Here is a 48,975-nt window from a genome sequence, read left to right on the forward strand (position 1 = left end):
GCTGTCAGCGTCCGGGGTGGGCAGCCGCCGGGGCGGTCAGCGTCCCCGGTGGTCGGCATCACGGGGGTCGGTGTCTGCGGGCGGGGCGGTTATCCACAGGTGCGCGATCGCGGGACGCGCGCCGGCTCGCGGCCGCATCGTCGAGGCATGAAGTTCTTCACGGACCTGATCGACTTGCTCCTCCCCGAATCCTGCGCCGGGTGCGGCGGGGTTCCCATCCTGCTGTGCGACGCCTGCGCGGTGCCTCTGCGAGCGCCTGCAAGGCCCGTGAGGGCGACGCCGGACGGGCTGCCGCCCCCGTGGACCGTCGCGGCCTACGAGGACCCTCTCCGATCGATCCTGGCCGCCTACAAGGAACACGGCCGGACGGCCTTGGCCGTCCCGCTGGGCGAGGCCCTGGCCAGATCCATCCGGGCGGCCCTGGCCCCGCACCTCACTTCACCTGCCCGGAACACTTCACCTGCCTGGAACGAAGGCCGTGGCGCGACGGGTGAGCAGCCGCCGCAGCGAGCGGCTCCGCGAGACGATCGGGTGCTTCGCCTGGGCCATGATCCGCCGATCGTGGTGTGGGTGCCGTCGAGACGCCGCGCCGTCAGGCGACGCGGCCACGACGCCGTGCAGGGGCTGGTGGACGTCGCGGCGGGGCGGTTGCGGGCGGACGGCGTGCCGGTGATCGGCGTGGACGCCCTGAAGCAGCGCGGACGGGTAGCCGACCAAGCCGCCCTTACAGCCACCCAGCGCACGGCCAACCTGCAAGGAGCCCTCGAAGTCAAGCCCCAAGCCGACGTAGCGGGCCGCCTGGCAGTGCTGGTGGACGACGTCGTCACCACCGGCGCCTCGTTAGGCGAGGCGGCCCGAGCACTCCGCGCCGCGGGGGCCGACCTGCTGGGCGCCGCCACCGTCGCCGCGACCCCCCGCCGCCGCCCCTGACCGGCGGCAGGCTGCCCGGCAGGTGGCGGGTGGGTGACTTTCTTCACGTCCGGAGACCGCGGCGGCAGACAGTTACCTTGGGTAGTCGGCCTCGTGACCGGGATATCTCGTCTTGAGGGATGTATGGGGTTATGCGAGTCACGTCACCTCATGGAGGGAGTAGAGATTCATCAAACTCACCGTGGGGCCAGCTCGACCTGACCTGCGGGTGCATCGGACGCGCAACTGGCGCGCACACGGGGGTTCACGGCATGTGATGGGCTTTCGTGGGGCGGCACTGGGTCCCGCTGGGGCAGGTACCGATGACGGTCAGTGAGTTTTTCCTCAGCTCACCCCCCTGACATTCGTGGCGTAAGGGGTTAGCGTTCCTGACATGGCACCCGCCCGGGTCCGTGGTTGCGTCGGATCGCCGTGCTCGTCAGGAGCACGACAGGTGGTCCGGCTAGCCGATGCCAGGCGCAGGCGAAACGGCCCACGTAAGGCGACTTCTCGTCGACCGATCACGGTGCGCCTTAGAGGTAAGTCCTGCCCCGCCGGGGGATCCGACATCCCCCGAACAGGGAGAAGGGCAGTAGTGGCGAGAGCGCCGCGAGCCCCTCAGCAGGCGGATGTGGGGACGAAGACCAGGTCGGCCGGGCGGGTGCGACCCACCGTCCTGTGGCGCGCGCGCCGGGATCCCGGGCAGCGCCGACTCGCAACCGGGAGAAGGGGGGGCCCGCGTGAACATCACCGTGAGGGGCCGGCACACCGAGGTCAACGACAGGTTCCGCCGGCATGTCGACAACAAAATGGCCAAGATCGAGCGGCTCGACCAGAAGGTCATCCGCGTGGATGTGGAGGTGTCCGAGGAACATAACCCACGGCTCGCCGATCAGCGCGAAAGGGTCGAGCTCACGATCCGCTCCCGTGGCCCGGTGATCCGGGCCGAGGCCGCCGCCGACGACCGCTACGGAGCCCTCGACCTGGCGCTCGACAAGCTGGAGTCGCGCCTGCGCCGCGACGCGGAGAGGCGCAAGGGCCACAGCGGCAAGGGCCGCGCCAAGCTCGCGACGATGGAAACGCTCCCCGAGGCGCTCCCGGAACCGATCCCCGAACCCCCGGCCGCCGCTCCGGAGCCGGCCGTGGACGAGCCGGTGAAGGTGTCGCCGGACGAGAACCTCGTCCCGATCCCCATGGACGGCGACGGCCCCCTCGTCGTCCGCGAGAAGTTCCACAAGGCCGAGCCGATGGGCATCGAGCAGGCGCTGTTCGAGATGGAGCTCGTCGGCCACGACTTCTTCCTGTACCGCGACAAGGCCAGCGGGCATCCCTCGGTCGTATATCGGAGGAGAGGCTGGGACTACGGAGTCATCAGGCTCGTCGAGGAGTGAGCGATGCTCTCCGACGAAGGCCGCTCGACGAAGGCCGCTCGACGAAGGCCGGCCGGTGATGCGGCACTCGCGTCACGTCACCGTCCGAACCATGTAATGATCTGAAAGGCGTACCAGCCGATCCGCGGACGCGGTGGTCCGGGGGATCCGGTACGGCGCGAGCGCCGCTCGGCCGGCCGTCCCGGGCCCGCCCGGTCACCGCCGCCCGCGACGGCACGTCCCGCGGGCCCCGGATTCGCTGGCGACCCACCCGGGAACCTCCCGGGGCGCACAGCAGTTCACCGGGGAGACACCCCGGCCCGAAATCCCCCGGGTTCGCCCCCGGACCACGTAGGTTCCCGAGGACGACCCGTCGGAGAGCAACCCTCCGGTAGTTCCATATCGCTGAATAGTGAAGGGGGGAAGCGGCGTCATCTCCACGCCGCGACTCTGGTGAGCGAGAATCCCGAGGCTCGCGACGCCGCGGCGGTACCCCGTCAGAGCGGCTCCGGCGCAACCCCCGCCGACCGGGAGGCGGCACAGCCGGCCGGCACGGCCGACCCGATCCGCGTGCTCATCGTCGACGATCACGCACTGTTCCGCAGGGGTCTGGAAATGGTCCTGCAGGGCGAGGACGACATCGAGGTCATCGGCGAGGGCGGCGACGGGCACGAGGCCGTCGAGATGGCCGGAGACCTGCTGCCCGACGTCGTCCTGATGGACATCAGGATGCCCCGCCGCAGCGGCATCGAGGCGTGCACGGCCATCAAGGACGCCGCGCCCAGCGCGAAGATCGTCATGCTGACCATCAGCGACGAGGAGGAGGACCTCTTCGAGGCGATCAAGGCCGGGGCCAGCGGCTACCTGCTGAAGGAGATCTCCATCGACGAGGTCCCCCAGGCGGTCCGCGCGGTGCACGGCGGCCAGTCGCTGATCAGCCCGTCGATGGCGTCCAAGCTCATCACCGAGTTCGCCGCGCTGGCCAAGAGCAGCGAGGAGCGCACCCAGCAGGTCCCCGCGCCCCGCCTCACCGAACGCGAGATGGAGGTGCTGCGGCTCGTCGCCCGCGGCCTCGGCAACCGGGAGATCGCCCGCGAGCTGTTCATCTCCGAGAACACGGTGAAGAACCACGTCCGCAACATCCTGGAGAAGCTCCAGCTCCACTCCCGGATGGAGGCCGTCGTCTACGCCGTCAGGGAGAAGCTCCTGGAGATCACCTGAGCCCGGTGCGACCGGCAATCGGCTTTTGTCGGTGTTGTGAAGTAGCATCGCCGACGTGGTCGAGGCAGAACTCAGCGCGGACGAGGCACGGCGGCTCCAACTGCGCGCCCAGGGTTTCCTGGGTGCGCGCCCCAAGGGCGGCGTATCGGCGATGCTGGAACGGCTCGGCGCCGTCCAGCTCGACACGATCTCCGTCCTGGCCAGGTCTCATGAACTGGTCCCCTACGCACGCCTGGGGCCCGTCGGTCGCACCGCGATCGAATCCGCCTACTGGGGCACGAACGGCGCCGCGCCCCGCAAGGCCCCCGCTCCCGGGACGGCCCCCGCTCCCGGGGCGTTCGAGTACTGGGCGCATGCCGCGTCCCTGCTGCCCATGGGCGACTGGCCGCTCTTCGCGTTCCGCCGCCGCGCCTACCTGCGTCGCGGCTGGCGCTGGCACAAGGTCCCCGAGGGCGTCTGCGACCAGATCCGCGAGCGGCTGAAGGCGGACGGCCCACTGACCACCAGGGAACTCGGCGGCGCCAAGGCGAGCGCCGACTGGTGGGACTGGAGCGACCACAAGATCGGCATCGAGTGGCTGCTGGACATCGGCGAGGTCGTCTGCGTCGAACGCGTCGGCTGGCGACGCGTCTACGACCTCGCGGAACGCGCCGTCCCACCCGGGCTCCTCGCCCAGGACCCCGACGACGACGCCTGCCTGACGGCCCTCATCGCACGGGCGGGACGGGCTCTCGGCGTCGCGACCCGCGGCGACCTCGCCGACTACTACCGGGTCAAGCAGGACCAGGTCGACCGGGTGATCGGCGGAACCGGGCTGGTCCCCGTCACGGTCGCCGGCTGGCCCCAGCGGGCCTGGGCCGACCCCCGCGCGCTGGTCGCCGTGCCGCGTGGCAGGCACGCCACCACCTTGCTCTCGCCGTTCGACTCCCTGGTCTGGGACAGGGCCCGAACCTCCCGCGTGTTCGGCTTCGACCACCGCCTGGAGGCGTACGTCCCCAAGGCCAAGCGCGTCCACGGCTACTTCGCGATGCCGCTGCTGTCCGGCGGCCGCATCCTCGGACGCGTCGACCCCGCCCGCGAGGGCCGCACCCTCATCGCCCGCCAGGCGTCACTGGAACCCTGGGCCACCAGCACCCCGGCCCGCGCGGAAACCTCGGCCGCCGCCCTCGCGACAGCGCTGTGGCGCGCCGCGAGCTGGGTCGGCTGCGACAACGTCCGGGTCGAAAGATCAGACCTGCCCGGGGCCGTGCTCGATTCCGCCCTGACCGCCGCCGCCACCCCCGCCTAACGCTGCCGAGCGCTCTCAACTCGTATAGAGGTGGGAATCAGGGGTGGTCTGGAGGTTGTTGGTGCAGGGTGCGGGACTCTGCCTGTCGGTTCTGGGCTTTTGGACTAGCCGTGGGGGGTTTCCTGGGGGTCGGTGGCGACCGGGCGGTGCAGTACCTCGCCCTCCGGGCCGCCGCGGCGCTTGTCGGAGCGTGCGCCGAACAGGGAGTAGTCGACGATCTCGGGGATGACCCGCGGAGCGTCGACGACGACGTCCGAGAACAGGTGGACGAGGCCGCTGACGACCATGCCGAGGACGATGATGCCGACACCGACCCAGAGCATGATCCACATCGGGCCCAGGCAGAGGGCGACGCCGCCGACGACGAAGCCGGTGAAGATGATGCCGACCGCGACCCATGAGCCCGGGCGGCCGGAGTGCGATCCGTACGACTCTTCGGACATTCCGTCTCCCTCCGTGCTGTGACGACATCCTCTCCGGGACCCGCACGGTCAAACGGAACGCGCTGTGGATTGCGCTGTGGAGTGACCTAGACCATTCTGGGTCTCGCCTACGATGGGCATCGTACGTGTGGTGTGCGTGCCGCCTGGAGCGGTGACCCACGATCTGCAAGGAGCCTTCTAGAGTGCCGCCAGTCATCGACAAGATCCTTCGTGCGGGCGAGGGAAGAACCCTGCGCAAGCTCAAGAAGCTCGCGGATCAGGTCAACTCGATCGAGGATGACTACCTCGAGATGAGCGACGCCGAGTTGCGCGAGCAGACTGAGAAGTTCCGGGAAGAGTTCGCCGAAGAGGTGGCGAAGCTGACCGAGAAGGGCAAGAACGAGAAGGAGGCCGAACGCGAGGTCCTCAACGAGCTCTTGCCCTATGCCTTCGCGACCGCCCGTGAGGCCGCGCGCCGGGTCCTGGGCCAGCGACATTTCGACGTGCAGGTCATGGGCGGTGTTGCGCTGCACCTGAGCGAGCGCAAGATCGTCGACGAGCGCAAGCGCGGCCACGAGGACCTCGGTCAGCGCAGCACCCGTCACGTCGGTTACATCGCCGAGATGAGGACCGGCGAGGGCAAGACCCTGACCTCCGTGCTGCCCGCCTACCTCAACGCGCTGACCGGCAGGGGCGTCCACATCGTCACGGTCAACGACTACCTCGCCAAGCGTGACGCGGAGTGGATGGGCCGCATCCACCAGTTCCTCGGCCTCGAGGTCGGTGTCGTCCTCCCGCAGATGACGCCGGACGAGCGCCGCGCCGCCTACAACTGCGACATCACCTACGGCACGAACAACGAGTTCGGCTTCGACTACCTGCGCGACAACATGGCGTGGACCCTGGACGAGTGCGTCCAGCGCGGCCACTACTTCGCGATCGTGGACGAGGTCGACTCCATCCTCATCGACGAGGCCCGCACCCCCCTCATCATCTCCGGTCCGGCCGAGCAGAACTCCAAGTGGTACGGGGAGTTCTCCAAGTTCGTGACGCGCCTGCGCGGCGTCGAGATCATCGAGGAGCGCCTGAAGTCCGAGGACGACAAGCAGTGGGCGCGTGAGGCGCGGGAGAAGTACGACTACGAGTACGACCCCAAGAAGCGCACCGTCGGCGTCCTGGAGAAGGGCGTCGAGAAGATCGAGGACCAGCTCGGCATCGACAATCTCTACGACCTGTCCCAGGCGTCGCTGGTGCCGTACCTTCAGAACGCGCTCAAGGCCAAGGAGCACTACAAGCGCGACAAGGACTACGTCGTCATGAACGGCGAGGTCCTGATCGTGGACGAGTTCACCGGCCGCATCCTGCACGGCCGCCGCTACAACGAGGGCATGCACCAGGCCATCGAGGCCAAAGAGGGCGTGACGATCAAGGACGAGAACCAGACGCTCGCCACGATCACCCTGCAGAACTACTTCCGGCTCTACGAGAAGCTGAGCGGGATGACCGGTACGGCCCACACCGAGGCGGCCGAGTTCAACCGGACCTACAAGCTCGGTGTCGTCGAGATCCCGACGAACAAGCCGATGATCCGCGACGACGTCTCCGACGTGGTGTACAAGACCGAGCAGGCCAAGTTCGAGGCGGTCGTCGACGACATCGCGGAGCGGAACGAGAAGGGCCAGCCGGTCCTGGTCGGCACCACGTCGGTGGAGAAGTCCGAGAAGTTGAGCAAGATGCTCAAGCGGCGGGGCATCTCCCACCAGGTCCTGAACGCCAAGCACCACGAGCAGGAGGGTGCGATCGTCGCCGAGGCGGGCCGCAAGAAGGCCGTCACGGTGGCGACCAACATGGCCGGGCGCGGCACCGACATCATGCTCGGCGGCAACCCCGACTTCCGCGCCGACCTGGAGCTGCACCAGCGCGGGCTGTCTCCGCTCGAGACGCCCGAGGAGTACGAGACGGCCTGGCCGGAGGCGCTGGAGAAGGCGAAGGCGGCCGTGGAGGGCGAGCACGAGGAGGTCGTCGACGCCGGCGGCCTGTACGTGCTGGGCACCGAGCGGCACGAGTCGCGGCGCATCGACAACCAGCTGCGCGGCCGTTCCGGCCGGCAGGGCGACCCGGGCGCGTCCCGGTTCTACCTGTCGCTGGAGGACGACCTGATGCGGCTGTTCAACGCCGCCCGCGTCGACTCGATCATGACGCGGCTGAACATCCCGGACGACGTGCCGATCGAGTCCAAGATCGTCACGAACGCGATCCGGTCGGCGCAGAGCCAGGTCGAGCAGCAGAACTTCGAGATGCGCAAGAACGTCCTGAAGTACGACGACGTGCTCAACCGGCAGCGCAAGGTCATCTACGCCGAGCGCCGCAAGGTCCTGGAGGGCGAGGACCTGGAGGAGCAGGTCCGCCGCATGATCGACGAGGTCGTCGCGGGCTATGTCGCGGGCGCCACCTCCGAGGGCTTCGCCGAGGACTGGGACCTCGACAAGCTGTGGACGGCGTTCAAGCAGCTCTACCCGATCTCGATCACCGTCGACGAGCTCGTCGAGGCCGAGGCGGACGGCGACATCTCCTCGCTGGACGCCGAGACGCTGGCCGCGAAGATCCGCGACGACGTCCAGGCGGCCTACGACAAGCGCGAGGAGGAGCTCAGCGCGGAGGTCGTGCGCCAGCTGGAGCGCCGCGTCGTCCTGTCGGTCATGGACCGCAAGTGGCGCGAGCACCTCTACGAGATGGACTACCTCCAGGAGGGCATCGGCCTCCGTGCCATGGCGCAGCGCGACCCGCTGGTGGAGTACCAGCGCGAGGGCTACGACATGTTCAACGCGATGCTCGACGGCATCAAGGAGGAGTCGGTCGGCTACCTGTTCGCCCTCGAGGTCGAGGTGGAGGAGCAGCCGGAGACCCCGGCCGTCGGCGCCAAGCCCGTCTCGGTGGCCAAGTCCGCTACCGGCACCGACGCGGAGGACGACGTCGTCGCCTCCGACGACGTGGAGGAGGCCGAGGAGGTCCCGGCGATCAGGGCGAAGGGCCTGGAGAAGCCGTCGCGTCCGAAGAAGCTGGACTACTCGGCCCCGACCATCGACGGTGACGGCGGTGTCGAGCACCACAGCGAGGAGACCCCGGACGAGTACGCGGGCGTGAACCGCAACGACCCGTGCCCCTGCGGCTCGGGCAAGAAGTTCAAGCGCTGCCACGGCGACCCCCGCAACAAGAACAAGTAGGCCCGGAGAGACAAGTAGGCACGGCGAAAGCGGCCTTCCCGACCTGGGGAGGCCGCTTTCGCGCGTCAGGGGCGCGCGGGGTCAGGGGGCGGTGGCCGTCGTTTCCAGGGCTGTGCAGCGCCAGCGGCCGCGTGTGTGGTCGAGGCGTAGGGCCAGTGCGTGGGCGCGTCCGGCGATGACCACGACCGAGGCCGTCTCCGCCACCGCCGGCGCGGGGCGCTGCAGCCGGGTGGACAGCACCTTCGGCGGGACGATCCGTGTGCCGCGCCGGGCCGGGCCGCGATGCCGGGCCATCTCCCGGCACACCGCGGGGACGGCGACCAGCGACAGCTGGTTCGCCGGCCGCGTTCCCGCCAGGACCTCCACCACGAGCCGCACGGCCGCCTCCGCGACGGCCCGGACTTCCGCGTCCACCCCGTCCGCCGGGCGTACGAGCCGCAGGCCCGGCGGACGTGCCGGGGGCGGTTCCGAGGGGCGGAGCGCCAGCGTTCCCCGCGTCGGGGCGGGCGGCTGCGCGGTGCGGTACCGGATGAACCGGACGGCGGAGGACCTGGCTGGACGTTGGCGCATGCGAAACCTCCTGGCTCGTTTCAAGACAGGAGTCGCGAGGCCCGCGATAAATACATCCTGGCCAGGTACGGCCTTCCGCGTAACGCCCGGCCACGGCTCCAGAACACGCGTCCGAAAATGAAGCGGCGGGACGCTCGGAGCGTCCCGCCGCCTGGGAGCGAGCCCCGGACCGTGCGGGAGTCCGGGACTCGTGGGAGCCGGGCCGGTGGGCTGACCGGCCCGGACGGGGGCGCCGCGGGGATGAGGGGGCGCGGCGCCCCGAGGTGCTGTGTTCGGCTAGGTGCCGGTGTTCAGCTGTCGGACGAGGAGCCCCGTGATCCGCCGTCGGGGTCCTCCTTGCCCTTCACATCGCCTTCCGGGGAGTCCGGCGGTTCTGCGTCCGAACCCCGGAGGCTCTTGCCCCCGCCGGACCCGCTGCCGGCCCCGGCGGCGGCCATCTCCGGTTCGGCGGCGGGGTCGACGGCCGTCGACTCCTCGCCTTCCGGTTCCCGGCCGGGCGTCGCGAAGTTGAACTTCACGATCATGAACTTGAAGATGAAGTAGTAGAGGAAGAAGTACAGGACTCCCATGCCGAGGATCAGCAGGAGTCCCTCGGTATTGTCCTTGCGGGCGTTCAGCAGCAGGTCGATGCCGCCCGCGGAGAAGCCGAAGCCGAGTTGGGCCCCGGCCGCCTCCAGGACCGCCATCGAGATGCCGGTGAGCACGACGTGCACCGCGTACAGGACGGGCGCGACGAACATGAACGCGAACTCGATCGGCTCGGTGACGCCGGTGATGAACGCGGTGAGCCCGGCGGAGATCATGATGCCGCCGACCGCGGCACGGCGGTGCGGGGGAGCGGCGCGCCAGATGGCGAGGGCCGCACCGGGCAGGCCGAACATGAGGACGGGGAAGAACCCGGCGAGGAAGCCGCCCGCGTCCGGGTCGCCGGCGAGGTAGCGGTTGATCTCGCCGTTGACGGCGCCGTCGGGTCCTTCGTAGGTGCCGAACACGAACCAGATGAGCGAGTTCGGGATGTGGTGGAGGCCGAACGGCAGCAGCAGCCGGTTGATGACGCCGTAGATGCCGGCTCCGGCCGCGCCCGCCCCGGTGATCCACTCGCCGAAGTCGGTGAGCCAGCTGCCGAGCACGGGCCAGAGGAACCCGATCGCGATGCCGAGGGCGAGGCCCGCGACGGCGGTGATGATGGGGACGAACCGGCGGCCGCCGAAGAACGCCAGCCAGGTCGGCAGCTTGATCCGGTAGAAGCGCTGGTAAAGGAGCGCGGCGATGAGGCCCATGAGGATGCCGCCGAGCACGTCCGTCGGGTTCTTGGCCCCCCAGTCGATGACCGGGGACTCCGCGCCGTCCGCCACCGTGGTGATCATGACGGTGTCTTTGAGTTCATCGGTGTGCGAGAACATGATCTTGGACACGCGGTCGAAGACCAGGTAGCCGACCACGGCGGCCAGCGCGGTGGAGCCGTCGGACTTCTTGGCGAAACCGATCGCCACGCCGACCGCGAAGAGCAGGGGCAGCGCCGCGAACAGCGCGTTGCCGGCCTCGCCGACGATCTCGGCGATGCGGTCCCAGCCGAGGCCGTCCTCGCCGAGCATGTCGGCCTGGCCGAAGCGGAGCAGGAGCGCGGCGGCGGGCAGCACGGCGATCGGCAGCATGAGGCTGCGTCCGATCCGCTGCAGCACCGCGAGGGCGCTCGACCCTCGGCGTGGTGCGGAGTCCACTGTCGTCGAAGTCATCGCGAGATTCCTCCTCAGGGGTTATTCAGGAGTGTGGCGGGGGGTTTCCGAGGGCCGTGTGGATCTGGTAGCGGTCCGCCCTGTAGGTCGACACGCCCAGCTCGGCGCACACACCTCCGGTGTACGAGCGGCGTTGCAGGAGCAGCACGGCGCTGCCCTTGGAGATCTGCAGGTTCCTGGCGTCGGCGGCGTCGGCCAGGCTTGCGTCGATGGTCTGGTCGCCGGCGTCGAAGACCAGCCCGTACACGGCCTCGAGGACGCCGTACATGGAGCGGTCGGCGAGGCGGCGGTCGAGCAGGTCGGGGGCGAGCGAGGCCAGGATGTGGGAGCGCTCCACGGCCATGGGCTCGCCGTCGGCGGTGCGCAGGCGTTCGATGACGTGGATCTCGGTGCCGGGTTCGACCTCGAAGATCCGGGCGAGTCGCGCGTCGGCGGGGACCGTCCGGCGGTCCAGGTCGATCGCGCCGGGGTGCAGGCCGCGGACCAGCATGTCCTCGGTGAACGAGACGAGCCGCAGCGGCATCTCGATCTTGGGCCGGGCCACGAACGTGCCCTTGCCCGGGACGCGGTAGAGCCGGCCCTCCGAGACGAGCTGGTCGACCCCCTGCCGGACGGTCATGCGGGACAGCTCGTACCGGGCGCACAGCTCGCGCTCCGACGGGATCGGTGCGTCGACGGGCAGTTCCGCGCTCTCGATGAGGTCGAGCAGGATCGCGCGGAGCTGGAAGTACTTCGGCACGGGACTGTGCGGATCGATGGTGGTCACGAGGGTCCTCGCCGGCCGGAGGCCGGATCGATGGGATTCGCCGGATTTCGACGGGTATGAGGTGGATGGATTTTCGGGACGGTCTTCGGAGGTTCGTACTGGTCTAGGCCGGACTAGACCACAGGATCGAAAGTCATGTCAATGCACGAATTCGTAACGACCGGATCACGTCCTGACGACCGCCGGACGGAAGGAACTCCCAGGTCAGGCCCAATTCCCGGACGCTCTGTCCGTTTTGGAGGCCGGCGGCGAAGGTCCGTGTCCGGCCATCGGATCGGAGCCGTCCCCCTGCGCCCCGATCCGGAAACGGATCCGCCCGGCGTCTTGCGGCCCCCTTCGATTCGTGGAGTATGGTACGTACTGGTCTAGTCCGGACTAGACCAGTGAACCCGGGCGGATCGACCAGCGATCGTCGTGTCGCGGAGAGTGCGCAGCCATGGCATCACTACTGATCACGGCCTCCAACATGATCATCACCCCCGCGGAGGGTTCTACCCGCGTGCTCTCACCGGGATTCGTCCGCGTGGAGAACGGTGTGATCGCCGAGGCGGGGGAGGGGCGCCCCGGCACGCCCGACGTCGACCTGCCCGACGGGCTGCTCGCCCCCGGACTGGTCGACCTCCAGGTGAACGGCTACTTCGGCCACGACATGGTGGACGCCGGCGAGGCCGGCTGGCACACCGTCGTCTCGCGCCTCCCCGAGACCGGCGTGACCGCGTTCCTGCCCACCTTCATCACGGCCCCGGTCGAGACGCAGGCCGAGGCCCTCCGCCGCACCCGCGACCTCCTGCCGCGACTGCCGGACGGGACGCGCGTCCTCGGAGTCCACCTCGAAGGCCCGTTCCTGTCCGAGAAGCGCAAGGGCGCGCACAACGCCGTCCATCTGACGGACCCGGAGCCCGAGGCGATCGCGACGCTGCTGGAGACCGGGCTGGTCAAACTGCTCACCCTCGCGCCCGAGCGGAACGGCGCGCTGGAGGCGATCCGGACCCTGACCGAGGCCGGCGTCCTGGTCAGTGTCGGGCACAGCGACGCCACCGCCGCGCAGGCCGCCGCCGCGGCCGACGCGGGCGCCCGCAAGGTCACCCACATCTTCAACGCGCAGTCCGGCGTCCACCACCGCGACCCGGGCGTGGCCGTCCAGGCGCTGATCGACGACCGGCTGAGCCCCGGCCTGATCCTCGACCTGCACCATGTCGCGCCGGAGGCGGCGGCGCTGGTGTTCCGGGCCGCGCCGGGACGGGTCGTGCTCGTCACCGACGCCGCCGCGTCCGCCGGGATGCCGCCCGGCACCTACGACCTCGGCGGCGAGCCGATCACGATGCCCGAGCAGGGCCCGCCGCTGCGCGCCGACGGCACGATCGCGGGCTCCGGCCTCCGGCTGGACGAGGCGGTCGGCAACGCGATCGGCCTGGGCGTCGGCACGGCCACGGCCGTGGACGCCGCGACCCGCGTCCCGGCCGACCTGATCGGCCGCCGCGACCTGGGCCGCATCGCGCCCGGCGCCGCCGCCGACCTGGTCTGGCTGGGCCCGGACCACCGGGCGCGTACCACGTGGGTGGGCGGGCAGGAAGTCTTCGGAGGGGGATCATGACCAGTCAGATGCGCGCCGAGATCGGCGCGCAGCCGGACGCGCTGTCCCGCACGATCGGCGCGCTGCTGCCGCGGCTGCCCGACCTGGAGGCGCTGGCCCGCGAGACGCGGCAGGTGCTGTTCATCGCGCGCGGCTCGTCCGACAACGCCGCGGTGTACGGGCGCTACCTCGTGGAGTCGCACACCGGCCGGCTGGCCACGCTCGCCGCGCCGTCGATCGCGACCGCCTACCGGCGCAGCCTCGACCTGGACGGCGTGCTGGCCGTGGCGATCAGCCAGTCCGGCAAGACCGAGGAGATCGTCGAGACGCTCGACTGGGCCGGGGAGTGCGGCGCCCGGACGGTCGCGGTCACCAACGGCGAGGGGTCACCGCTCGCCGAGGCGGCCGAGGTCGCGCTGATCACGCAGGCGGGCGACGAGATCGCCGTCCCGGCGACCAAGACCTATACCACCCAGCTCGCCGCGCTGTCCGTCCTCGGACTCGGGCTCGGCGCGGACGCCGACATGGACGACCTGCGCCGCGTCCCCGACGAGGTGGCCCGGGTGATCGCGCTGACCGAGGCGTCGCCCGCGCTCCCGGAGATCGTCGAGGAACTGGCCAAGGTCCCCGGCGCGGTGGTGTCCGGGCGCGGCATCGCGTTCGGCACCGCGCTGGAACTGGCGCTGAAGATCAAGGAGGCGTGCTACCTGCACGCCATGGGCCTGTCGTATGCCGACCTGCTGCACGGCCCGATCGCCGTCGTCGACGCGCAGACCCCCGCCCTGCTGGTGGCCGCCGGCTCCGGCCCCACGCTGGCCGGTACCGTCGCGCTGGCCAGGCGGGTCGAGGGGGCCGGCGCCCGCGCCTACGGCGTCGGCGGAGGCGACGAACTGGCGGCGGCGTGCTCGGCCACGCTGCCGGGCCCCGCGCTGCCCGAATGGGTGGCGCCGCTGGGCCTCATCGTCCCGGGCCAGATGATGGTGGAGAACCTGGCCCGCCGGCTCGGTGTGGATCCCGACGTTCCCCGTGGCCTCAACAAGGTCACCCAGACAAACTGAACATATTTCATCCGGCCTATTGCCGAGACCGTCACCTGGCGCAGACCACCGAGGATGAAAAATGTTCACTTGAGTTCCGATCCCCGTCACGGCCCGCCGGGCCGTGCCCCACCCGGACCTAGGAGAAGAGCATGGACAAGGCCGAGGCCATCGTCGCCGCGCTCGGCGGCGCCGACAACATCGTCGAGATCGAACCGTGCGCCACGCGGCTGCGCACCGAGGTCTCCGACGCCGGCAAGGTGGACGACGCGGCGCTGAAGCGGGCGGGCGCGCACGGCGTCATGCGCAGCGGGACCGTCGTGCAGGTCGTCGTGGGCCCCGAGGCGGACACCCTCGCCACCGACATCGAGGACATCCTCGACTGACCCTGTCCTCGACGAACAGAGGGGCCCTCCAATGACCCGAGTAATGTCACCGGTCGCCGGCCGGGTCGTCGGCCTGGCCGGCGTCCCCGACCCGGTGTTCGCGCAGGCCATGGTCGGGCCGGGCACGGCCGTCGACCCCGAACGCGGCCCCGGCCAGGCCATCGCGCCCGTCACCGGAAAGATCGTCAAGCTGCATCCGCACGCCTACGTCGTGGTGGACGGCGAGGGCCACGGCGTGCTCGTCCACCTCGGCGTCGACACCGTCAAGCTGAAGGGCGAGGGCTTCGAGCTCCTCGCCTCGGAGGGCGACGAGGTCACCGCCGGGCAGCCGGTCGTCGGCTGGAACCCGGCCGTCATAGAGGCGGGCGGACGCTCGCCGATCTGCGCGGTCGTGGCGCTGGACGCCGGCGCCGACGCGCTGTCGGACGTGGCGGAGTCGGGTGACGTGACCAAAGGCGCCGAGCTTTTCACCTGGAGTTGAGCGAATGAATCAGACGGCTGGAACCGGGGAACCGGCCGCATGGCGGTGATCGGCCTGGGTGCCGCGGTGTTCGACCTCGACGGCACCCTCATCGATACCGAGCCGCGCAACCGCGTGATGTGGTCGCGGCTGTTCGACGCGCACGGCGTCCCGTACGACGAGGCGCTGATCGCCTCGTTCGCGGGGCGCCGTGGGCTTGAGGTGCTGGCGGACCTGGCGCACCTGTTCCCCGGCCGGACGGTCGAGGAGCTCTTCGAGCAGGTGCTGTCCTACGGGGCGATGCCGGGGATGCCGCCGGTCGCGCCCGTCGCCGGCGCGGTCGACCTCGTCCGCTCGCTGGCGGACTCGGGGGTGCCGCTGGCGGTGGTGACCTCGGGGGAGCGCACCTACGCCGAGGGCCTGCTGGACGGGCTGGGCATCCGCGAACTGCTGGACCTCGTGGTGACCGCGGGGGACGTCGTGACCGGCAAGCCGCACCCGGAGGGATACCTGGCCGCCGCGCGCGATCTGGACGTCCCGCCGGAGGAGATGATCGGTTTCGAGGACGCCCCGGCGGGCGTCGAGGCCGTCAAGTCCGCCGGAATGACGTGCGTGGGCGTCACCACCACGCAGCCGGTGGGCGCGCTGTCCGCGGCCGACCACGTGGTGGCCGACTTCAAGGAAGTGGACGTCGTGCCAGGCCCCGCGTTGCGGGTGCGTGGCCTGAGAACGCCCTGACGACCTGAATGCCGACCTATGAGCGTGCCGATATGAGAACGAGGGAGAGTGTGCAGTGAGCGAACGCACCGTCAAGATCGAGTCCAGGGTGGGGCTGCACGCGCGGCCGGCCGCGTTGTTCGTCCAGACCGCGGCCCAGGCCTCGATGGACGTGACCGTGGCCAAGCGCGGCGGTGACCCGGTCAACGCCAAGAGCATCCTCGCCGTGCTGGGGCTTGACGCCCGTCACGGCGAGGAGGTCACGCTGTCCGCGGAGGGCGCGGGCGCGGACGAGCTGCTCGACAGCCTTGAGAAGCTGCTGTCCACACCGGAGCCCGAGGGGGCCTGACATGCCGGACGTGTTGCAGGGCGCGGGAGTCAGCCCCGGGGTGGGCGTAGGGCCGGTGCGCAGCATCGCCGGGGCGGTACCAGAGCCGGCCGCGGGGGCCCGGCACGGCGGTGACGCCGCCGCGGAGCGCGACACGGCCCTTGCCGCGCTGGAGGCCGTCGCCGCCGACCTGGAGGAGCGCGGCGGCCGCGCCGCCGAGGCCGGCAACGCCGCCGGGCGGGACGTGCTGAACGCGCAGGCGCTGATGGCCCGCGACCCGGGCCTCGCCGACGGCGTCCGCGCAAGGATCGGCGAGGGGGTCGCGGCGGCACGCGCGGTGTTCGAGGCGTTCGGCGTCTACCGGGAGATGCTCGCCGGGGCGGGGGAGTACATGGCCGCCCGGGTCAGCGACCTGGACGACATCCGCGACCGCGCGATCGCCCGGCTGCTCGGCCTGCCGGTGCCGGGCGTCCCGGAGTCGGACGAGCCGTTCGTCCTGGCCGCCCGTGACCTCGCCCCCGCCGACACCGCCGTCCTCGATCCGGCGCAGGTCGTCGCGTTCGTGACGGAGGAGGGCGGCCCGACCAGCCACACCGCGATCCTGGCCCGGACGATGGGCGTCCCGGCCGTGGTGGCGCTGCCCGGCGCGACGTCCCTCGCCGACGGCACCCGCGTCCTGGTCGACGGCGCCGCGGGGACGGTGCGTCCCGATCCGACCGACGCCGAGGTGACCGCGGCGCGTGCCGCTGCCGCCGCCCGCGCGTCGGCCCTGGAGGAGTCCACCGGGCCGGGCGTCACCAGGGACGGTCACGAGGTCCCGCTGCTGGCCAACATCGGCGGCCCGAAGGACGTCGAGGCCGCGCTGGCGAACGGCGCCGAGGGCGTCGGGCTGTACCGCACCGAGTTCCTGTTCCTCGACCGCGCGACGCCCCCGTCCGGCGCGGAGCAGGAGGAGGCGTACCGGAAGGTCCTGGAGGCGTTCCCGGGAGGCCGCGTGGTCGTCCGGACGCTCGACGCGGGCGCCGACAAGCCCCTGGCGTTCCTGCCCGCCCCCGGCGAGGAGCCGAACCCCGCCCTGGGCGAGCGCGGCCTGCGGATGATGCGCCGCCATCCCGACGTCCTAGCCGCCCAGCTCGCCGCGCTGGCCCGCGCCGCCGCGGGCCTGCCCGCCAAGCTCCAGGTCATGGCCCCGATGGTGACCGACGCCGCCGAGGCCGCCTACTTCGCCGCCGCCTGCCGCGAGGCCGGCATCGAGCATCCCGGCATCATGATCGAGGTGCCCGCCGCCGCGCTCCGCGCCCACGACCTCGCGCCCGAGGCGGAGTTCTTCAGCATCGGCACCAACGACCTCACGCAGTACGCGTGCGCGGCCGACCGGCAGGTCGGCGGCCTCGCGCACCTCCAGGACCCGTGGCAGCCCGCCGTCCTCGACCTGGTCGCCCCCGCGGCCGGCGCGGGCGTCCCGTGCGGCGTCTGCGGCGAGGCGGCCGGGGACCCGGCGCTCGCGTGCGTCCTGGTCGGCCTCGGCGTGACGTCCCTGTCGATGAGCGCCCCGTCCCTCCCGCTGGTCCGCGCCGCGCTGGCCCGCCACACCCTCGACGAGTGCCGCCAGGCCGCGGCGGCGGCCCGCACCGCCCGAACCCCCGACCAGGCCCGCGCCGCCGCCCGCACCCATCTCCACGCTCTCGCCGACCTGGGGATATGACCGGGGAGACCTTCATGTGAACTCGGGGATTCCGAGACGCTCCTTGTCGCGCTCGATCCACGTGCTCTCGTTCGATGCCGCAGGAATGTCGACTTTCCAGCCATGAGCGTCGTACCGGAGCACGTAGTACTGCAGGATGAACGCACCGGAACCCTCGTCGTAAACGCTGACATGGCCGCCCTTCCAGTCCAGCTCCCAGTTGCGGACGATATAGGTGTCATGGCGCAGACGGACGGCTGTCGGCACCGTGACGTGGCGCAACCGGACGATGACGTCGTCGTCGAGTTTGCCGTACTGCTCGTCCCAGCCGTAGTCGCATCCCGGCTCGGCGAAGGTGGTGAGGTGGAACTCCGACGCCATGTACCCGCATGCGGCGATGTCCCCGGCGGCGAGCGCGCGGAAGTACTCGTGGAGCGCCATCCGCGCCGGGTAGCTCTCCGCGGGCTCGCGCGGCGTCGCCCGAGTGTCGACCAGAACGGCCGCGACCGGGAGCAGAGCCAGCCCTAGGGCAGTGAGGAGCGGGCGGACGAGCACAGGGACCTCCGGAGGGTGAAGCCGCACCGATGATCTCAGGTGCGGGGCCACCCGTCCGGCGACCGCCCGCGCCCTAGCCGTAGCCCAGGCCGTGGCCGACGGGCTTGCCGGCCGCCGGAACCGGGAGTTCGCCCGTGGGCTTGGCCGCGCCGCTCAGGACCTTGGCGAGCGCGTTGACCGAGACGGTGCTGGAGGAGTACGTGGCCAGTGCCGCCTCGGCGCCGGCGGCGGCATCGAGGTCGTAGGGGCGGCCGAGGGCGGCGACGACGACCGGCTTGGCGCCGAGTGCGCTGATGCGGGAGGCGGTGGCCTGCCCCGCGTTCTCCGTCGTCAGGACGGTGACGTCCGCCGCTCCGGTGGACGTCACCGTGATGCCGTGCTTGCGCAGAGCCGCGCCGAGGGTGCCGCTCTCCGGGCCGGTGACGGCGACCTTCTTGCCCTTGAGGGGGAGCAGGCCGCTCTTGTTGCGGACGAGGGTGACCGCGTGCTCGGCGACCCGCTGGGCGGTGGCCTTGTTCGCGGCGGTGCGGATCGCCGCGCCCGCCTTGGACGGGTCCACGGCCGTCGCCTGGAACAGGCCGCGCCGCTGCTTGAGCTTCAGGATGCGCGTGACCGATTCGTCCAGCCGCTTCCGCGTGATCTTCCCGGACCGGACCGCCTTCACGACCGCTCGGTGGGCCTGCGGCAGGTTCGGCGGCATCAGCAGCTGGTCGGCGCCCGCGTTGATCGCCCGGACCGGCACCTGCGCGTCGCCGTACTTCTCGCGGACCCCCGCCATCTCCAGCGAGTCCGTCGTGATCACGCCCTGGTAGCCGAGCGTGCCGCGCAGCAGCCCGGTGAGGACGTTCCTCGACAGCGTGGCCGGGTCGCCCGACCGGTCGAGCTTCGGCATCACGATGTGCGCCGTCATGATCATGTCGGCGCCCGCGGTGACCGCCGCCTTGAACGGGGGCGCGTCCAGCCGCTGCCACTGCGTGCGGGTGTGCTCGATCACCGGCAGGCCGGTGTGGCTGTCGGTGGCGGTGTCGCCGTGCCCGGGGAAGTGCTTGGCGGCGGCCGCGATGCCGGCGGCCTGGTAGCCGCCGACGGCCCCCGCCACCATCTCGGACACCAGTGCCGGGTCGGCGCCGAACGAGCGCAGCCCGATCACGGGGTTGCGCGGGTTCACGTTCACGTCGGCGACGGGCGCGTAGTCCAGGTTGATGCCGATCGCGCGAAGTTCGGTGCCGGAGACCTGGGAGGCGGCGCGGGCGTCGGCGGGGTCGCCGGTCGCGCCGAGCGCCATGTTGCCGGGGAACCGGGTGATGAACGGGGTGCGCGAGACGATGCCCTGCTCCTCGTCGACGCCGAGCAGCAGCGGGACGCCGGACGCCTTCTGCAGCGCGTTCGACTGCGCGGCCGTCCGCTCCGGCGTGCTGATGTTCCCGGGGAAGTAGATCAGGCCCCCGACGTGGTACTTCTTGATCTTCGCGAGGGCGTCGGAGCGGCTGGAGAACGTCGGCACGAACAGCTGCCCGACCTTCTCGGCCACGCTCATCTTCGCGACATGGCCGGGGATCCACGCGTCCGGCGCCGGGGCCGGGGTGCCCGCCGACCCGGGCGCGCCGGACGGGGCGGACGGCTCCCGCCCGCCCTTGCCGCCGTCGCCTCCGCCGCCGCAGCCCGCGACCATCACCGTGGCCAGGGCCGCCGCCGCGAACGCGAGTGGAGGTGAAGCGCGCATCCGACCAGGCCCCCCGACGTGGTCTCGGTTCCTCGGTCGCATCGGTCGTCGCGACGTTATGCGCTCCCCGGCCCGCTGTCGAACCGATCTCCGCGTCCCAGGGGGCAAGAGCGGGATCATCCGGTCTCACGGGCATCGGAGGCGCCTCGGTGGATCCGCTTCCACCGTGGTAACAACCTGATCACGATGGACCCCAGGATCGCAAGCCGGTTGCGGATCGTGTGGGGTCCATCGTGATGAACCCTGACGGTCTTGGCGCCGTCTTCTTTTCGGGGGCCGGCCGGGCCGCGTCTGGGTGGCCGGGCCGGGTCCGGCAGGCCGGGAGTGCGGCTCAGCCGGGCAGGGGGTGGCCGAGGCGGCGCAGTGCCATCCCGGCCGCGCCGACCGCCCCGTCGCCCGCGCAGCGCGGCGCCGCGGCGAAGCGGTCGCGCAGCCCGGTCCGGACGGCGTCGGCGACGGGTCCCTCGCGGAGCACCGAGCCGTGCATGACGACCGGTGCGCGGGGGTCGGCCAGGGCCGGGCGCACCGCGTCCACGTCGCGGAGCAGCCACTGCGCGGCCTCTTCGGTGATGCGGCGGGCCACCGGGTCGCCGGCGGCCGCGGCGGCGGCGACCACCGGGCCCAGCCGGCCGAGGGCCGAGGGCGGGCGGCCGTACACCTCCTTGATGATCGCTTGCGCCAGCCGGGGGTCGGGCGGGGTCCCGGCCACCTCGGGATGTCCCGGTGGGGCGGGCGAACCCGGCGGGCTGGTTCCGGACGGGGGACAGGGCCCGTTTCCGGGCGTCGGGCCGGGGGTCTCGTGGAGCAGGACGGCGGTGCCGCCGCCGGGCGAGCCGCCTCCGGTGGAGAGCGTCGCGGCCTGGGACAGGACGGAGGCGCCCGGTGCCGAAGAGGCGCCGGCCATCGCCGGCGCCCTCGGATGGCGGGGTCTTCGCCTCTTCGAGTCGATCTCCGCGACCACGGTGGCGCCGAGCAGCGCCCGCGGGACCGAATCGGTGAGCAGTGTCGGGGAGCCGCGGCCGTCGTAGGCGGCGAGCGCCGCCCGCACGGCCTCCTTCCCGAGCCATACCGCCGAACCCTCGTCCCCGACGAGCCAGCCGTAGCCGTCCGCGCGCTGCACGATCGTCCCGTCGCTGATGACCGCCGCGCCCGCGCCCGTGCCGGAGAACACCACGATGCCCTTGGGCTCGCTGGTTCCGGCGGCGAACGCCACCGCGATATCGGTCACCACCGCGGGCGAGCCGCGCAGGTCGGCGGCCTGCCATGCCTGCCGCGCCGCCGTGACGGCGGCGGGCCGGCCGGCCGAGCCGGCCCCGGCGATCCCGAAGACGCCGGTGAGGATGTGGGTACGGTCCAGGTCCCCGAGCGCTTCCCGCAGGGCGGTGGTCAGCGCCCCCGCGGTGTCGCCTCCGGAGTTGGGGTTGGCCCCGGGGCCGGTGCCGGAACCGGCCAGGGCACCCCCGAGCGTCAGCACGACGCAGCGGGTCTTCGTGCCACCCGCGTCGATACCGACCACGTAAGGACCGGCCAAATGGGTCAACACATGGCGACCGTAGCCTTTTCTACCGTTGACGTGACATCCTGCGCGTAAGAAAATTTCCTCCATGAGGAAACCCATCGGCTCCGAACGGAGCCCTGAGCAGCACCCCGATCGGGGGATCATCGGGGGGCCCGGTGCGCCACCGGACGAGGCGGCCCAGCAGGGCGACAAGGACGCCACGCCGCTGAGCACCGTGGTGCGGGTCCGCTCGCTGCTACCCTCGCTGCCCCCCGCCGAACGGCGCGTCGCCCAGCGCGTCATCGACGACCCCGAAGGGGTCGCCAACTCCACCATCACCGAACTCGCCCAGGCCTGCGGCACGTCCGAGACCACGGTCATCAGGTTCTGCAGGGCGATCGGGTTCCATGGTTATCCGGAGCTGCGGCTGACCCTCGCCACCGAGGCGGGACGGGCGCAGAGCGCCGCCGGCGGCAGGGTCATCGGCAGCGACATCAGCCCCGACGACTCGCTCGAGCAGATCGTCGAGAAGGTGACCTTCGCCGACGCACGGGCCGTCGAGGAGACCGCCGCCCAGCTCGACATCAAGATGCTCGAACAGGTCGTGGACGCGGTCGTCGCCGCCGAACGCGTCGACGTCTACGGCGTCGGCGCCAGCGCGTTCGTCGCGGCCGACTTCCAGCAGAAGCTCCACCGGATCGGACGGGTCTGCTCCGCATGGGCGGACGCCCACATCATGCTCACCAGCGCCGCGGTGCTGGGGAGCGGTGACGTGGCGCTCGGCATCTCCCACACCGGCGCGACGGTGGAGGTCATCGACGCGCTGGAGGTCGCCAAGACCCGTGGGGCCAAGACCGTCGCGCTCACCAACTTCCCCAAGTCCCCGATAGCGGAGGTGGCCGACCTGATACTGACGACCGCGGCGCGGGAGACGACCTTCCGCTCCGGCGCCACCGCGAGCCGGCTGGCGCAGCTCACGGTGGTCGACTGCGTCTTCGTCGGAGTGGCGCAGCGCACCTACGGGCCGACCCGCAAGGCCCTGGAAGCCACGTTCGAGGCGGTCCGCGGCCGGACCGTGCGACCCGACCGGAGGCGTCGGTGATCGATTGCGAGCTGCCCACCGAGGGGCGGAACCCCCGCACCCTCGACGTCGACACGCTGCCGACCCTGGAGGTGCTGCGTTTGATCAACTCCGAGGACGCGACCGTTCCGATGGTCGTGGCCTCCGTCCTGCCCGAGGTCGCGATGCTGGTCGACCTGTCGGTCGACTCGCTGCGCGGGGGCGGGCGCGTCCACTACTTCGGCGCCGGCACGTCGGGGCGGCTCGCGGTGATCGACGCCGCCGAACTGCCCCCGACGTTCGGCATCTGGGGCCGCGTGGTGGCCCACCACGCCGGCGGCCCCGGCGCGCTGTCCCAGGCGATCTCCGACGTGGAGGACGACACCGAACTCGGCCGGCGGGACGCGCAGGACGTCCGGCCCGGCGACGTCGCCATCGGCATCGCGGCGAGCGGCCGCACCCCCTACGTGGTGGGTGCGCTGCGCGCCGCCGCCGCGGTGGGGGCCCGCACGGCCCTGATCAGCTGCAACCCGCACACGCCGTACGGGGACGAGGTGGAGGTGCACATCGGCCTCGCCACCGGACCCGAGGTGATCAGCGGGTCCACGCGGATGAAGGCGGGCACCGCGACCAAGCTGGTGCTCAACTCCTTCTCCACCACGCTGATGGTCAGGATGGGGCGCACCTACTCCAACCTGATGGTCAGCGTGAACGCGCTGAACTCCAAGCTGCGCGCCCGGCTGGTGCGCATCCTCACCGAGGCGACCGGCATGGACGCCTGCACCTGCGAGAACGCGCTCACCGAGGCGGGGGGGAACACCCGCGTCGCGCTGGTCTCGCTGCTCGGCGAGGTTCCCGCGGCACGCGCGACGGTGGTCCTGGAAGAAACCGACGGCGGCGTCAGAGAGGCCTTGCAACGCCTGCGGTCAGCGTGATCGGAAAGGTTCGGTGAGGGCGGCGGGACCGCCGCCGAACGGGCGAAGGGACGGACCGGCGAGGGAGACGCCGGCCGATGGGGGTCCGTGATCACACGATCACCGGTGCGCCCGGTCGTGTGGTCACGGACATGTGAGGTTCATCCAATCGGCAGAACGCGGTTCGGGAGTCGTACCCGCGATCGCCTACCATCGGGGCCGTGCCTGCTGAAGAATCCGTGAGCGTCCAAGCCGTGATCACCGACTGGGGCGGCGTGCTGACCTCCCCGCTGACCGACGCGATCGACGTCTGGCTGGCCGCCGACCGCATCGACGTCGCGCACTACAAGAACGTGATGCGGGCCTGGGTGAAGCAGGCCTACAACGGCACCGAGACCAACCCCATCCACGGGCTGGAGGACGGCTCGATGCCCGTCGGGGAGTTCGAGCGGCTCCTCGCCGCCGAGCTGCTCACCGTCGAGGGCGGCCCGGTGGAGGCCGCCGGGCTGATCGGCCGCATGTTCGGCGCGTTCAGCCCCGTCCAGCCGATGTACGACGCGCTCCGCGCGGCCCGCGCCGCCGGGACCCGCACCGCGCTGCTGTCGAACTCGTGGGGCAACGAGTACCCCCACGACCTGTTCGCCGGCCTCTTCGACGCCGTCGTCATCTCCTGCGAGGTCGGGATGCGCAAGCCCGACGAGCGGATCTTCCGGCACGCCCTCGGCCTGCTCGGCCTGGACGCCGCCGAATGCGTCTTCATCGACGACATCGAGCACAACGTCCGCGCCGCCGAGCGGCTCGGCATCCGCGGCATCCACCACACCGCTCCCGACACGACGATCGCCGAACTGCGTGAGCTGAACCTGATGCCCTGACGTCTGGCAGACTTGCTGATCGTCATGCGCGTCTACCTGCCGTCCACGCTCCCGCTCCTCGCCGGCGTCCACGCCGCGAAGGAGATCGGTCCCGCGCCGCTCACCGCGCACGCGGTCACGCCCGCGCTGCGCGAGTGGTACGCGGGCGGCGACCTGGAGGAGCTGGAGTACGCGGCGCTGTCCGCCGCCGCCCGCGGCTCCCTGCGGCTGCTCGCCGCCGACCCGGCCGCGCCGCGCCGCCGCGTGGTGCTCGCCGCCGAGATGCCCGACGACCAGGTCGGCTGGGCCCGCGGCGACGCCGGGGTGGGCAGCGACGACCGGGCCCTGGTCGCACTGTCCGCGGCCGTCCCGTGGAAGAGGATCGCGTCCGGCCACGTGGACGACGCGGACGCCGCCGCCGACATCGCCGCCGCCGCGGACGCCGTCCCGGCCGCCGACGCCGGCGACGACGACGCCCGGTTCACCGTGGGCGGCGCCGAAGGCCACGAACTCCTCTGGTACGCCACCCAGGAGCTCCCTCACCTCCTCGCCTGACCCTCGCCTGCCAGGCGAACCGGGCGGGACGGTATTCGCCGGGTGCGGGCGGGTAGGTCCACGGCAGTCGACAAAGCCGTCGGATTCCCAGGGAGCGTCAGATGGACGCCGTCACTCCTGAACATTTTTCATCCTCGGCACGTCGTCACATGCCACGCCCCAGCGGAAAGGCCGGATGAAATATGTTCACAGTGCCGGTACCGAAGAACGAACCGGTCAAGGGCTACGCGCCGGGCAGCCCGGAACGGGCCGCGCTCGAAGCCAAGATCAAAGAGCTGGGCGGCGCGCAGACCGAGCTGACCATGACCATCGGGGGCGAGCGGCGGATGGGGGCCGGGACGCCGGTCGACGTCGTCGAACCCCACAACCACGGGCATGTCCTCGGCCGGATGGGCAACGCCACCGAGCCGGACGTGGCCGAAGCGATCGCGGCGGCGCGGGAGGCGGCGCCCGCGTGGCGGGCGATGGCCTTCGAGGACCGTGCCGCCATCTTCCTGCGGGCCGCCGACCTGCTCGCCGGGCCGTGGCGGTCCACGGTGAACGCCGCCACGATCCTCGGGCAGTCCAAGTCCGTGCAGCAGTCCGAGATCGACGCCGCCTGCGAGCTGATCGATTTCCTGCGGTTCAACGTCCGCTACGCCGAGCAGATCCACGAGATACAGCCGCTGTCGCCCCCGGGCGTGTGGAACCGGCTGGAGTACCGCCCGCTGGAGGGGTTCGTCCTCGCCATCACGCCGTTCAACTTCACCGCGATCGCCGGGAACCTGCCGACCGCGCCCGCCCTGATGGGCAACACCGTGCTGTGGAAGCCGTCGCCGACCCAGCAGCTCGCCGCGCACCACACGATGCGGCTGCTGGAGGCCGCCGGGCTCCCGCCCGGGGTGATCAACCTGGTCACGGGGGACGGGGAGGCCGTGTCGAGGGTGGCGCTGCGCCATCCCGACCTGGCCGGGCTGCACTTCACCGGCTCGGTGCGCACGTTCCAGAACCTCTGGCGGGCGATCGGGGAGAACATCTCCGGGTACAGGGGCTACCCGCGGATCGTCGGTGAGACCGGCGGCAAGGACTTCGTGGTCGCGCACCCGTCCGCCGACCCGGCGGTGCTGAAGACGGCCCTCGTCCGCGGCGCCTTCGAGTACCAGGGGCAGAAGTGCTCCGCCGCGTCCCGCGCCTACATCCCGCGCTCCGTCTGGGACGGGATCCGCGACGACTTCTGCGCCGAGGCCGAGTCCCTCACCATGGGCAACGTCGCCGAGGACCTGTCGCTGTTCATGGGCGCGGTCATCGACGAGCGCGCGTTCGCCAAGCACCGCGCGGCGATCGAACGGGCCCGCGGCATCGCCGGCATGAGGATCCTGACCGGCGGCGAGCTGGACGACTCGCAGGGCTACTTCGTCCGGCCGACGGTCCTGGAGTCGTCCGACCCGGACGACGAGATCTTCACGAAGGAGTACTTCGGCCCGATCCTCGGCGTCCACGTCTACGACGACGGCGACTACGACACCGTCCTGCGCCAGATGGAGGGCGTCTCCGAGTACGCCCTGACCGGCGCGATCATCGCGGAGGACCGCGCCGCGATCGCCGCCGCCACGCGCACGCTCCGCTTCGCGGCAGGGAACTTCTACGTCAACGACAAGCCGACCGGTTCGATCGTCGGCCAGCAGCCGTTCGGCGGCGCCCGCGCGTCCGGCACCAACGACAAGGCCGGCTCGGTGTTCAACCTCACCCGCTGGACGAGCACCCGGTCCATCAAGGAGACGTTCGTCCCGCCGACCGACCACCGCTACCCCCACATGGGCACCTGACGTTCCCGGGCGGACGTCCGCCCGCCGCCATGGTTGCGGGCGGTGCCCGGGACGCCGGACGATAAGCTCGCCTCGCCGCCTCGGTGGGGCGGGCCGGTGCCGGGGCGCCGTCCGTCCACGTCCAACCAACCGCGCATGGGAACGGGATGTCGACACTGAACCGTCTGGTGCTGTGGAACATCGACAACACGCTGGTCGACGTCGGGCGGGTCACCCGGGACGCCTACGCCGAGGCGTTCCAGCGGACCATCGGGCGTCCCCTCGTCCGCCTCGCGCCCACCCCCGGCCGCACCGAGTCCGAGATCATCTTCGAGACCCTCGCGTTCAACGACGTCGTCACCACCGACGACCACCTCGCCGCCTTCTTCGACGCGCTCACCGAGGCGTTCGCGTCCCGCCGCACCGACCTGCGCGACCACGGCCGCGTCCTGGCCGGCGCCCGCGAGGCCGTCGAGGCGCTCGCCCACGTCCCCGGCGTCGCCCAGTCGGTCCTGACCGGGTCCCTCCGGCCGAACGCGATCCTGAAGGTGGGCGAACTGGGCCTGGCAGGCCATCTCGACCTGGAGAGCGGCGGCTACGAGAACGGCGTCTACAGCAAGGCCGCGCTCCTGGAGCTCGCCCGCACCCGCTCCGGCGAGCGCCGCGGCACCGCCTACCCCGAGTCCGCCACCGTGTACATCGCCGACTCTCCCCGCGACGTCCAGGCCGCCCGCATCGCCGGCTCCCCGATCATCGCCGTCGCCACCGGCAGCGCCACCGAGGCCGAACTCCGCGCCGCCGGCGCCGAGCACGTCCTGGCCACCCTCGCCGACACCGGCGCGGTCGTCGGCGCCGTGGCCGACCTCACCCGTATGTGAGATGGTGTCTCGCGATGTGGGGCCGAATGATGATCGCGGCCGGCGTTGTGTGAGGAATCGGGATTGTTCCCGGATGCTCTGTGACCTGCGATGGGGAGTGGCGGCGAGGCGTGCCGGTGCGCGTCGCGGGGAACTTGCGCGGCGTGCGGGGCACGGCCGATATTGGGATGGCCGCGCGCCCTGGCGCGGCGGGGAGGGAGAGAGATGACCCGTGAGGTTTCTGAAGGGTCGGCGCTGTGGGAGCCGTCGGAGGAGGTCGTCGCCCGCGCGCGGGTGACCCGCTTCGTCCACTGGCTCCGGGAGCGGGGCGTCCTCACGGAAACCTACGACGACCTCTGGCGCTGGTCCGTCACCGAGGTCGACGCGTTCTGGGACGCGGTCTGGTCGTACTTCGAGGTCGTCGGCGAGCGCGGCGACGGCCCCGTCCGGACGGGCGGGCCCATGCCGGTGGACGGGCTCACGTGGTTCTCCGGCGCGACGCTCAACTACGCCGCGAACGCGCTGCGACGCGCGGACGAGACGCCGGACGAGACCGCGGTCGTCTTCCGCTCCGAGGCGGGCGGGCACCGCGTGCTGTCCTACCGGGAACTGGCCATGCACGTGGCGGAGGTCCGTGCGGGCCTGGCCGACCTCGGTGTGGGCAAGGGCGACCGCGTCGCCGCCTACATCCCCAACATCCCCGAGGCGCTGATCTGCTTCCTGGCCACGGCGTCGCTGGGCGCGGTCTGGTCGTCGTGCTCCCCGGACTTCGGCTCCTCCTCGGTGATCGACCGGTTCGCGCAGATCGAACCGAAGGTCCTGATCGCCGTGGACGGCTACGCCTACAACGGCAGGCGGTTCGACCGGCGCGAGATCGTCGGCGAGATCGAGGCCGCGCTGCCGAGCCTGGCCGCCACCGTCCTGATCCCCTACCTCGACCCCGCCGCGACGCCCGACGCCCTGCGCGTGGGCGTCCACTACGGCGACCTGCCCCGCGGCGACCGCGACACCCTGGTGTTCGAGGACGTCCCGTTCGACCACCCTCTGTGGGTCGTCTACTCGTCCGGCACCACGGGCCTGCCCAAGCCGATCGTCCACGGCCACGGCGGCGTCGTCCTCGAACACCTCAAGGCCCTGTCCTTCCACCAGGACCTCGGCCCGGAGGACGTGTTCTTCTGGTTCACCACCACCGGCTGGATGATGTGGAACTACCTCATCGGCGGCCTGCTGGTGGGCTCCACCATCGTCATGTACGACGGCGCCCCCCTCGACCTGTGGACGCTCGCCGCCGACAACGGCGTGACCTACATGGGCGTCGGCGCGCCCTACATCACGGCCTCCGCCAAGGAGGGCCTCCGCCCCGGTGAGGAACACGACCTGTCCGCGCTGCGCGGCATCGGCTCCACCGGCTCCCCGCTACCGCCCGAAGGCTTCGCCTGGGTGTACGACGCCGTCGCCGAGGACCTCCTGCTCGGCTCGTTCTCCGGCGGCACCGACCTGTGCACCGGCTTCGTCGGCCCCTCCCCGCTGCTGCCGCTGCGCGCCGGCGTCATCCAGTGCCGCGGCCTCGGCGCCAAGGTCGAGGCGTTCGGCGACGACGGCGCCCCCGTGATCGACGAGGTCGGCGAACTGGTCATCACCGAGCCCATGCCGTCCATGCCGGTCCACTTCTGGAACGACGAGAGCGGCGAACGCTACCGCGAGTCCTACTTCGACATGTACCCGGGCGTGTGGCGCCACGGCGACTGGGTCAAGATCCTCCCGGACGGCGGCTGCGTCATCTACGGCCGCTCCGACTCCACGCTGAACCGCGGCGGCGTCCGCATGGGCACGTCCGACTTCTACCGCGTCGTCGAGGTGTTCGAGGAGATCACCGACAGCCTCGTCATCGACACCGGCCGCCTCGGCCAGGAGGGCCGCCTGCTCCTGTACGTCCAGCTCGCCGAGGGCGCGTCCCTCACCGACGACCTGCTGGGCGAACTGAAGCGCCGGATCCGCTCGTCGCTGTCACCCCGGCACGTCCCGGACGAGATCCTCGCCGTCCCCGGCATCCCGCGCACCCTGTCGGGCAAGAAGCTGGAGGTCCCCGTCCGCAAGATCCTCCAGGGCACCCCGATCGACAAGGCCGCCAACCGCGACTCCATGGCCAACCCGGAGGTCCTCACACACTTCACCCCGTAGGCCCGCTCGTCCCCCGCGATCAGCGGGGGCGGGAGGACGCGTAGGCGAGGATGTCGCGGCGGCGGTAGAGGCGGCGGACCCGGCCGCCGCCGAGGGGCTCGACCTTGGCCGGGTCAGGCCATCCGGCGGGTGGGCGTCCGGGGTACACGGTGACGCTCGTCTGGGCCAGGCCGAGGATGCGGGCGGCGTCGGCCAGGGTGACGAGGTCGTCCGGGTCCTCTTCGGGCGGGCGTTCTTCGTAAGCGGTGTACCAGGCCGCCCAGGCGGCCTCGTCCCAGTACAGGGCCTTGCCCGAGCGGTGCGCGGCGTCCGGGTGGCCGTTGGCCGCGCGGTCGGCCCAGAGCTGCTTGAGGCGGTGGCGGCTCACGCCGTGGCGGGCGGCCAGCTGGTCGCGGGTGACGAGGCCCGGCGAGACGTCCCCGGAACCGCGCGCGGCGTACCAGCGGTCCCAGGCCGCGGCGTCCCAGGCGAGCTGGGAGCCGACCGTCCCGGCCGGTTCGGGGTGGCCGTTGGCCGCGCGCTCGCGGAACCACTTCTCCAGCGTGCTGCGTCCCAGCCCGTGGGCCTCCATCAGTTCGGCGCGCGTGTAGACGCGGCGGCCGTCGAGCATCGTCATGTCGTCAAGTCTCGCTTGTGTGACACGTTAGGTGGTTATGTCGCTGGGCATGTGACGGCACTAAGGTTGGCCCCCCGGTCAAATGTCTCTGAACGGAAGCGTCGGTCAGATCACGCTGTATTGGCCTATGGCCGGGTGAACTTCACAGGGGTCTCGCGCGTCACACAGTCGAAGGGTGATCCGGGCCCCGGGCAGGGCTCGTCGATCTAGAGAGGGACGGTTCGACGCATGGAGGTTGGGGCGCTGCGGTCCGGAGATCCGGATCGGCTCGGTCCGTACGCCCTGATCGGCCGGGTCGGCGAGGGCGGCCAGGGAACCGTGTTCCTGGGCACCGGCGAGGACGGCCGGCAGGTAGCGATCAAGCTGCTGCACGCGGAGCTGACGTCCGACGAGAAGGCACGCGCCCGGTTCCTGCGGGAGCTGGAGGTCGCCAAGCAGGTCGCGCCGTTCTGCACGGCCCAGGTCATCGACGCGGACGTGGACGGAGACCGGCCCTACATCGTCAGCGAGTACGTCCGGGGCCCGTCGCTGAACCAGCAGGTGCTGGAGGACGCCCCGCTCGGCGGCGCCGCGCTGGACCGGCTCGCGGTCGGTACCGCGACGGCCCTGTCGGCGATCCACCAGGCGAAGATCGTCCACCGCGACTTCAAGCCGCACAACGTGCTGCTCGGCCCCGACGGCCCCCGGGTCATCGACTTCGGGGTGGCGCGGGCGATCAGCGGCGGCACCACGCTCACCAGCCGGGTGATCGGCACCCCGTCCTACATGTCGCCCGAGCAGATCGCCGGCGACGAGGTCGGGACGCCGTCGGACGTGTTCTGCTGGGCGGCCACGCTCGTGTTCGCCGCGACCGGCCGGCCGCCGTTCGGCCAGGACACCATCCCCGCCGTGATCAACCGGATCCTGCACGAGCAGCCCGACCTCGGCGACCTGCACGGCCCGCTGCGCGGGCTGGTCCTCGACTGCCTGGAGAAGGCGCCCGCGGACAGGCCGGGCGCGCGGCAGGTGCTGATGCGGCTGCTCGGCCACGAGGAGGTCTCCGGGACGGAGACCAAGACGCCCGCCGCGCGCGCGGCCGGCGGCACCGACGAGACCGCGATGCTCGCCGCCGGTTCCGTCCGGGCCGCCGAGATCGGCGACGAGGAAGAGGTGTTCGAGCCCGACCCGGTGTTCGGCGACGCCCCGGTCTTCGACGACGACGATCCGGCCTTCGACGACTATCCCGTGTTCCGCGACCCGGAGGCGCCGGCCGCGGCGGCCGCCTTCCACAGCGCGGGGGCGGACGGCCCCGAAGGCGGCCACGGCTTCGCGGGCCGGGGCGGCGCCCCGGACGAGACCGACGCGACGGGGTTCGAGCCGGGTCTCCACCCGACGCCCGCCGCCTGGTCCGCCGACGACACGCTGCCGCCCGACCTCGCCGGCGGCGGGGAAAAGCGCGGGCTGCGGGGGAGGCTCGCCGACTCGGGCCGCCCGGCCGTGCTGGCCGGGGCCGCCGCCCTGTTCGTCGCGATCGTCGTGGTCTCCTCCGTCGTCGCGCTCAGCTCCGGCGACAACGGCAAGGCGGGGCAGAAGGTCAGCGACCCGAGCGCCCCGCCCGGGTCGTCCGACGTCGCGCCGAGCACGTCGGCGCCGGCGACGACCCAGGAACCGACCGGCCAGGCGCCGGTCGCCCCCTCCTACACACCTCCGACGGACAGCGGCTCGCCCACCGGGAGCCCGTCGCCGACCGGCGGTACCACGCCGACCGACACGCCGACCGGGCCGACGTCGACGCCGACGAACGGTTCGCCGTCGCCCGACGACCCGCCGACGACCGATCCGGAGGAGCCGCCGACGGACCCGGAGGAGCCGCCCACCGACCCGGAAGTGCCGCCCGGATCCGGCGGCTGACGCCTCCGGACGCCGACACCTCCGACCAGGGGCGGAACCGGCGCCGGGACGGCGGTTCCGGCACCGCCGCGCGTGTCGCGCGGACGCGGCGGCGCCGGGTTCGGCGATCACCACGAGGGACGCCGTATCGCCTGGCAGGGTGGGATAAGCCACGTTGACCTCGCGGCCGGGCAGGTCGGCTTTGCGCCGATTCCTGGTTACGCTGGCGCGTGAGCGGCGCCACAACGAGGTGGCGAAGGTCTCTAGGGGAGTTGTTGATGAGCGGCATGCTCGATTCGGCGAAGGACGACCTGCTCCGGCGGGCCGCGGAAACGTGCACGCAGCGCCCGGGAGCGCGCGGCCTGGACGTTGAGGAGTCCCTCGCCTACCTCGGCCTCTACTACCGGCATGTCGCCCGCGAGGACCTGGCCACCAGGGACCCGGCCGACATCTGCGGCCCCGCCCTGGCGCACCGGGCGCTCGGCGAGGAACGGCCCCAGGGGCGCGCCAAGGTGCGGGTCTTCACGCCGACGCTGGACGAGCACGGCTGGGACCCCGGGCACACGGTGGTGCAGGTCGTCACCGACGACATGCCGTTCCTGGTCGACTCCGTCACCATGGAGCTGACCCGGCACCAGCTGGCCACCCACCTCATCGTCCACCCGCTGCTGGGCGTGGACCGCGACGTCGCGGGCCGCCTGAAGGCGTTCCGCGGCAAGCTCGACAGCGACACCGACATCGACGAGTCGTGGATCCACATCGAGGTGGACCGCACCAGCGACCGGGCCGTCCTGGACGACCTGGAGCGCGACCTGCTGCGCGTCCTGCAGGACGTGCGGGTCGCCTTCGAGGACGAGCCGAGGATGCGGGTCCGCGCCGGTGAGATCGCCGCCGCCATCCGGGAGTCCGCGCCGCCGCTGCCGGACAAGGAGCTCGCCGAGGGCGTCGAGCTGCTCGACTGGCTGGCGACCGGGCACTTCACGTTCCTCGGCTACCGCGACTACACGCTCACCGAGGACGGAACCGCGCTGCGCCCGGAGCCCGGCACGGGCCTCGGCATCCTGCGCAGCGACAAGCGCGAGTCCGACAGCTTCGCCGCGCTGCCGCCCGAAGTGCGCGAGAAGGCGACCGAGAAGCACCTGCTGGTGCTCACCAAGGCGAACTCGCGCTCCACCGTCCACCGCCCCCTGTACCTGGACTACATCGGGGTGAAGAAGTTCGACGAGTCCGGCGCCGTCGTCGGCGAACGGCGGTTCCTCGGCCTGTTCACCCACGTCGCCTACAGCGGGTCGATCGCGCACGTCCCCGTCCTCAAGCGCAAGCTGGACGAGGTGCTGGAACTCGCCGGGTTCACCGCCGACAGCTACGACGGCCAGGACCTCGTCGAGATACTGGAGAGCTACCCGCGCGACGAGCTGTTCCAGATCTCCGTCGACGACCTGCTGCCGATCGCGCTCGGCGTGCTGCGGCTGCGCGAGCGCCGCCAGCTGAGGCTGTTCCTGCGAAAGGACCTGTACGGCCGCTACATGTCGTGCATGGTGTACCTGCCGCGCGACCGGTACACCACCAAGGTCCGGCTGCGCATCCAGGGGCTGCTGAAGGACGCGTTCGAGGGCGTCAGCGTCGACTACAGCGCGAACGTCACCGAGTCGATGCTGGCGCGGCTGCACGTCGTCGTCCGCGGCGAGCGCGGCCGTCCGCTGCCCGACGTCGACGTGAGCGACCTGGAAGAGCGGCTCGCCGCCGCCACCCGCTCCTGGGCGGACGACCTGGCCGACGCGATCATCGAGCAGTGCGGCGAGGAACGCTCCGGAACCCTCGGCCGCCGGTACTCGGACGCCTTCCCCGAGGCCTACAAGGCCGACTTCCCCGCCCGCACCGCGGTGGCCGACCTGCGCCGCCTCGAAGACCTCGGCGACGACGCCGACACCTCGATCAACCTGTACGAGCCGTACAGCGCCGAGCCGGGCGAGCGCCGGATGAAGATCTACCGGCTGGGCGAGCCGATCTCGCTGTCGCGGATGCTGCCGCTGCTGCACAACATGGGCGTCGAGCTGATCGACGAGCGGCCCTACGAGATCAACACCTCCGACGGCCGGCGGTACTGGATCTACGACCTGGGACTGCGGTATGTGCCGCCCGCCGACGTCCCCGAGGACGCCGTCAAGGGCCTGTTCCAGGAGGCGTTCACCCGGCTGTGGAACGGCGAGATCGAGAACGACGGCTTCAACGCCCTCGTCCTGCACGTCGGGCTCAACTGGTGGCAGGCGATGATCCTGCGCGCCTACGCCCTGTACCTGCGCCAGACCGGCACGACGTTCTCCAAGCGCTACATCGAGCAGGTCCTGCTGCGCAACGCGTCCATCACGCGGCTGATCGTCCGGCTGTGGGAGAGCCGCCTCGACCCGGCGATCGCGGGCGGTGAGGACGAGCGCAGCGCCGGGATCACCGAGGAGATCCAGGGCAAGCTCGACGACGTCGCCAGCCTCGACGAGGACCGCATCCTGCGCGCCTACCTGGCCCTCGTCCAGGCGACCCTGCGCACCAACCACTACCAGCACAAGCCGTACCTGGCGATGAAGTTCGACCCGCAGGCCATCCCCGACCTGCCGGAGCCCAGGCCGACCTACGAGGTCTTCGTGTACTCCCCGAAGGTCGAGGGCGTGCACCTGCGGTTCGGGTCGGTGGCGCGCGGCGGGCTGCGCTGGTCGGACCGGCGCGAGGACTTCCGCACCGAGATCCTCGGCCTGGTCAAGGCGCAGGCCGTGAAGAACACCGTGATCGTCCCGGCGGGTGCCAAGGGCGGCTTCGTGGGCAAGCAGCTCCCCGACCCGTCCGTGGACCGGGAGGCGTGGCAGAAGGCCGGCATCGCCTGCTACACCGACTTCATCTCCGGCCTGCTCGACCTGACCGACAACCTCGTGGACGGCAAGGTCGTCCCGCCGTCCAACGTCGTGCGCCACGACGGCGACGACACCTACATGGTCGTCGCCGCCGACAAGGGGACCGCGACGTTCTCCGACCTCGCCAACGAGGTCGCCGCCGAGTACGGCTTCTGGCTCGGGGACGCGTTCGCGTCCGGCGGCTCCGTCGGCTACGACCACAAGGGAATGGGCATCACCGCCCGCGGCGGCTGGGAGTCGGTGAAGTACCACTTCCGCTCGCTCGGCCGGGACGTCCAGAGCGAGGACTTCACCGCCGTCGGCATCGGCGACATGTCCGGCGACGTGTTCGGGAACGGGATGCTGCTGTCCGAGCACACCCGGCTCGTCGCGGCGTTCGACCACCGGCACGTCTTCATCGACCCCGAACCGGACGCGGCGACGTCGTTCGCCGAACGCCGCCGCCTGTTCGAGCTGCCGCGCAGCACCTGGGCGGACTACGACACCTCGCTGATCTCCAAGGGCGGCGGCGTGTTCCCCCGCACCGTCAAGTCGATCGCGGTGACCCCGCAGATGAGCGAGGCGCTCGGCATCGACGACGGGGTGAAGGCGGTCACCCCGTTCGAGCTGATCAGGGCCGTCCTCAAGGCGCCGGTCGACCTGCTGTGGAACGGCGGCATCGGCACCTACATCAAGTCGTCGATGGAGAGCAACGCCGACGTCGGCGACAAGGGCAACGACCCCGTCCGCGTCGACGGCGCCGACCTGCGCTGCCGGGTGGTCGGCGAGGGCGGCAACCTCGGGGTGACCCAGCTCGCCCGCATCGAGTTCGCCCGCAACGGCGGACTGATCAACACCGATTTCATCGACAACTCCGCCGGAGTCGACACCTCCGACCACGAGGTCAACATCAAGATCCTGCTCGACCAGGTCGTGCGGGACGGCGAGCTGACCGGCAAGCAGCGCGACAACCTGCTGTACGAGATGACCGGCGAGGTCGGGCGGCTCGTCCTGCGCGACAACTACGCGCAGAACGTGGTGCTCGCCGCGTCCCGCGCGCAGGCACCGGCGATGATGCACATCCACGCCCGCTACCTGCGCAAGCTCGAACGGGACGGGCGGCTCCAGCGGCGCCTGGAGTTCCTCCCGGACGACAAGGCGCTCGCCGAACGGAGGCAGTCCGGGCTCGGGCTCACCGGCCCCGAGTTCGCCGTCCTGCTGGCCTACACCAAGCTCGCCCTCGACGACGACCTCGTCACCTCCGACCTCGCCGACGACCCGTACCTGGAGTCGTGGCTGGTCGACTACTTCCCGACGCCGCTGCGCGAACGGTTCAGGACGTACATGGACCGGCACCCGCTCCGCCGCGAGATCATCACGACCGCCGTGGTGAACGACGTGGTCAACGCCAGCGGCTCCACGTTCGTGTTCCGGATGAACGAGGAGACCGGCGCGTCGTCGTCCGACATCGCCCGCGCCTACCTGGTCGCCCGCGACGTGTTCGGCATGCCGCGGTTCTGGCAGTCGGTGGAGGGCCTGTCGCACCAGGTCTCCGAGTCCACGCAGGTCGCGATGCTGCTGGAGGCGCGCAAGCTGACCGAGCGCGGCGCGCGCTGGCTGCTGCACAACCGGCGGCCCCCGTTCGACATCCGCGAGACGATCGACTTCTTCGCCGGCGGCGCGGCCACGCTGAGCACCCACCTGTCGAAGCTGCTGGTCGGGCTGGACCTCGCCGCGTTCGAACAGCGCCGGGACGGCTTCGCCGAGCGGGGCGTGCCGGACGAGCTGGCCGGGCGGTGCGCGACGTTCGTCCCCGCCTTCTCCACGTTCGATCTGGTGGGCATCGCCCACGACACGGGCCGTCCGGTGGAGGAGGCCGCCGAGATCTACTTCGACCTCGCGGACCGGCTGCAACTGTCCCGGCTGCGCGAACGCATCATCGCGCTGCCGCGCGACGACAAGTGGCGCTCGATGGCGCGCTCCGCCCTCCGCGACGACCTCTACACGGCGCACGCCGCCCTCACCCGGGACGTCCTGGTCACCAGCGAGCCCGGCGAGGACCCCGACGAGCGCATGCTCCACTGGGCGGACAAGAACAAGCCCGCCGTCCAGCGCGCCCAGCAGACCCTCAGCGAGATCTGGGAGAGCGACAGCTTCGACCTGGCGACCCTCTCGGTGGCCCTAGGCGCGATCCGCACTTTGGTGACCGCCAGCGCCCTGCCTGCGGACTAGGCGTGGTGTTGCCTCAGCTCGCCTTTGTGAGGGAGACCGATTCGCCCAGGATGCGGGCCTTGCCGGTGGGGGGTGCGTAGCCGATGGCCAGCCACTGCCAGGTCGTGCGCAGCGTCTCCGGCTTGTCGCCGTTCTTCTTCAGGTGGTCGCGGAGTTCGGTGGGGAGGGTGGCGGGGGTGCCGCCGGTCAGGGTCTTCTCCTGCTTGAGCGCGTACCAGACCAGGGAGCCGCCGTCCTCGGTGCGCAGGGCGTAGGACGGGCCGGGGCCGGGTGTGATCGCTCCGTGGGTGACCGTCCAGTCGCCCTGGTCCTCGGCGCGGGCGTTCGACGTGTGGGTGTCGGGTGTCAGGGCGCCTCGGTCGCCGGTCTTCAGGTAGTTCGCGTGCGCGGTGGGGAGGTCCCGGTCGGGCGCCGGTATCGCGTAACCCTGCCGGTCGTAGGCCAGCTGGGGTGGCCGGCCCTGGAACGTCAGCCAGTGCGCGGCGTGCCAGCCGGTCTCCGCGTTCTTCCTGACGAAGACGCCGAGGACCTGCTGGTCGTCGCCGCCTGACCGTTCCAGCGCGGCGACGCCGAACCACTTGGGGTGGTCGTCCTGGCGGGGGACGTAGAACACCGGGTTCGACAGGGAGATCCGTGCCGACTTCGGGAGCTTGCCGTAGGTGCGGACGCGGGCGGTCACCGGGGCCTCAAGCGCTCCCGTGACGGTGTCGCGCCAGAGCCGCACGTCACCGGAGGTGATGGCTCGATTGTGCCGCTCCGTCCAGTCCTTGAGGACCTCGCGGGACTCCTCGGCCGTGACGGCCGGCTTGCCGGACGGCTCCTTCGCGTCCGCGCCGGAGTCCGCGGCGCCGGAGCACGCCGTCAGGAGGGCGGCCGGGAACGCGACCAGAGCCATGTGAGGCGCGCGGCGCATAACCCACCTCGGGCGGACGAAATGTCGAACTTGTCCGCGCCAGTGTAGAGCGCCTACCCGCCGGGTGCCGGGATGTCCCTGCTGCAGCGGTCAGAAGAGCGGGACCGCCCGGCACCCGACGGAGAACTGGGGCCCCTGCGGGGCTCGGCCTCGTCCGGCGTCGCTCAACTCATCTGACGCCCACGGCCTTGCGGTACATGCCGTTGACCGTGGCGCGGCCCTCCGGCGGAACGGTGGCCAGGTACTGCGCGAGGACGGTCGTGTCCATGCGCGTCCTGGAGGTCCTCGCCGGGGCCAGCCCGACCAGATCACCGCTCACGCCCAGCTTGCCCCGCCGTGACGCGGAGTACGCCTCATTTTGCTTCAGGACATACCACACCACGGCCCCACGATCCTTGGTACGGAGCCCGTAGACCGTGTACGGCGCGGCGGAGAATCTGGACGAAAGCGTCACGCCCCGTCCGGCCAGGGTCTTCGCGCCCTGCGTCAGCGCCTTGTACGTCTCGGTGGTCTGCGGCCCGTCCGCGATGACGGACGCGCCCTTCGCGCCGGGCCCCTCGGTGAGCAGCGCGGCGTGCGCGGCGGGCAGCTTCCGCGGCGAGACGGCGAGGTCCTCGACGTCCTGGCCGACCGGCGCGGCATAGCCGTCCGGATCGAGCGCCACCCGGCTCAGCGCGGCATCGGCCGGATGCGGGGCGGCGGCCAGCAGCCACGGCGCCCCCGCCTTGGCCCGCGTGAACAGCATCGCGTGGCGCTGCGCCTGCTTTCCCCGGCCGGTGACGGCGGCGGCGGCGAACCACTGCGGATAACCGCCCAGCCGCGGGATGTAGAACGACGTGTCCCTGAACTCGAGCTTCGGTGGCGGCTGCTTCACGACCCGCCGCATCTTGAGAGCCGCCGCGTCCATGGTCAGCTGCGGATCGGTCTGGATCGTGCGCAGCGCCTTCCGGTTGAACCTGCTGCCGGCCCGGTTCGCCCCCGCGGTGTAGGACGCCAGCACCTGCTGGGCCTGCGTCTTGCTCAGCGGCGGCGTTCCCCGGGGCTGAGCCGGATCGGCGGACGAGGCGTCACCCGAGCATCCCGCGCTCAGTGCGGCGGCGAGCAGGCTGGATACGAGAAGCGAGGCGACGGCGAAGTTGCGTGCGGGCATGAGGCCCCCCGAGGGCTGACGGCGATCCGAACCGCCCGCCATCCTCGCAGAGTGACCATGGAGTCACGCTACGAACACAGAACTCCCCGCAAGATCTCGCGGCCGTCCCGCAGGAAGCGCGTCACGCCATTTCCTGCTGGCGCATCCAGCGGATCTCAGCCTCGATGAACTCGTCGATGTCGCCGTCCAGGACCGAGGAGGGGTTGCCGACCTCGACACCGGTACGCAGGTCCTTCACGATCTGGTACGGGTGCAGCACGTAGTTGCGGATCTGCGTGCCCCAGCTGCTGGTGCCCTCGCCGCGCAGCGCGGACATCTTCTCCGCCTCCTCCTGGCGCTTGCGCTCCAGGAGCTTGGCCTGCAGGACGTTCATCGCCGTGGCGCGGTTCTGGATCTGGCTGCGCTCGTTCTGGCAGGACACGACGATCCCGGACGGGATGTGGGTGATCCGCACCGCGGAGTCGGTGGTGTTGACGCCCTGGCCGCCCGGCCCGGACGACCGGTAGACGTCGACGCGCAGGTCGTTCTCGTCGATGTCGACGTGGTCGCTCTGCTCCACCACCGGGACGACGTCCAGGCCCGCGAACGAGGTCTGGCGGCGGCCCTGGTTGTCGAACGGGGAGATCCGCACCAGCCGGTGCGTGCCGTGCTCGCCGCGCAGCGTCCCGTAGGCGTAGGGGGCCTTCACCGTGAAGGTCGTCGACTTGATCCCGGCCTCTTCGGCGTAGGACGTGTCGTAGATCTGCGTCGGGTAGTTGTGCCGTTCGGCCCAGCGCAGGTACATCCGCTGGAGCTGCTCGGCCCAGTCGGCCGCGTCCACCCCGCCGGCCTGCGCGTTGATGGTGACGAGCGCCTCCCGGGCGTCGTACTCGCCCGACATCAGGGTGCGGACCTCAAGCTGCTGGACGGCCTTCAGCAGCGCCGCCAGCTCCCCGTCGGCCTCCGCGCGCGTGTCGGCGTCGTCCATCTCCTGGGCGAGTTCGTACAGGGTGGCGGCGTCGGCGAGCCGCTGCCGCAGCCCCTCGACCTTGCCCAGCTCGCTTTCCAGGTACGACAGGCGGCGCGTCACCGTCTGGGCGCGCTCCTGGTCGTTCCACAGGTCCGGGTCGGCCGACTGCTCGCGCAGCTCGGCGATGTCACGCCGCATGCCGTCGAGGTCCAGCACCTGCTCGATACCGGACAGTGTCGAGCCGAGCTCCTTGAGCTGCTCTTCGGGTTCGATGGCTGCCACGCCTCCGAGCCTATCGCCGTCCGGGCAGTGCTCATCGCCGTCCCGCCGCCGCCGGGCGCCCTCCCGGCACGCCGCCGGGCGCCCTCCGGCACGCCGCCGCGCATCCGACGGGAGCGCACGGCCAATATCATGTGGATGGCAGAATCACGGGCCGAGGACGCCGGCCGGAGGGCGGTCGGCATGGAATTCGGTCCGGGGGACGGTCTGTGCACAGGTTCACGCGGGTGATCGCGGCCGGGGTGCCGCTCATCCTGGCGCTCAGCACCGCGGGCTGCGCCGAGGGCAAGACCGAGGCGCGGCCGACCGTCAGCGTGCCCACGACGTCCCCGCCCGAGCCGGTCCCGCTGACCCCGGAAGCCGCGAAGCAGGCGTTCCGTACCTATGTCACCGACGAGGACGTCGCCAGGGCCGCCGGCGACGAGCGGCTCGCGCTGAACTGGACGACCGGCGGGCAGCGGCAGCTCACCGCGGCCGAGTTCCGCGAGGCCGCCTACGACGGCGACCCGGTGCGGCGCTTCGGCTACGACGAGCCCGAGCTGTACGTCCCGAAGCTGAAGGACGACGCCTACCCGCATTGGTTCATGGCGTCGGTGGATCGCTCGGTCCTCGGCGAGCGCAAGAGCGAGCGCACGGTGCTGATGGCGTTCGTCCGGAACAGCCCGTCCGACCGCTGGAAGCTCACGCTCGTGACCGACATGCAGAAGAAGGCGAAGCTGCCGGAGGTCGAGATCGATGATGACGGCTACGCGGAGGCGCTCAGCACCGACGACACGTCCCTCCTGATCCGTCCCCGCGACGTCATCGGCATCCACGCGACGGTCGCCGCGGAGGGCGGCGGCAGCGTCGCCGCCAAGGTGATGAAGTCCAGCGCCGTCACCACCGGGTTCTACAAGGACACCAGGAAGGCCACGAAGAAGGCCAAGGAGGACGATCTCACACTCCAGATCGTCTACACGGCCACGCCCTTCCCCTACTTCGGGGTGCGGACGGAGAGCGGCGGCGGCCTGATCGTCTACTCGCTGTTCCGCAGCACCTCGCTCATCGCCGATGAGCCCGGCACGCCCAAACCGGAGATCCCTGAGGAGGCGGAGCATCTCCTCGACGGCACCGTCGAGGGGAACCAGGTCGACACGACCGCGACCCTGCACTTCGCGGCGTACGACCCGGAGCGGGCCGAAGAGGGCAAGCGCCAGTCGAAGGCGCAGGTCATCGCCGACCAGGGCGCGATCTCCAAGGCCTCCACGCCGCCGCTCAAGAAGACACCGTAGGGGCCCGGGCCGCGCTCTCCAACGGGGCGTCGACCGTGGCCATGCTGTGGCCAAGCCTTGGTCAGGTCCAAGCCGTGGTCAGGTACAGGCGTGGTCGGGTACAGGCGTAGTTCAGGTACAGGCGTACTCGTCAGCCGTAGACGCGCTGCAGCACCAGCGCGGCGAACAGCAGGGCCACGAGGCCGGCGAGGACGAGGACGGGCGATCCTGACAGTCCGTGACGGTGCAGCTCTGACCGGGCCTCACGGCATGTGGGGCAGCGCCCCTCCACGACCGGGTTCGAGCACTGGGCGCAGATCAGATGTTCGCAGCTCATGTCATGGCCCCTATCTCCGAGAACGGCACGCGGGTCCTTGCGGGGATGCGTCGACCTGTCCGGCATCTGTCGACCTATTAGGTATCTTTCGCCATCATCCAGCGTAGCCGGACTGTATGGTCGTTCCGGCAAGTCCGGGAGCTTGATGGTAGGAAACGGCCGGTACGTCGGGAGACGGTTCACATGGCACTGATCGGACGGCACACGCCCATCGGGCGTTGTGGCGGCCCCGGGCTCCCGTACTCCGGCGAGCGGGACGAGGCAGTTGACCGTCCCCTCTACACTGCTCGAAGGCTCCGCGTCCCGCCTGGTCGTGGAGCCGGGCGGCGCAGACCGGAGGTCACGGGCCATTCCGTGGCCCGCGGGCCGGGCCGCTCCCCAACCCCTAGACACCGAACCGCCGTGATGCAGCCGTGATCCACTTCGACAACGTCACCAAGGTCTATCCGACCCAGAACCGGCCCGCCTTGCAGCACGTGAACGTCGCCATCGAAAAGGGCGAGTTCCTGTTCCTGGTGGGGCCGTCCGGTTCGGGTAAGTCGACCTTCCTGCGCCTCATCCTGAAGGAGGAACGTCCTTCCCAGGGTCACGTGCACGTGGCGGGCAAGGACCTGAGCAGGCTGAGCAACTGGAAGGTGCCGCACCTGCGCCGCAGGATCGGCTGCGTCTTCCAGGACTTCCGCCTCCTCCCCAACAAGAACGTCTTCGAGAACGTCGCGTTCGCCCTCGAGGTGATCGGCAAGCCGCGGCGTTTCATCGGCAAGGTCGTCCCCGAGGTCATCGACCTCGTCGGCCTGGAGGGCAAGGCCCACCGGATGCCGGACGAGCTGTCCGGCGGCGAGCAGCAGCGCGTCGCGATCGCGCGGGCGTTCGTCAACCGGCCGATGATCCTGCTGGCCGACGAGCCGACGGGCAACATCGACCCGGCCACCTCGATCGGCATCATGAAGGTGCTGGACCGGATCAACCGCACCGGTACCACCGTCGTGATGGCCACCCACGACGCCGCGATCGTCGACGCCTTCCGCAAGCGCGTCGTCGAGCTGGAGGACGGACGGGTCGTCCGCGACCAGTCGCGCGGCGTGTACGGGCAGGCCTACTAACCGTGTTCGCCGAGGAGTGCGGGAGACGTTCCACCCGCGATGACCCGGGCCGGGGCCCGGTCCCCTCCACGGCACTTCCATCTGAACCACCGATTCCTGCCGGGGCGTACGACACCCCGAGGCCCCAGAGGTAGGAACCGCCCCGCATCGGCCCCCGTTCCACAACGCGGTACGGCCCAGGCTTCCGGCGGGACACAGGCGATCAAGGACAGCGAGGCATGCGCGTACAGTTCGTTCTCCAGGAGATCTGGATCGGTCTCCGCCGGAACATGACGATGACGATCTCCCTCGTCATCACCGTCGCCATCGCCATGGCACTCTTCGGTACCGGGCTGCTGCTGCGGCAGCAGGTCGACTCGTCCAAGAGCTTCTGGTACGACAAGATCGAAGTCTCGATCTTCCTGTGCGCCAAGACGAGCTCGAACCCGAGCTGCCAGAAGCAGGACGTCACCGACCAGCAGCGGCAGACGCTCAAGGCTCAGCTGGACAAGCTGCCACAGGTCTCCGAGGTCCAGTACGAGAACAAGCAGCAGGCCTTCGAGCGGTTCAAGGACAACTTCGCGGGCTCGCCGGGCTTCGTGGAGAGCACCCGCGAGGGCGACATCCCCGACTCGTTCCGGGTCAAGCTGAAGGCACCCGAGGAGTACAAGGCGGTCGCGCAGGCGATGCTCGGCCAGCCGGGCGTCGACACCGTGATCAACGAGCAGGAGATCCTGGAGCGATTCTTCCGGATCCTGAACGGCCTCCAGGTGGCCGCGCTGACGATCGCGCTGATCCAGGTGGTCGCCGCGGTGATGCTGGTCGGCAACACCGTCCGGCTGTCGGCGTTCAACCGGCGCCGGGAGACCGGCATCATGCGGCTCGTCGGCGCGTCCAACACCTATATCCAGCTGCCGTTCATCCTGGAGGGCGCCATCGCCGGCCTGATCGGCGGTATCTTCTCGTCCATCCTGCTGGTGTTCAGCAAGAAACTGCTGATCGACAGATTGGCGGGAGACGTCCAACTCGTCAGCCAACTCGGCTGGAGTACGGTCATCGCCGTCATCGTCGTCTCCATATGTTTCGGCGTGCTGCTATGCGCGGTCGCGTCGTTCCTCACACTGCGGAGATATCTCAAGATCTGACGCGTTGACCGGATCCGGTGCAACCGCCGGATCCGGTGTATCGCGCCGCTCTACACTTGCCGCATGTTCCGGACCGTGCCGCTCCCGGGGAGGCGGCCCCGGCGACCCCCCGAAGGCAGGAGGGCCGGGCGCCTCCTGCGCGGCACCGCGATCGCGGCCGCGATCCTCTGCGCGTACGGCGCGGGGGTGGTGACCGGCTCGGGTCCCCGGCGTCCCACCGCCGCCGCGGACGGATCGGTCCTCAACGAGGCCGCCGCGCGGATCGGCAGGCACGCGGCCGCGCCGGTCGAGCGCGGCGAACTCGACCGCGCCGCCGTCGAGGGCATGCTGAGCGCGCTCGGCGACAGGTGGGCGCGCTACTACTCCGCTCGCGAGTACGACGACGTCGATGGACGGCTGAACGGCCACTACAGCGGCGTCGGGCTGTGGCTCGGCTCCGGGGACCGCGAGGGCAGGGTGATCGTGGCCAGCGTCCAGCCGGGCACCGCCGCCGCACGCGCGGGTGTGCGGGCCGGTGACATCATCACCGGGGTCGGGGAATCGCCCGTGGACGGCTGGGGCGTGAAACGCGTGGCGGGGGCGCTGCGGGGGCGTCCCGAAGAGCCGGTCGCCCTGACCGTGGAACGAGACCGGCGGACCAAGCGGTTCCACCTCGTCCGCACACCCGTCTCCGGAGGAGACGTCACAGTGACCGACCTCGCGGACGACGCGCGGATGATCCGGGTCGGCGCCTTCACGCGCGGCGCCGGCCGGCGGGTGCGAGCGGCCGTGACCGGGCAGTCACCGTCCGGCCGTCCCAGGGGCGGCGTCCTGCTGGACCTGCGAGGCAACCCGGGCGGCCTGCTGGACGAGGCGGTCAGAACGGCCTCCGCGTTCCTGCCGGGCGGCCCCGTGGTGACGTACCGGCCGCGCGGGGAACCCGCCCAGAACCGGATGGTCACCGAGCCCGGAGACGCGAAGACCCCGCTGGTGGTGCTCGTCGACGCCGGCACCGCCAGCGCCGCCGAGGTCGTCGCCGGGTCCCTCCGCGACCGCGACCGCGCGGTGATCATAGGATCGCGTACGTACGGGAAGGCATCGGTGCAGGAACCCATCACGCTCGCCGACGGGTCGGTCATCGAACTGACCGTCGGTCGCTATCGGACCCCCGGCAGCCGTAACCTCGACGGTGTGGGGATCGAACCCGACGTGGCGGTCTCCGCCGACCGTCCGCCCGAAGTGGCCGAGCGGCGCGCCCGGACGGTGCTGCGCGGCCTGCACGCGACACTGCCGGGCGGCTGAGACCACCGGGCACGATAGAACCGCCGGAACGACCGAACTGACCGAACTAGCCGAACTGACCGAACTGGCCGGACTAGAACTGGGACGCCGGGACAAGGACTGGATGACGTGGCACGGGACACCGGGCGCAAGAAGGACACCGGGCGCAAGCTCATCGCCCAGAACAAGCGGGCCCGCTACGACTACCACATCGACGAGACGTGGGAGGCGGGCATGGTGCTGATGGGCACCGAGGTCAAGGCCCTGCGCGCCGGACGCGCATCCCTCGCCGACGGCTACGCGCACGTGATGGGCGGGGAGGTGTGGCTGGAACACGTCCACATCCCCGAGTACACGCAGGGGACCTGGACCAACCACGCCCCTCGCAGGCGCCGGAAGCTGCTGCTCCACAAGCGCGAGATCCAGAAGATCATCGCCAAGTCGTCGGAGCCCGGCTGGACGCTGATTCCGCTGGCGCTGTACTTCAGCGACGGCAAGGCCAAGGTCGAGATCGGCCTGGCCCGTGGTAAGAAGGCCTACGACAAGCGTCAGGCCATCGCCAAGCGGGAAGCCGACCGGGAGATGCAGAAGGCGGCGGCGGCCCGGTTCAGGAGACGGTGAAGGGTGTCGATGACGAACCGACGCCGGAAGCGGCGGCCCGGCAGGATCGCAGCGGCGCGGCGCCGGGTGGTGGCGCTCGCGGTCAGCGGCGCCCTCGTCGCGGGCATGACGACCGGATGCTGGGCCGAGCGGTCGGCGATGCCCGCCGTCCGCGACTTCCTGATCGCCTGGCAGGTCGGCAACTTCGAGGCGGCGGCCGGCAAGACCGTCGGCGTGGACCGGAAACAGGTCGAGGACGCGCTGAGCCGGGTCAGCCAGCAGCTCGACGCCGCGTCCCTGCGGCTGTCGCTCGGCACCGGCGTCACCGACAGCGACGTCGACCAGATCATCAAGAAGGGCGACGAGGCCGACGCGCGCTTCACCGTGAAGATCGACCTCGGTGAGAACGGCCAGCCGTGGGAGTACCCCGGGCTGATGCACCTTCGCCGGGTGGGCGGCAAATGGAAGATCGCCTGGAGTCCCTCGATCATCCACACGAGCCTGAAGCCCGGGCAGCGGCTCGCCGTCGTGACCGAGGAGCCCGAGCGCGCCCCCGTCACCGACACCCACGGACGCTCCCTGCTGCGCGAGGTCGGCGCCTACGACGTCGGGGTGTTCCCCGGGCAGCTCGCCGACCCCAAGAAGACCCTCGACATGCTCACCAAGCACGCCAAGATCGACGGTCGCCGGCTCGACGCCGAACGCCTCCTCGGACGCGTCCGCTCCGCCCCGCCGCAGGACTTCCTGCCGCTGATGACACTCCAGGTCCCCGCGCACAACGCGCTCATCCAGCGGCTGACCAACATCCCCGGGCTGAGCTTCAACGGCGTCAAGGCCCCGGTCGCCCCCGCCTACGCGCCCGAGCTGGTCGGCACGCTCGGCCCCGCCACCGCCGACCGCCTCCAGCACGTCGGCGCCCCCTACCAGCCGGGCGACACCATCGGCGTCAGCGGCGTCCAGCTCCTCCAGCAGCGCCGGCTCGCCGGCACCCCCACCGTCCGCGTCGTGGCGCAGGACGAGTCCGGTGAGAACACCGAGGAACTGCGCTCCTGGGAAGGCCAGCCGCCACAGGAAGTGCAGACCACCCTCGACCCCTCCTTCCAGCGCAAGAGCGACAAGGCGCTCGCGGGCCTGAACCACCCGGCGTCCATGGTGGTGGTCCGTCCGAGCACCGGCGAGGTGCTGGCCGTGTCCAACCACGGCACGAACGGCAAGAACCTCGCGTTCGAAGGCGAGTACTCGCCCGGGATGACGTTCGGAATCGTGTCCGCCGAGGCTCTGTTCTCCCAGGCCGGCATGAGCCAGACCACCGAGACCACCTGCCCCGCCACCGTCACCGTCGGCGGCGAGAAGTTCACCGGCAAGCCCCGCGGCGACAGCACGTTCGCCAACCACTTCGCCGCGTCCTGCAAGACGACCCTCGCGCAGCTCAGCGCCAAGCTCGACGCGAAGACCCTCGTCAACGAGGCGTCCCAGTTCGGCCTCGGCAAGGACTGGGGCCTGACCGTCCCCGCCTTCACCGGCTCGGTGCCCACCCCCGCCAACGACGGCCAGAAGGCCGCCGCCATGATCGGCGAAGGCAACGTGAAGGTGAGCCCCCTCGCCATGGCCCTGGTCGCCGCCGCGGCCCAGAACGGCACCTGGAAGCCCCCGTACGTCCTCAAGGAGATCGCCAAGACCATCCAGGCGCCCCCGCCGCAGAACCTCCGGCCCGAATCCATCGCGAGCCTCAAGAAGGTCCTCGGCCGCACCGCGTCCCACGGCAACGCCCGCGGCGCCCGCGTCTCCGGCGACCTGGTCGGCGTCGCCGCCCTCGCCACCTACCGCGACGGCAACCGCAACAAGACCGTCTCCTGGTTCGTCGGCTCCAGCGGCGACCGCGCCTTCGCGATCGCCGTCGAGGGCCACGTCAACACCCCGGACATCGCGGCGAAGTTCCTCCGCGCCCGATGACCGCCCCGTGACGGCTTTGTGATCTCTTTACGCCACGGCGTCAACCTTCCCGCCGTCCCCGGGCGTCTTTACGGGTGACTGAGATCCCGCTTGGGGGGTTGCGGACTCAGTCGCCGTGATGAGACCAGAGCCTCTTCTCGGGGGAGGCTCTGCCGTCCGGACCGGCCCGACCCTGCCGGTCGACCCCGGTGGGTGTGACTCAGGTCGCACCCACCGGGGTTCACGGCTGTCCTGGGAAATAACGTTGCCCGGCCACGCGTTACCCTAGTAACGTCATGGTGCGGACGTCCTCGGGCGCCCGTTTTGACAACTCAACATGGGGGTGACCGGCTTCGACTTCGGTCGTACGAGCCAGGGGAAGCGGGTCGAGGGTTGCTGTCGTGACCTCGTTAATCCTGTGACAGCAAACCAACAACTGCCAACAAGAAGCAGTCCGAGTTCGCTCTCGCCGCCTGAGGCGAGTAGCGACTCTGTCAGCCCGGGAGAGTCTCCGACCCGGGGTCTGGCATCGTAAGGAGACTCCACCTGCAAGCCCGGTCGCGGGACCTGTAGGAACACCGAACAGCGACTGAGTCCGTCGGCGACACGCCTGCGTGAGCGCCGGGACTGAGAAAACGTTAAGCAGGCTGCACCCGGAGAAGCCCTGACCCTTCACCGAAGGACGCGGGTTCGATTCCCGCCACCTCCACTCGTCGTTGGAGTGGTGTGCCCGCAGAATGCGCGGGCCGCCACTCCTTCGTCATGTCTGCCTGGGGGGCGACCCCCAGACCCCCGGTGTGGGGGCTC

The 48,975-nt window shown here is 71.0% G+C and carries 39 protein-coding genes and 1 other RNA gene; 28 read left to right on the forward strand and 12 right to left on the reverse strand.

The genetic code is table 11. The annotated features are described in order from the left end of the window. The first annotated feature begins 147 nt into the window (after positions 1-147). The 4 genes from E1285_RS10260 to E1285_RS10275 all read left to right on the forward strand — a co-directional run bounded on the left by E1285_RS10260 (position 148) and on the right by E1285_RS10275 (position 4,788). A complete protein-coding gene (locus tag E1285_RS10260) occupies positions 148-930 on the forward strand; it encodes a phosphoribosyltransferase family protein (protein WP_132150519.1) in 783 nt (260 codons plus the stop codon). Positions 931-1,649: 719 nt separating this feature from the next. Continuing rightward, complete coding sequence (gene raiA, locus E1285_RS10265; RefSeq protein ID WP_132150521.1) at positions 1,650-2,300, forward strand: ribosome-associated translation inhibitor RaiA; 651 nt, start codon at positions 1,650-1,652, stop codon at positions 2,298-2,300. 543 nt (positions 2,301-2,843) lie between these two features. Then, complete coding sequence (locus E1285_RS10270; protein ID WP_207943750.1) at positions 2,844-3,500, forward strand: response regulator transcription factor; 657 nt, start codon at positions 2,844-2,846, stop codon at positions 3,498-3,500. Positions 3,501-3,555: 55 nt separating this feature from the next. Further along, positions 3,556-4,788: a crosslink repair DNA glycosylase YcaQ family protein gene (locus E1285_RS10275; protein ID WP_243722702.1), complete on the forward strand. Its 1,233-nt coding sequence runs from the start codon at positions 3,556-3,558 to the stop codon at positions 4,786-4,788. 104 nt (positions 4,789-4,892) lie between these two features. On the opposite strand, the gene E1285_RS10280 is transcribed toward E1285_RS10275, so the two are convergent. Next, positions 4,893-5,231, reverse strand: coding sequence for an HGxxPAAW family protein (locus E1285_RS10280; RefSeq protein ID WP_132150525.1), 339 nt, complete (start codon positions 5,229-5,231; stop codon positions 4,893-4,895). 182 nt (positions 5,232-5,413) lie between these two features. On the opposite strand from E1285_RS10280, the gene secA reads away from it, so the two are divergent. Then, positions 5,414-8,434, forward strand: a complete 3,021-nt coding sequence (gene secA / locus E1285_RS10285) for a preprotein translocase subunit SecA (RefSeq protein ID WP_132150527.1) — start codon at positions 5,414-5,416, stop codon at positions 8,432-8,434. Positions 8,435-8,515: 81 nt separating this feature from the next. Here secA and E1285_RS10290 read toward each other — a convergent pair whose 3' ends face one another. From E1285_RS10290 to E1285_RS10300, 3 genes are all read right to left on the reverse strand, one after another. Next, on the reverse strand, positions 8,516-9,004 hold the full coding sequence (locus tag E1285_RS10290) for an Rv3235 family protein (protein WP_132150529.1): 489 nt from the start codon (positions 9,002-9,004) through the stop codon (positions 8,516-8,518). Positions 9,005-9,294: 290 nt separating this feature from the next. Continuing rightward, positions 9,295-10,740, reverse strand: a complete 1,446-nt coding sequence (locus E1285_RS10295) for a PTS transporter subunit EIIC (protein WP_132150531.1) — start codon at positions 10,738-10,740, stop codon at positions 9,295-9,297. Between the two features lie 25 nt (positions 10,741-10,765). Continuing rightward, positions 10,766-11,506 carry a GntR family transcriptional regulator gene (locus E1285_RS10300; RefSeq protein ID WP_132150533.1) on the reverse strand — a complete coding sequence of 247 codons (741 nt, stop codon included), beginning with the start codon at positions 11,504-11,506 and terminating at the stop codon, positions 10,766-10,768. Between the two features lie 436 nt (positions 11,507-11,942). Between E1285_RS10300 and nagA the strand changes: the two genes are divergently transcribed. The 7 genes from nagA (at position 11,943) to ptsP (ending at position 17,712) form a co-directional block, all read left to right on the forward strand. Next, positions 11,943-13,100 carry an N-acetylglucosamine-6-phosphate deacetylase gene (gene nagA / locus E1285_RS10305; protein ID WP_132150535.1) on the forward strand — a complete coding sequence of 386 codons (1,158 nt, stop codon included), beginning with the start codon at positions 11,943-11,945 and terminating at the stop codon, positions 13,098-13,100. Continuing rightward, entirely contained in the window at positions 13,097-14,137 is a 1,041-nt protein-coding gene (locus tag E1285_RS10310; protein ID WP_132150537.1) for an SIS domain-containing protein, read from the forward strand. Before nagA ends, E1285_RS10310 begins: the two co-directional genes overlap by 4 nt. A gap of 131 nt (positions 14,138-14,268) precedes the next feature. After that, positions 14,269-14,502: a PTS glucose/sucrose transporter subunit IIB gene (locus tag E1285_RS10315; RefSeq protein WP_132150539.1), complete on the forward strand. Its 234-nt coding sequence runs from the start codon at positions 14,269-14,271 to the stop codon at positions 14,500-14,502. 31 nt (positions 14,503-14,533) lie between these two features. Further along, positions 14,534-14,983: a PTS glucose transporter subunit IIA gene (locus tag E1285_RS10320; RefSeq protein WP_132150541.1), complete on the forward strand. Its 450-nt coding sequence runs from the start codon at positions 14,534-14,536 to the stop codon at positions 14,981-14,983. 39 nt (positions 14,984-15,022) lie between these two features. After that, entirely contained in the window at positions 15,023-15,700 is a 678-nt protein-coding gene (locus tag E1285_RS10325) for an HAD family phosphatase (protein ID WP_132150543.1), read from the forward strand. A gap of 55 nt (positions 15,701-15,755) precedes the next feature. Next, positions 15,756-16,028: an HPr family phosphocarrier protein gene (locus E1285_RS10330; protein WP_132150545.1), complete on the forward strand. Its 273-nt coding sequence runs from the start codon at positions 15,756-15,758 to the stop codon at positions 16,026-16,028. Position 16,029: 1 nt separating this feature from the next. Continuing rightward, positions 16,030-17,712, forward strand: coding sequence for a phosphoenolpyruvate--protein phosphotransferase (gene ptsP / locus E1285_RS10335; protein ID WP_132150547.1), 1,683 nt, complete (start codon positions 16,030-16,032; stop codon positions 17,710-17,712). A gap of 12 nt (positions 17,713-17,724) precedes the next feature. On the opposite strand, the gene E1285_RS10340 is transcribed toward ptsP, so the two are convergent. The 3 genes from E1285_RS10340 to E1285_RS10350 all read right to left on the reverse strand — a co-directional run bounded on the left by E1285_RS10340 (position 17,725) and on the right by E1285_RS10350 (position 21,512). Then, positions 17,725-18,246 carry a hypothetical protein gene (locus tag E1285_RS10340; RefSeq protein WP_132150549.1) on the reverse strand — a complete coding sequence of 174 codons (522 nt, stop codon included), beginning with the start codon at positions 18,244-18,246 and terminating at the stop codon, positions 17,725-17,727. A 73-nt stretch (positions 18,247-18,319) separates the two neighbouring features. Continuing rightward, on the reverse strand, positions 18,320-19,969 hold the full coding sequence (locus E1285_RS10345; protein ID WP_132150551.1) for a glycoside hydrolase family 3 protein: 1,650 nt from the start codon (positions 19,967-19,969) through the stop codon (positions 18,320-18,322). 331 nt (positions 19,970-20,300) lie between these two features. After that, positions 20,301-21,512 (reverse strand): BadF/BadG/BcrA/BcrD ATPase family protein, encoded by a 1,212-nt coding sequence (locus E1285_RS10350; protein ID WP_243722704.1) that lies wholly within the window; start codon positions 21,510-21,512, stop codon positions 20,301-20,303. A 61-nt stretch (positions 21,513-21,573) separates the two neighbouring features. Here E1285_RS10350 and E1285_RS10355 point away from each other — a divergent pair, with 61 nt between their 5' ends. The 7 genes from E1285_RS10355 (at position 21,574) to E1285_RS10385 (ending at position 29,672) form a co-directional block, all read left to right on the forward strand. After that, positions 21,574-22,569, forward strand: coding sequence for a MurR/RpiR family transcriptional regulator (locus E1285_RS10355; protein WP_243722705.1), 996 nt, complete (start codon positions 21,574-21,576; stop codon positions 22,567-22,569). Continuing rightward, a complete protein-coding gene (locus E1285_RS10360; protein ID WP_132150553.1) occupies positions 22,566-23,462 on the forward strand; it encodes an N-acetylmuramic acid 6-phosphate etherase in 897 nt (298 codons plus the stop codon). Before E1285_RS10355 ends, E1285_RS10360 begins: the two co-directional genes overlap by 4 nt. 200 nt (positions 23,463-23,662) lie before the next feature. Next, the gene (locus E1285_RS10365) at positions 23,663-24,316 is read left to right on the forward strand and encodes an HAD family phosphatase (protein WP_243722706.1); all 654 of its coding nucleotides are present in this window, start codon (positions 23,663-23,665) and stop codon (positions 24,314-24,316) included. A gap of 24 nt (positions 24,317-24,340) precedes the next feature. Next, positions 24,341-24,850: a hypothetical protein gene (locus tag E1285_RS10370; RefSeq protein WP_132150555.1), complete on the forward strand. Its 510-nt coding sequence runs from the start codon at positions 24,341-24,343 to the stop codon at positions 24,848-24,850. A 182-nt stretch (positions 24,851-25,032) separates the two neighbouring features. After that, positions 25,033-26,655 (forward strand): L-glutamate gamma-semialdehyde dehydrogenase, encoded by a 1,623-nt coding sequence (gene pruA, locus E1285_RS10375; RefSeq protein ID WP_132150557.1) that lies wholly within the window; start codon positions 25,033-25,035, stop codon positions 26,653-26,655. A 146-nt stretch (positions 26,656-26,801) separates the two neighbouring features. Further along, positions 26,802-27,512, forward strand: coding sequence for a haloacid dehalogenase-like hydrolase (locus tag E1285_RS10380; protein ID WP_132150559.1), 711 nt, complete (start codon positions 26,802-26,804; stop codon positions 27,510-27,512). A 204-nt stretch (positions 27,513-27,716) separates the two neighbouring features. Then, positions 27,717-29,672 carry an acetoacetate--CoA ligase gene (locus tag E1285_RS10385; protein ID WP_132150561.1) on the forward strand — a complete coding sequence of 652 codons (1,956 nt, stop codon included), beginning with the start codon at positions 27,717-27,719 and terminating at the stop codon, positions 29,670-29,672. A gap of 19 nt (positions 29,673-29,691) precedes the next feature. Here the strand turns inward: E1285_RS10385 and E1285_RS10390 are convergent, their stop codons facing one another. Further along, positions 29,692-30,288, reverse strand: a complete 597-nt coding sequence (locus E1285_RS10390; RefSeq protein WP_132150563.1) for a hypothetical protein — start codon at positions 30,286-30,288, stop codon at positions 29,692-29,694. Between the two features lie 228 nt (positions 30,289-30,516). Here E1285_RS10390 and E1285_RS10395 point away from each other — a divergent pair, with 228 nt between their 5' ends. Further along, a complete protein-coding gene (locus E1285_RS10395; protein WP_132150565.1) occupies positions 30,517-32,178 on the forward strand; it encodes a serine/threonine-protein kinase in 1,662 nt (553 codons plus the stop codon). A 257-nt stretch (positions 32,179-32,435) separates the two neighbouring features. Further along, a complete protein-coding gene (locus tag E1285_RS10400; protein WP_132150567.1) occupies positions 32,436-37,271 on the forward strand; it encodes an NAD-glutamate dehydrogenase in 4,836 nt (1,611 codons plus the stop codon). A gap of 13 nt (positions 37,272-37,284) precedes the next feature. On the opposite strand, the gene E1285_RS10405 is transcribed toward E1285_RS10400, so the two are convergent. The 3 genes from E1285_RS10405 to prfB form a co-directional block, all read right to left on the reverse strand. After that, the gene (locus E1285_RS10405; protein WP_132150569.1) at positions 37,285-38,184 is read right to left on the reverse strand and encodes a hypothetical protein; all 900 of its coding nucleotides are present in this window, start codon (positions 38,182-38,184) and stop codon (positions 37,285-37,287) included. A gap of 169 nt (positions 38,185-38,353) precedes the next feature. Next, a complete protein-coding gene (locus E1285_RS10410; protein ID WP_132150571.1) occupies positions 38,354-39,334 on the reverse strand; it encodes a hypothetical protein in 981 nt (326 codons plus the stop codon). A 121-nt stretch (positions 39,335-39,455) separates the two neighbouring features. Further along, positions 39,456-40,565 carry a peptide chain release factor 2 gene (prfB, locus tag E1285_RS10415; RefSeq protein WP_132150573.1) on the reverse strand — a complete coding sequence of 370 codons (1,110 nt, stop codon included), beginning with the start codon at positions 40,563-40,565 and terminating at the stop codon, positions 39,456-39,458. A gap of 206 nt (positions 40,566-40,771) precedes the next feature. Here prfB and E1285_RS10420 point away from each other — a divergent pair, with 206 nt between their 5' ends. Beyond that, a complete protein-coding gene (locus tag E1285_RS10420) occupies positions 40,772-41,833 on the forward strand; it encodes a hypothetical protein (protein WP_132150575.1) in 1,062 nt (353 codons plus the stop codon). 130 nt (positions 41,834-41,963) lie between these two features. Here the strand turns inward: E1285_RS10420 and E1285_RS10425 are convergent, their stop codons facing one another. Next, positions 41,964-42,149 (reverse strand): hypothetical protein, encoded by a 186-nt coding sequence (locus tag E1285_RS10425; protein WP_132150577.1) that lies wholly within the window; start codon positions 42,147-42,149, stop codon positions 41,964-41,966. A 413-nt stretch (positions 42,150-42,562) separates the two neighbouring features. Between E1285_RS10425 and ftsE the strand changes: the two genes are divergently transcribed. The 6 genes from ftsE to ssrA all read left to right on the forward strand — a co-directional run bounded on the left by ftsE (position 42,563) and on the right by ssrA (position 48,880). Beyond that, positions 42,563-43,252 carry a cell division ATP-binding protein FtsE gene (gene ftsE / locus E1285_RS10430; protein ID WP_132150579.1) on the forward strand — a complete coding sequence of 230 codons (690 nt, stop codon included), beginning with the start codon at positions 42,563-42,565 and terminating at the stop codon, positions 43,250-43,252. Between the two features lie 218 nt (positions 43,253-43,470). Further along, the gene (ftsX, locus tag E1285_RS10435) at positions 43,471-44,376 is read left to right on the forward strand and encodes a permease-like cell division protein FtsX (RefSeq protein WP_132150581.1); all 906 of its coding nucleotides are present in this window, start codon (positions 43,471-43,473) and stop codon (positions 44,374-44,376) included. A gap of 63 nt (positions 44,377-44,439) precedes the next feature. Then, on the forward strand, positions 44,440-45,657 hold the full coding sequence (locus tag E1285_RS10440) for a S41 family peptidase (RefSeq protein ID WP_132150583.1): 1,218 nt from the start codon (positions 44,440-44,442) through the stop codon (positions 45,655-45,657). A gap of 108 nt (positions 45,658-45,765) precedes the next feature. Further along, complete coding sequence (gene smpB / locus E1285_RS10445) at positions 45,766-46,257, forward strand: SsrA-binding protein SmpB (protein WP_132150585.1); 492 nt, start codon at positions 45,766-45,768, stop codon at positions 46,255-46,257. Positions 46,258-46,266: 9 nt separating this feature from the next. Beyond that, positions 46,267-48,189: a penicillin-binding transpeptidase domain-containing protein gene (locus E1285_RS10450; RefSeq protein WP_132150587.1), complete on the forward strand. Its 1,923-nt coding sequence runs from the start codon at positions 46,267-46,269 to the stop codon at positions 48,187-48,189. Between the two features lie 318 nt (positions 48,190-48,507). Then, positions 48,508-48,880, forward strand: a transfer-messenger RNA (tmRNA) gene (gene ssrA / locus E1285_RS10455). Positions 48,881-48,975: the final 95 nt, after the last annotated feature.

It is taken from the genome of Actinomadura sp. 7K507, assembly GCF_004348425.1.
Lineage (GTDB): Bacteria > Actinomycetota > Actinomycetes > Streptosporangiales > Streptosporangiaceae > Spirillospora.

What these genes read in the sequence shown, in the direction of transcription:
- nagA (WP_132150535.1), top strand. Translation starts at nt 11,943, where the DNA reads ATGGCATCACTACTGATCACGGCCTCCAACATGATCATCACCCCCGCG.
- E1285_RS10450 (WP_132150587.1), top strand. Translation starts at nt 46,267, where the DNA reads ATGACGAACCGACGCCGGAAGCGGCGGCCCGGCAGGATCGCAGCGGCG.
- E1285_RS10425 (WP_132150577.1), bottom strand. Translation starts at nt 42,149, where the DNA reads ATGAGCTGCGAACATCTGATCTGCGCCCAGTGCTCGAACCCGGTCGTG.
- E1285_RS10380 (WP_132150559.1), top strand. Translation starts at nt 26,802, where the DNA reads ATGTCGACACTGAACCGTCTGGTGCTGTGGAACATCGACAACACGCTG.
- ptsP (WP_132150547.1), top strand. Translation starts at nt 16,030, where the DNA reads ATGCCGGACGTGTTGCAGGGCGCGGGAGTCAGCCCCGGGGTGGGCGTA.
- E1285_RS10395 (WP_132150565.1), top strand. Translation starts at nt 30,517, where the DNA reads ATGGAGGTTGGGGCGCTGCGGTCCGGAGATCCGGATCGGCTCGGTCCG.
- E1285_RS10410 (WP_132150571.1), bottom strand. Translation starts at nt 39,334, where the DNA reads ATGCCCGCACGCAACTTCGCCGTCGCCTCGCTTCTCGTATCCAGCCTG.
- E1285_RS10400 (WP_132150567.1), top strand. Translation starts at nt 32,436, where the DNA reads ATGAGCGGCATGCTCGATTCGGCGAAGGACGACCTGCTCCGGCGGGCC.
- E1285_RS10290 (WP_132150529.1), bottom strand. Translation starts at nt 9,004, where the DNA reads ATGCGCCAACGTCCAGCCAGGTCCTCCGCCGTCCGGTTCATCCGGTAC.
- E1285_RS10440 (WP_132150583.1), top strand. Translation starts at nt 44,440, where the DNA reads ATGTTCCGGACCGTGCCGCTCCCGGGGAGGCGGCCCCGGCGACCCCCC.
- E1285_RS10385 (WP_132150561.1), top strand. Translation starts at nt 27,717, where the DNA reads ATGACCCGTGAGGTTTCTGAAGGGTCGGCGCTGTGGGAGCCGTCGGAG.
- E1285_RS10315 (WP_132150539.1), top strand. Translation starts at nt 14,269, where the DNA reads ATGGACAAGGCCGAGGCCATCGTCGCCGCGCTCGGCGGCGCCGACAAC.
- pruA (WP_132150557.1), top strand. Translation starts at nt 25,033, where the DNA reads ATGTTCACAGTGCCGGTACCGAAGAACGAACCGGTCAAGGGCTACGCG.
- ftsX (WP_132150581.1), top strand. Translation starts at nt 43,471, where the DNA reads ATGCGCGTACAGTTCGTTCTCCAGGAGATCTGGATCGGTCTCCGCCGG.
- E1285_RS10320 (WP_132150541.1), top strand. Translation starts at nt 14,534, where the DNA reads ATGACCCGAGTAATGTCACCGGTCGCCGGCCGGGTCGTCGGCCTGGCC.
- E1285_RS10325 (WP_132150543.1), top strand. Translation starts at nt 15,023, where the DNA reads ATGGCGGTGATCGGCCTGGGTGCCGCGGTGTTCGACCTCGACGGCACC.
- E1285_RS10345 (WP_132150551.1), bottom strand. Translation starts at nt 19,969, where the DNA reads ATGCGCGCTTCACCTCCACTCGCGTTCGCGGCGGCGGCCCTGGCCACG.
- E1285_RS10405 (WP_132150569.1), bottom strand. Translation starts at nt 38,184, where the DNA reads ATGCGCCGCGCGCCTCACATGGCTCTGGTCGCGTTCCCGGCCGCCCTC.
- E1285_RS10295 (WP_132150531.1), bottom strand. Translation starts at nt 10,740, where the DNA reads ATGACTTCGACGACAGTGGACTCCGCACCACGCCGAGGGTCGAGCGCC.
- E1285_RS10370 (WP_132150555.1), top strand. Translation starts at nt 24,341, where the DNA reads ATGCGCGTCTACCTGCCGTCCACGCTCCCGCTCCTCGCCGGCGTCCAC.
- E1285_RS10280 (WP_132150525.1), bottom strand. Translation starts at nt 5,231, where the DNA reads ATGTCCGAAGAGTCGTACGGATCGCACTCCGGCCGCCCGGGCTCATGG.
- E1285_RS10260 (WP_132150519.1), top strand. Translation starts at nt 148, where the DNA reads ATGAAGTTCTTCACGGACCTGATCGACTTGCTCCTCCCCGAATCCTGC.
- E1285_RS10355 (WP_243722705.1), top strand. Translation starts at nt 21,574, where the DNA reads ATGAGGAAACCCATCGGCTCCGAACGGAGCCCTGAGCAGCACCCCGAT.
- E1285_RS10310 (WP_132150537.1), top strand. Translation starts at nt 13,097, where the DNA reads ATGACCAGTCAGATGCGCGCCGAGATCGGCGCGCAGCCGGACGCGCTG.
- E1285_RS10390 (WP_132150563.1), bottom strand. Translation starts at nt 30,288, where the DNA reads ATGACGATGCTCGACGGCCGCCGCGTCTACACGCGCGCCGAACTGATG.